The following is a 51,330-nucleotide window of genomic DNA, read 5'->3' on the forward strand; positions in this document are numbered from 1 at the left end:
GCTCCCCTCTTGTTTATCCATTCATGGATCAGTGGTTGGCTGAATCATGGTTGGCGCAGTATCTAACTGAAAAAAATGTTTTTCCATCCAACATAGAGCACATAACAATGACTGATGTCCTGCTCATTGGCGATGTTCATGATAGATTGTGTTTGTGGGTTCAATTTGAATCTATTTTCGGCGTAATTAGCGTGTGACTGAGTGAAGGATGAAACGGCAGATGCTCGAGATCAAACACAAACTGGCAGCCTTGTTGGCACAACTTAACGAAGGATTGGTGGAGCGCGATGAGGCAATGAAGCTGGCATTGCTCTCGTTGCTGGCGGGAGAGAACATCCTGCTGGTGGGCCCACCGGGAACGGCAAAGAGCCTTATTTCTCGCCAGGTTGCCAAGGCTCTGAAGGATGATGACAAAGAGGGATCCAGCCATTTTGAATATCTACTGACCAAATTTTCAACTCCCGAGGAGATTTTTGGCCCTCTCTCCATCTCCAAGCTGAAAGAGGATCGTTTTGAGCGCAATACGGCGGGGTATCTGCCATCGGCACAGGTCGCGTTTCTCGATGAGATCTTTAAAGCCAGCTCCTCCATTCTCAATGCCTTGCTGACCATTCTTAACGAACGTATCTATCACAATGGCGCGGCCGTTCAGAAAGTGCCGCTGCGCAGCCTGATCGCGGCTTCCAATGAACTGCCGACTGGTCAGGAGGAACTGGGAGCACTTTATGACCGCTTCTTGCTGCGTAGCTTCGTTGATTATGTGAGCGAAGATAATTTACATAAGCTTTTTACCCTAGGAAATAGTGAGCACCTAGAACACTTGGCCTCATTGAAATTGGGTGAGTTAGCTGAACTTGATAAACAAGTTACGAGTGTACAACTCCCTGAGTTGATTCAGGAAACTATTTTAGATATTTGGAAAAAACATAACGAGTTGTTTAAAGAAGATCGGAGAGAGGGATTATCTGATCGGCGTTTGGTAAAGGTTCTTCACCTGCTGAAGGTATCTGCCTTGACCAACGATAGAGACGAGGTTGATCTGTCAGATTTAATGCTATTACGCTATTGTCTGTGGAATCATATTGATAATAAAGGGAAAGTAACAACCCTAATTCACGATATATTGCGGCCATTTAGTCAAGTTTCTTCAAAAAACAATTATGATAAAGCGTATTACAGTCAGATCATTCCAATCAATAATTCTGGTATAGCCTCAAGAGATAAGTCCATTGGTATTATTTCTGGGCTAGAAGGGAAAGGCACAGAGGATGATCCTATTCTAATTAAAAATTTCCACGACTTTGGTCGTCTTGAGGAAAAGGGAGTCGGGGAGATGGGGTATTATTTCCGACAGATAGACGACATCGATCTCGCTGTATTGAAAACTTTCCCTGTAATTGAATTTAAGGGTGGTTATGACGGCAATGGTTTTAAAATTCAAGGGAGAGGCAAGAACGAAGCCATATTCAACAATATCTTGCCTGGCTCAGTCATTAAAAACCTACATGTGATAGATTGCTCGCTATCGAATAACTCAACGGGTAGTGATATAAGTTTCTGCAAAGTTGGGCAAACTATGTTTTTGAATGGTGCGAGTGACTGCAAAATCACAGGCTGTGTCATAATCGGCAGCCTAGCCAATCAAAGTCTAAATAAATCAAAGATATCTAACTGCTATATCCGTGGGCGCTCTATAGGTGATGATTACCCCAAGCTATCAGTTTTGGTTGACAGCTGTGATGTTATGGACTGTCTTTTTTATATAGATAATTGTGATTATGGTAAACGATCAAATGGCGGTGTGGCTCACACGTGCAAAAATAGCATGGTAGAAAGATGCTTTATTACTGGAAAATTCACTATTCCATCAAGCATCAACATTTACTCAATGTCAGCGGGTTTTACTGCAAATACTGAGAACAATAAAATAAAAAACTGTGCGCTGGGGGTGGTATCGACCAATGCTGATAGATTTTACGGGTTTTGCTTTTCACACAGCACCACAGAGTTATTGGGTAATGTAAGTGTAGGCACCAATAAATTCAGTGCTCCAGATGACATCATAAATGGAAGACCGGTTGATGGAGCTCGATTTAACCAAGGACTTTTACAACACTCGTTGGGTTGGGACTTTGAGAATATATGGCAGTGGAATGACCAGGCCAATAGCCCTAGATTACAGTCAGTCGGGCTGATGGCCGCTAACAATCCGATAGGCGAGCAGACACCAGCGTCAGACAAAATTGATCTATTATTGCAGCAGATAAATGCTAATCTCTGGGTATAAGGGGCACTATGTTCGGTCTACTAGCTGGAATAGCCAGCTCATTATGGCGAGGCATAAGCGGTGTTGCGGCTACAATGCCGCTCGGGATAAAGGGCATAAAATATTTTATCGACAGCAATTTTCGTGAGCAGGTAACGCCACAACCTGGCAGCGTGCTCTATAGCGATCTTGGATTCTTAGCAGAGCATTCCGGTATCTATGTTGGTGATGGGGAGATCTCAAATATTGAAGTTACAGATATTGGCGAGGGTACGGTAAGGCGTTGTGGTCCTGCAGATTTTACCTCCAAGAGTATTCTTGGTCGCAAGATTTATGTCTCTTGTAATAGCTACGGAGCTGTTGGCTGTGAGGTGGTGGCTGACAAGGCCGAGAGTCATATTGGCGATCGTGGTTTTTATGGATTGATATTTGAGAATTGCCATGATTTTTCTCGGCAGTGCGTCAATCATTCGCCAAAAGGGAGAGAAGCCAGCCGGATTGAACGCCTCTTAGCACAAACCAATTTAGTCAGTGATAATTGGGAGAGAACCATCAAAGAGCTAAAAGTTGCAGTCAAGAATAAACTGAGTGCGACCAAATGGCGATTATGGGACTGGGATGGCTCGCTAGCGGATAATCCGGCCCTGGAACCGGATTGGCAGGCGCAGGAAGAACATCTTAAAAACCAGCCTCTCAGTGAGGAGGTGATGGCCGCGCTTCGGGCCGAGCTGGCAGAGTGTAAAGCCTATGAGGCAGAGCTGGTTGACGAGGAACTGCCTGCTGAAGTCCGTAAAAAGCTGGCAGGTTACGGTCAGTTATTAGGTGGTATAGATACTACCTATGAAAAGGCCAAGCCCTTGTTGACGGCCTGTGCCGGTGCCAACTTCTCTTATCACGATCTCAAATTATGTCGCGATGATATTGAACCACTAGCCAGGCAGTTAGAGCAAAATCGCGTCATCAAGGAGTTGGTCCATAAGATGGGACGGGCCTATATCTCGGAAGAGAAGAAAAAACAGGCCCGGATCCCAAAGGCGAGCAAGAGTGAGGTGCACGGTACTCACCGTAGTGATGATCTGGCTCGTTTGCTTCCTACCGAGTTGGTCAATCTGGAAGATGAGGCGCTTGAAACGCTGTTCTATGCCCGTTTTCTGGAGCAAAACCTGATGACCTATGAGTTGCAGGGAGTCTCGTTGACTCAGGGTGAACAGCTTGAGTTGGAGAAAAAGCGTACAGGGCCTGTGGTCGCCTGTCTGGATACATCCGGTAGCATGAGCGGGGTACCACTACTGAAAGCCAGGGCGTTATTGCTGGCTGTGTCGGCAATCCTGCAGCAAGAGGCGCGTTCTCTGCATGTCGTGCTCTTCGGTGACAATGGGGAGTTGAGAGAATATGTCATGCATGAAGAAAACAGTGCTGCTGGATTGCTCCATTTCTTGCGACAGGGATTCGGTGGTGGCACGGACTTTGAAACACCGCTGAACCGTGCCTGTGAGATCATCAGGGATGCTAAGGCATACGAGAAGGCCGATATTCTGATGATCTCTGATGGGGATTGTGTTCTTTCGGATGACTACATCGAACACCTGCAAACTAGAAAGAAGATCCTGGATTGTTCAATTTATTCGGTGCTTTGCCATGGTCAACGAGTTACTGACCGATTCAGTGACGAAGTCGTAGTCTTATAGGGTTCGGTAGTGTGTTCGAAGAATGAGATAAAGAGGGGGGCCATATTGGCTCCCCTCTTTGCTGTGGCCGTCGTGTGTGGCCTGCCGGGTCAGGCTCAATGACGGAGGTCGATCTGTAATATATCTGCTTCGTCGCGGTGCTTCGATGCTTGAGCTCGCCCTCAGTGGTTGATCTCGATACGGACGATCTCTTCCTCGTCGCGATACTGGCGCTTGAGCTCGCTCTTGCTCTTCATCACGATTTCGCCATCCGCCCCGATATTCATGTGTTCCGGGTTGGTCAGGTGCATCGCCTGCCAGGCCATCACCGCCTGGAGCGAGGTGGCCTTCTGCTCCTCGGTGAGGGGCTTGCCATCGGGCCATTTGCCCAGTTCAACCGCGGTCTTGAGCCGCTCGTAGACTTCCTGGGGCATCTGTCCTATGACCTGTTGAAATGACATGCTCTCTCTCCTCGCAAACCCGAAACAATGAATGCCTGACTCAGGCGGGCAGATCCTGGCGGACTATGCCGGTAGATCCTGGCGGACTACGCCGGCCATCTTCTCCATCACCCGTACCACCTGGCAGCTGTAGCCAAACTCGTTGTCATACCAGACATAGAGTACGCAGTGATCGTCCTCGGCGATGGTGGCCTGGGAGTCCACTATACCCGCAAAACGGGAACCCACCATGTCGGAAGAGACCAGTTCCGTGCTGGCGCTGAAGTCGATCTGGCGATGCAGGGAGGAGCTCAGGGACGCCTGCTGCAGATAGGCGTTGAGGCTCTCCCGATCCGTGCTCTGCTCCAGCGACAGGTTGATGATGGCCAGGGACACATTGGGGGTGGGCACCCGGATGGCATTGCCGGTCAGCTTGCCCTTGAGCGCGGGCAGGGCCTTGGCCACCGCCTTGGCGGCGCCCGTGCTGGTCATCACCATGTTGAGGGCCGCGCTGCGACCGCGCCGCTCCCCCTTGTGGTAGTTGTCGATGAGGTTCTGATCGTTGGTGTAGGAGTGGACCGTCTCCACGTGACCGTGGACGATGCCGTATTTGTCCTGCATCACCTTGAGCACCGGGGTGATGGCGTTGGTGGTGCAGGAGGCGGCGGAGACTATCCTGTCATCCGGGCCTATCACGGCGTGGTTGACCCCGAACACCACGTTTTTCATCTCCCCCTTGCCCGGGGCGGTCAGCAGCACCTTGGCGGCGCCGCGGGCCTTGAGGTGTTCGGACAGGCCCGCCTCATCACGCCAGACCCCGGTGTTGTCGACGATCAGCGCATCGTGAATGCCGTAGGCGGTGTAGTCGATGTCGGCCGGGCTGTTTGCATAGATCACCTGGATGAAGGTGCCGTTGGCGATGATGGCACTGCGATCACTGTCCACCTCGATGGAGCCGTTGAAGGGGCCGTGCACCGAGTCGCGGCGCAGCAGGCTGGCCCGCTTCTCCAGATCCCCCTCGCGCCCGCCCCGCACCACGATGGCACGCAGGCGCAGGGCGTTGGCGGCGCCGGTGCGCTCGATCAGCAGCCGGGCCAGCAGGCGGCCGATGCGGCCAAAGCCGTAGAGCACCACGTCGGTGGGCGCCGGCAGGGCACCCTGGCCCAGGGCCGGGGCCAGCTTGGCCTTGAGGTAATCCGCGATGCCCGCCTCGTCACCATGGTCGCGCCAGTAGCCGACCGCCAGTTTGCCCAGATCGATCTCGGCGGCGCTGGGGGCCAGTTCGCACAGGGCGCGAAGCAGGGGGAAACTGTGCTGGATGGGGAGGGGTTGGCCTTCGTGGCGGCGAACCACCCGGTGGGCTTTGAGGATATCGATGGTGGAGGCGTTTTGCAGGGGGCGTCCGTAGACGGTGATCTCGATCCCTTGCTGGCGGTAGAGGCGACCGATCAAGGGTTGCATGGCTTCGGCGAGCTCCTGGCTCTCCTGCCACGCTTGCAAGTAGTGCTCGTGGGTCATTAACCAGATCCTTTATTTCACGTAACCGTGTCATTCACGTTGTTGAAGCAAAAAGAAATTCGTCAAATGCAGATCACTGTAGGGGCGTATAATTCGTTATATTATTCTGCAATCGCGGCCAGCTTTTGGCGCGCGCATTGTAATGGATATGTGAGTGGTTTGCTAGCCAAGGGTGGCGAAAGCAGGCTGTCGATGTTATCAACCAGATGTAAACCATGACCCATTTTCCACTACGTCGGGCCGTTGTTGGTCTCGCCATGGGGCTCAGCCTCGTTGCCTGCAACGATGATCGCCTCCATAACATCTGTGCCAATCACCCCGAGCTCTGTCAGGACCTGGTGGACGATGGCTGGTGCCGCTATGAGCGCACCGATGTGATCCGGGCCCGCTTCTACCTCAAGCAGGAGGGGAGCGATCGCCACAAGTACGAGCTGATGAGCAAGCTGGAAGATTACCTGCGCTGCATCGAACGCTCGACCCACATAGAGTACAAGTACGCCAAGGAGCGCAAGAGCAGCCGGGTCGAGGGGATGCTGGCTGCCGGCGCCGAGCTGGAGCGGCTCGACGAGCAGACCCGCGGCTCCCAGGATCCCTACCTGTTGATCTGGCACTGGACCAACAACACCAACGAGCAGGCGCGCCAGCAGTTCCTGGCCCTGGCGGGAACCCAGGCCCTGGAGGAGCCCGCCTTGCAGCTCGCCCTGGGGGGCATCTATGCCAAGACGGACCCCAGGCGGGCCATCCAGGTGATGGAGCACGGTCTCTCCCTCTACCGGGCGGGGGATGAGGTGGATCCGCGGCTGTTGACCTCATTGAGCACCCTGCACATGGGCCAGAAGCAGTATCAGGAGGCCTACCTGTGGGGCAAGGTCAGCACCGCCTTTCAGGAAGGGGGCGATCTCTCGGTCAAGCGCTTTGGCCTCTATCACACCCTGGGCAAGGAGGAGCTGGCGACCCTGGATGCCCGGGCCGAGGAGCTGGTGGCGCAGATCAAGGCGGGGGCCTACCGTCCATGAGCACCCAGGATCCGGATACGCTGAAGCTGTCCCCCTTCTCCCTGCGCCTGATGCACGGGGACTTTCCCCGGCTGGAGCGGCTGCTGGAGCGCGTCACCGTGCGGGCCGTGGTACTGCGGGGCGAGGAACTGCTGCTGGTGCACTCCCGCGTCAACGGGGACTTCATGTTCCCGGGGGGCGGCGTCGAGCCCGGCGAGAGCCACAGGGATGCCCTGGCCCGGGAGCTGCGCGAAGAGTGTGGCGCCGAGTTGCTGGCTCAGGGAGCCCTGCTCGGCGAGACCCGGGAGTATCGCAACGCCCGGGAGCCCGACTATGACGCCTACTGCATCCGCTCCCTCTACTACCTGTGCCAGGTGGCAGAAAGCCGCAGTCAGCCCAGGCTGCAAGCCTACGAGCAGCGGCTCGGCTTCAGCGCAGACTGGCACGCCATGGAGGAGGCGCTCCACAACAATCAATGGCTGCTCGGCGGCCGCTGTCCCCAGTGGACCCATCGCGAGACCCGGGTGCTGGCCCAGCTGCACCGCTGGCACAGTGAGGGGCTGCTGGGCCCCCTCTGATCCCCGGGTGACGACCTGGGACGCAAAAGAAAACCGCCCCGGAAAGGGGCGGTTTGTCATGGTGGGTCGTCAGCGGGTCGCTCAACGGCAGACCGGGCACCAGGCATAGGTTCCCTGGGGGTCGTTGAAACGCACCAGGGGATCCAGGGCCTGGTTGAGGGCGCTGAGGCTAGCGCCGAGGGGGGCCGGGATGGTGCCCTTGAGGGCGGGGGCCAGTGCCCGGGCGCTGCTGCCCAGCAGCTCGCGCAGGAACTTCTCCTTGGCGGACTCCTCGGGCAGGATGGGGGTCACTTGCCACTCCTTCAGATTGGCGAGTTCGGCCGCCGCCGCGATGGCGTCATCCTGACTGCCAAACTCGTCCACCAGTCCCAGCTCCTTGGCATCCAGTCCGGTCCAGACCCGGCCTTGTGCCGCTTTTTCCGCCTCCGTCATGCTCAGGCCACGGCCCTTGCTGACCAGGCCGAGGAAGCGCTGATAGGTATTCTCGACGTTGAGCTGGATGGCTTCGCCCACGTGGGGCGGCAGGGCCCGAGTCACCCCCAGGCCGACGAAGTCGGTGGTGCCGACCCCGTCGCTGTGGATGCCGAACTGGGAGAGGGCCTGGTCGACGGTGGCAAACAGGCCGAACACGCCGATGGAGCCGGTGAGGGTGGTGGGGGAGGCGAAGATCTTGTCCGCATCGGCGGCGATCCAGTAACCCCCGGAGGCGGCATAGCTGCCCATGGAGACCACCACGGGTTTGCCCGCCTGCTTGAGCGCCAGCAGCTCGGCGCGGATCTGCTCGGCGGCGAAGGCGCTGCCGCCCGGGCTGTCGACCCGCAGCACCACGGCCTTCACCTTGTCATCCAGGCGGGCATCGGCCAGCAGGCTGGCCAGGCTGTCGCCCCCTATGGTGCCGGCAGGCTGGATGCCATCCATGATGGCGCCACTGGCCTTGATGAGGCCCACCTCATCCTTGCCGCTTTGGGGATACTGATCCGGGATGGCGGCCAGATACTCCTTGAGCCCGACTCCGCGCCAGCTGTGATCCTCGCGCTCGCCGACCTCCTTGATCACCGCCTGGTTCATCTCCTCCCGGGTGGCGAGCTCGTCGACCAGGCCGTTGTCGAGGGCATACCCGGCGGCATTGCCCTGCGCTTTTTTCAGGCGTTCGAGGAACTGCTCCTTGCTCGGGGAGATGGCGTCGGGTTCGACCTCCCGCTGGCTGGCCACGTCGCTGACATAGGCCTGCCACAGCTGATCCAGCCAGTGCTGGTTCGCCTCCCGGCTCTCGGCAGACATGTCATCCCGGGTGTAGGGTTCGACGAAGGACTTGTAGGTGCCGACCTTGAACACATGGGGGGTGACGTTGAGCTTCTCCAGCGCCGACTTGAAGTAGGTCTGGTAGACCCCCAGCCCCTCGAGCAACACGGCCCCGCTCTGGTTGAGCAGCACGTGATCGGCGTGGGCCGCCAGCAGGTACTGGCCCTGGGTGTAGTAGTCCGCCATGGCGATGACCGGCTTGCCACTCTCCTTGAAGTCGTCGATGGCATCGGCCACCTCCTGCAACTTGGAGAGATTGCCCTGCAGCCCCTGAGGCTGGAGCACCAGGGCCTGGATGCGGTCATCCTCCCCGGCGGAGCGGATGGCCCACAGCAGATCCGACAGCAGCAGCTCCTGGGGCAGATCGTCGCGGCTGCCCATCTGTTGCAGCAGCTGTTCGCTCGGGCTCACCTGGGTGAGCTGCTCGACCAGGGTGCCGTCGAGATCCAGGGTCAGGGCCCCCTCGATCGGGGTCTGGGGCGCCTCTTGTTGCATCCCCAGCACGAACACCAGGGTCAGGACGACGGCAAGGAACAGCAGATTGACCAGCATCAGCCGGGTGAAGTTGAGCAGGCGCCACAGGCTGCGAAAGAGCCAGCCCAGGCCTTTGAAAATAGACATAGTCGCGGTATCGCCCTGTCAATGGGTTAGAGGAGCCATTATTAACCAGTTGCCCCGCCGATTGCCATGTTCCATCGCGGGGGGCGCTGGCGCTACAGCTGTTCGCCGAAAAAATGTCCAAACATTTGTTTGAAAAAGCATTTTCGATTCTTTACTCTAGCCTCAATTTGATAACAAAAAATTAACTGGAGGCCCCGTGAGCCGCTATCCAACCTTGCTGACCCCCCTCGACCTTGGCGTTACCCAGTTGTGTATCCGGGTGCTGCTGCGTCTGGATTTTTGCGTGCCGGCCTCGCAAAGGAGTGCATCATGAGCCGCTATCCAACCTTGCTGACTCCCCTGGATCTCGGCTTTACCCAGCTCAAGAACCGCGTGCTGATGGGCTCCATGCATACCGGCCTCGAAGAGGAGAAGGGGGGCTTTGACAAGCTGGCCGCCTTCTATGCCGAGCGGGCGCGCGGTGGCGTCGGCCTCATCGTCACCGGCGGCATCGCTCCCAACCTGCGGGGGCGCCTGGTGCCTCACGGCTCCCAGCTCAGCTTCCCCTGGCAGGTAGGCAAGCATCGCAAGCTGACCGAGGCGGTGCATCGGGAAGGGGGCAAGATAGCGCTGCAGATCCTCCATGCGGGTCGTTACGCCTATCATCCCTTCAGCCTGGCGCCGAGCCCCCTCAAGGCCCCCATCTCCCCGTTCAAGCCCAGAGCCATGAGCGAGCGCCAGATCCGCGGCACCATCCGCGACTTTGCCAGCACGGCCCAGCTTGCCCGCAATGCGGGTTATGACGGTGTCGAGGTGATGGGCTCGGAAGGCTATCTCATCAACCAGTTCATCTGCGAGCGTACCAATCAGCGCAGGGATGACTGGGGCGGCAGCAGCGAAAAGCGGATGCGCTTTGCGCTGGAAATTGTGCGCGCCATCCGCGAGCGGGTCGGCCCCGATTTCATCATCATCTTCCGTCTCTCCATGCTGGATCTGGTGGAGAAGGGCTCCTCGCTGCCCGAGGTGATCGCCCTTGGCAAGGCGCTGGAGCAGGCAGGGGTGACCCTGATCAATACCGGCATCGGCTGGCACGAGGCGCGGATCCCCACCATCGCCACCAGCGTGCCGCGTGGCGCCTTCAGCTGGGTGACCGCCGAGCTGAAAAAGCACCTCACCGTGCCCCTCATCACCACCAACCGCATCAATACCCCCGAGGTGGCCGAGCGCATTCTGGCGGGGGGGGAGGCGGACATGGTCTCCATGGCGCGCCCCTTCCTGGCGGATCCCGAGTTTGTCATCAAGGCCGCCGAGAACCGGGCGGACGAGATCAACACCTGCATCGCCTGCAACCAGGCCTGCCTCGACCATGTGTTCAAGCAAAAGCGTGCCTCCTGCCTGGTCAATCCCAGGGCCTGTTTCGAGACCGAGCTGACGTTTGGCCGGGTGCCCCAGCCCAAGCGGCTGGCGGTGGTGGGAGCGGGGCCTGCCGGGCTGGCATTCGCCTGCTACGCCGCCGAGCGCGGTCATCAGGTGAGCCTGTTCGATCAGGGCAGCGAGATTGGCGGCCAGTTCAACTTCGCCAAGCAGATCCCGGGCAAGGAGGAGTTTCACGAGACCCTGCGCTACTTCGCCAGACGACTGGAGAAGTGCGGCGTCGAGCTCTATCTCGGCCAGCGCCAGAGCGCCGAGAGTCTGCTCGGCGGCGGCTTTGACGAGGTGATCCTCGCCACCGGCATACGGCCGCGCACCCCCAATATCCCGGGCATCGAGCATGCCAAGGTACTGAGCTACCTCGACGTGCTGCGCGACCACAAGCCGGTGGGCGAGAAGGTGGCCGTGATAGGGGCAGGGGGGATAGGTTTCGACGTGGCCGAATATCTCGTCGAGAAGAAGATGGAGAGGGATGCCGAGCATCATCGCGATCACTGGCTCAAGGAGTGGGGAATAGACCGCCAGCTCGCCCAGCGCGGCGGCCTGATGACGCCCGTGGTCGACGCCCCCGAGCGCCAGATCTGGCTGCTCCAGCGCAAGGAGAGCAAGGTGGGCGACGGCCTTGGCAAGACCACAGGCTGGATCCACCGCACAGTGCTGAAAAACCGCAAGGTCAAGATGCTCTCCGGCGTGCAGTACCTGGGCATCGACGACGAGGGGCTGCACATCCAGGTGGGCGAGGCCAGACAGTGCCTGCCGGTGGATAATGTCATCATCTGCGCCGGGCAGGAGCCGCTGCGAGAGTTGCAGGCGGGCCTGCAGGCGGCGGGCAAGCCGGTGCACATCATAGGCGGTGCCGACGTGGCCGCAGAGCTGGACGCCAAGCGCGCCATCCGGCAGGGTGCCGAGCTGGCCGCGGTGATCTGAGTCTGGACTCACCGAGCGCAGCATCCTGATGGCCCTGCCTGCGGATATGATGATAAACCCCTGAGCCTCAGGGGTTTTCTTCATCCGGTGCTGTGCTAAGGTAGCGCCATCATTGCCCTGACTAGGAATTGCCCATGGATGCCCTCACTCTGCTGCTCAATCGCCACTCCTGTGCTCGCCTGACGATGCCAGCCCCGGGCGGCGAGGCGCTCGACAATATTCTGAAGGCCGGCCTGCGGGCACCGGATCATGGCACCCTGACTCCCTGGCAGTTCATCCTGTTCGAGGGGGAGGGGCGTGAGCGTCTGGGGGCCCTGCTGGGGGAGGCCGCTCGAGCCCGCGGCGAGGATGAAGATAGCATCGAGAAGAGCCGTGCCGCGCCCCTGCGAGCGCCGCTGGTGGTGGCCGTCGCGACCCGCTATCAGGCACACCCCAAGGTACCGAAACTGGAGCAGGAGCTCTCTGCCGGCTGCGCCCTGATGGCGATGCAGATGGCGGCCCAGGCCCAGGGCTTCAACGGCATCTGGCGTTCCGGCTGGTTTATCTTCGATGAACACATCAGGCAGGGGCTGGGATTGGCCGCCGAGGATCAGCTGGTGGGCTTTCTCTACCTGGGGACACCCATGCTGGAGGCGCGCAAGCTGCGCGAGCTACCCCTTGGGGAGTTTGTCCGCCGCTTCTGATGAGCGGCGCAGGCGGTCATGAGACCTGATTGAAAAGCCCTGATCTGTCAGGGCTTTTTCTATGTAGCTGGCGATAATACCCAGAGTGGCGCCGGGAAGAAAAGGGGGGGAATACCCGGTTTTTGTCGGCGACAGACTCTTTTTTAAATAGTGAGAGGAAGTTCGCACTCTCGCTATTTTTCACTATGTAAAACGTTTGCGCGTCGCTATTATCACACCCGCCAGTTCAGAAGGTTCGCCTTCTGATTTTCTGCGATGAGAGTCGCAATTCCGTAGCACCTTTTTATATAGCCCAACGTCTTCGTGACCTTGGGCTTCATTTTTATGGCGGCTCCCCACCATCCCGCTGGCCGCATTCGAGAGCAAGGCCAGTGCGAGCCCTGGTCAGGCCGGGGTCAGGATCCGGGCCGGGTTGCCCACTACCCTGGCCCCGGCCGGGACGTCCCGGGTTACCACGGCGCCCGCGCCGACGACAGCGTCTCGCCCTATGGTGACCCCGGGCAGCAGGATGGCGCCGCCGCTGATCCAGACCCTGTCTTCTATGGTGACCGGCAGCGCCGTCTCCACCCCCTGGATGCGCTCATCGGCGTCCAGTGCATGGGCGGCGGTGTAGATCTGCACGTTCGGCCCTATCATCACCTCGGCGCCGATGCGGATAGGGGCATTATCCAGCAAGGTGGCTCCCAGATTGATGAAGGAGCCGACTCCCAGGCTGATGTGGCGGCCATAGCTGCAGTAAAACGGCGGGCAGATAAAGGCGTTTTCTGCCAGCTCGCCGACCATCTCTTTGAGCAGCGCCAGCGGCTCATCCTCTTCGTCTGCGCGATTGAAGCGGCGATAGCGGTGGGCCGCCTCCCGGCGCAGCAGATCCAGCTCCGGCGCCATGCAGTCGTAGGGTTGACTGGCGATCATCTTCTCGTATTCGGTCATGGCTGGGCCTCAATGGGGTGGAGGAGGAGAGCATAAGCCATCGAGGGGGATAGAAGCGTGAAGCTCTCCCCAGAGTGGGAAGAAGGGCGCGCAGCTAGCGCCGGGAAACGACAAGGGCACCCTGGGGTGCCCTTGTTGGTCTGCATGGAAGGATTACGCTCTCTATCAGCCGTGCTTGCGACCGCAGTGTTGCCGCCGCAATGGCCGCTTTCTATCAGCCGTGCTTGCGACCGCAGTGTTGCCGCCGCAATGGCCGCTCTCTATCAGCCGTGCTTGCGGCCGCAGTGCTGCCGCCGCAATGGCCGCTTTCTGTCAGCCGTGCTTGCGGCCGCAGTGTTGCTGCCGCAATGACCGCTCTCTATCAGCCGTGCTTGCGGCCGCAGTGTTGCTGCCGCAATGGCCGCTCTCTATCAGCCGTGCTTGCGGCCACAGTGTTGCTGCCGCAATGGCCGCTCTCTATCAGCCGTGCTTGCGGCCCGAGAGGCGGCACCACTCTTCCTTCACCGCGGTCGGATCCATCTCGAACCACTGGCCGTAGATGGTTTCCAGCTCAGGGGCCTGGCTCTCCAGCACGCCGGAGAGGGCCATCAGGCTGCCCGGTTTGCCGTGTCCGGCGATGAGGGGGGCGAGTTCGCGCAGCGGGCCGGCCAGTATGTTGGCCACCACCACGTCAGCTTCCACGTCTTGTGGTTGATCCGCCGGCAGGTAGAGCTCTATCTGGCCGGCGACACCGTTACGCTCGGCGTTGTCATGGCTGGCCTGGATGGCCTGGGGGTCTATGTCGATACCGATGACCCGGGCGGCCCCCAGTTTCAACGCGGCGATGCCGAGGATGCCGGAGCCACAACCAAAGTCGACCACCGTCTTGCCGGTCAGATCCAGCCCGTCCAGCCACTGCAGACAGAGCGCCGTGGTGGGGTGGGTACCGGTGCCGAAGGCCAGGCCCGGATCCAGCATGACGTTGACCGCATCCGGGTTGGGGACGTCGCGCCAGCTCGGGCAGATCCAGAGTCGCTCGCCGAACTGCATGGGGTGGAAGTGATCCATCCATTCGCGCACCCAGTCCTTGTCTTCCAGCTGCTCTACCTTGTAGCCCACGTCTTCGCCGAAGATCTGCTGGAAGAAGGCGATGGTGGGGGCGGGATCGGTTTCGGCGTCGAACAGTCCCATCACCTCGGTTTCGCCCCAGAGCGGGGTCTCGCCCGGCATGGGCTCATAGACGGGCACATCCTTGGCATCCATAAAGGTCACGGCCTGGGCACCACGCCCCAGCAGCATGTTGCTCACCTTGTCCGCCGTCTTGGCGGTGGCGTTGATTCGAATTTGTATCCAGGGCATGGGGTCGACTCTTCATAAATGTGAAACCGCGGGATTCTATCATCCCGGGCCTGTGCTGTCGTGGTTTGCCCGCAGGCAAGGGGCTCACCGAGGCAGACAGGGGTGCCTGGCATCGCTATCTGGCATCGAAGGCGGGATCATTAACAAGGTTGGCACGGTTAATGTATTCATCCTTACTGCTTTGCTCTAGGAAAGTTCCGTCATCTTTCACGCCACCCTCGGGTGGCGCTTTTTTTTTATGGTGAGAGAGTGTCTGGCGTGGGAGGGGTCGCCGCTTTGGCGAATGAAAACGACCCGGATCGGGTCGTTTGATGAAGTTGGCATGAGAGCTGCAATAACCCTGTTGTCCTGCAAAGGATGTGTGTGTGATTGTTACCCCCCAACGTTCAGGTATTTAGGGTCATCCCGGTCGGGATGACCCATTTTTTTACCTGAAAAACAGTATCTTGGATATTTCTTGCGCCGAGCGGCCCGCCGGGTCCGCCATCTCGTTGGCGTGGTCTGGCCCAGTGTGCGCTTTTGGTGCTTGTCTCTGGTGAAACCACCCCATCATGGTGCGTTTTCTACCCATTTAGGGTTGGCTGGCGAAACGGGCCATGTCGATCACCAGCTTGCCCATCATGCTGCCTGATTCCAGCTCGCCATGGGCCTGGGCCAGGGTGGCCGGGGTCAGTTCCGGCAGGGTGCGGGTGAGGGTCGTCTTGAGCACCCCCTGATCGATGAGGGCGGCCACCCGGCCGAGCAGATGGTGCTGCTCTATCATGTCGGGGGTCTGGAACAGGGAGCGGGTGAACATGAACTCCTGGCTGAAGGTGACGCTCTTGGGTTTGAGCAGGCCAAGATCCCAGGGTTCACTCGATTCGGCGATGGTGCAGAGGTGACCAAACGGACGGATGAGGCTCGCCATGGCATTCCAGTGCTGCTCGGTGGCATTGGTACAGAAGATGGCATCGAGCTGGCTGATGTCGAGCTCGGCCAGGTCGGCTTGCAGCTGGTGATGGCTCACCACCTGGTGGGCCCCCATTGCCAGGCACCAGTCGCGGGTCTCGGGGCGGGAAGCAGTGGCAATCACCTCCATCCTGGTGAGCTGACGCGCCAGCTGGATGGCGATGGAGCCGACCCCGCCGGCGCCGCCTATGATGAGCAGTCGGCCCGTGCTTTCCCGGGTGAGGCCCATGCGCTCGAACAGCGCCTCCCAGGCGGTGATGGCGGTCAGGGGCAGGGCGGCGGCCTCCACATCGGAGAGGCTGACGGGGGCCAGGGCGGCGATGCGCTCATCCACCAGCTGCAGCTCGCTGTTGCTGCCGGGGCGGCTGATGTCGCCCGCATACCAGACGCGGTCACCCGCCTTGAACAGGGTCACCTCCTGGCCCACGGCCACCACCTCGCCCACGGCGTCCCAGCCCAGCACCCGCGGGTTGCTCTCTACCTTGGCCTTGGGGGCGCGTACCTTGGTGTCGACCGGATTGACGGAGGTCGCCCTGATCCGCACCAGCAGATCCCGCGGGCCCGGGGTCGGGGTGGGCAGGTCGGCGGCGATAAAGCAGTCGGGGTGGGTGCTCGGCAGATAGTGGGTGAGTGCAATGGCTTTCATGGCAATTCCTTCAGGATCAGTTTGGGATTGCCTGCCAGTCTAGTCTGGTCAATTATTCGAATTAAGATGGGTAATTGGTAAAGACTGTTTGAATATATGAACAATACCGAACTGGAACTGATGGGGATATTTGCCACCGTGGTGGATCAGGGCAGCTTCACCGCCGCCGCAGAGGCGCTCGCCATGCCCAAATCCTCGGTGAGCCAGAAGATCTCTCGCCTCGAGTCACTGCTCGGGGTCCGGCTGTTGCAGCGCACCACCCGCAGGCTCAGTCTGACGGCGCAAGGAGAGGTCTATGTGGAGCATTGCCGGGCTCTGCTGACCCTGGCGCGGGGGGCCCATCTCGCCATGGCAAGGCTGCGGGAGGCCCCGGCGGGCCGGGTGAGGGTCACGGCCCCCGAGGCCACGGGCACCCTGCTGCTCGGCAAGATAGTGGCCGAGTTTCAAGCCCTCTACCCCGAGGTGGTGATCGAGCTGACCCTATGCGACGAGCAGCTGGATCTGGTGGGGCAGGGATACGATCTGGCGCTGCGGGCGGCGCCCCTGAAAGATTCGAGCCTCATCTGCCGGCGCATCGGTCAGGTGACGCGCCATCTGGTGGCGGCCCCCGGCTATCTGGCGGCCCGGGGTACGCCCCGGCACCTGGCCGAGCTGGCACAGCACGCCTGCCTGGTGCATTCGGCTCTGCCGGTGTGGCCACTGCAGGAAGGAGGCTGGCGCCCCCGGGGGGCCTGCGTCAGCAACAGCCTGCTGGCCCTGAGGGAGCTGGCACTTCACCAGGGAGGCATTGCCCTGTTGCCCTATCATGTCTGTCAGGAGGATCTGGCGAGCGGGCGGTTGCGCACCCTGCTGCCGGAGCACCCCATTCCAGCGAACCCCTTCTATCTCATCTACCCGAGCCGGGAGCATCTGGCACCGGCCCTGCGCACCCTGATGGATTTTGTCGCCGAGCGGCTCTCCTTTGCCCCCGCGCCAGGGGATGGGCGCAGGGATCACCAGGCGCCCTGATCCCTCGCGTCATGATTGGGCTTGAGGCCGAGGGGCACGGCCTGACGTTCGGCCAGCATGCGGATCTGCCCCTCGATGAGGCCGGCGTTGGGACCGAGTACCAGCACCAGCTGATGCTCGTTGATCTCGATCCAGGAGAGGCAGCCGAGGTTGAGCAGTTGTGAGGTATCGACCAGGGCCATCTCCCGCACCCGCACGCTGAGGCGGGTCAGGCAGACGCTGATGGCCTGCAGGTTATCCATGCCCCCCAGCAGCTTGAGGTACTGGATGGCCAGCATCTGGGGATCGGCCGGGGGTATGTTGGCCATCTCCTGGCGCTGGTTGTCCAGGCTGAGGGGTACCCGTCCCAGCAGGCGGTAGAACAGCAGGGCGTAGCCGACGAAGAACATGATCCCGAGGGGAATGACCCAGAAGGCGTGCAGGCCGCGGCCATAGCTCAGGCTGAGATCCAGCAGGCCGGCGGAGAAGTAGCTGCCGATCTCGATGTCGAGGGCGCTGCAGATGGCGAACGACAGGCCGGTGAGCAGGGCATGGGCCAGAAACAGCCAGGGGGCCGTGAAGGCAAACAGAAACTCGATGGGCTCTGTGATGCCGATGCAGGCCGAGGTGAGGGCCAGGCTCAGCAGCAGAGCGCCGTGGGGCACCTGGCGCAACCGGTGGCGGTGCAGCCAGATGGCAAAACAGGCGCCGGGCAGACCGAACATGACGATGGGATAAAGACCGGCTCCATAGCCCTGATGCAGTGGCTGGGCCGTTGCCAGCGCCAGCTGGTTGACCTCCCCCAGCAGGGCCAGGTTGCCGAGCAGCTGGTGCAGCCCGAACGGCAGCAGCAGGCGATTGAGCACCCCGTAGCAGAAGGCGCCCAGCGGCGTCGCCAGGTCCGTGGTGATCTGGCTGATCCCCTGCTCCAGGGCGGGCCAGAGCCACGACATGGGCACGGCGAGCAGCAGGCAGAGAAGGGCGCTGAGCAGGGGGCCTTGCCAGGGGCCGGATGGCGAGAAGGCTCCCTCCTTGGCCCGGGCAGGGGACCATGGGGCGACCAGGGCCGTGGTGATGCCCGCCAGCATGCCGCAGACCAGGTCGGCATGCAGGCCCGGGGCCAGCGCCGAGAGCGCCGAACTCAGCAGCAGGAAGTTCACCGCCCCCGAGAAGGCGAGGCTGCCCCGTTCGGTGCGGCCTATGCCAAAGGCGATGGCCACTGCGTAGATGAGGGGCATCTGGCCGAAGATGGCCTGGCCGCTCAGGACCAGCACGGGCAGGTTGAGGGCATCGGGCTCGCCGAGCCGGTGGAGCAGGGCGGCCAGAGGCAGGATGGAGACGGGCAGCAGCAGGGCGTAGCCCAGCCGCTGCATGGCCTGGATCAACCGCTGTCGACGGGATTGGACAGTCATGGAAGAGGATGGAAATGTGACATGGCGCACACTTTACCTCTTCCCTCTCTCAAGGGATAGATCGCCCTTGGTTAATCGCCGAGAAGTTAATCTCGATCAAAAAGCTGGCGCACCGTCTGCCCCGGTGCTGGCGTCAGCAGGCTGATCAGCACGAAGGCGGCCAGCCCCAGCCCCAGGCTGGGCACGATGGCGTGCAGCCCGGCCAGCTTGATGCCCCACTGGCTCAAGATGCCATAGCAGAGCAGGCCGGCCACCATGCTGGCCAGGGCCCCCTGGCCGTTGGCGCGGGGCCAGTAGAGGCCGAGCACCAGGGGCCAGAGGAAGACCGCCTGCAGGCCGCCGAAGGCGAGCAGGTTGAGCCAGATGATCATCTCCGGCGGTTGCAGCGCCGCCAGCAGCACCAGGGCACCCAGGATCAGGGTGGTGATGAGCGACAGGCGCGGCACCCGCACCTCCAGCTTCTCCTGGCTCTGTTTCGGGCTCAGGTAATTGAGCCAGAGATCCTTGACTAGGGTGGCCGAGGCCTGGATCAGCTGGGAGTCGATGGTGGACATGATGGCCGCCATGGGGGCCGCGAGGAAGATCCCCGCCAGCCAGGGGGGCAGCACCTCCATCATCAGGGCCGGCATGATCTTGTCCGGGCTGTCCATGGCGGGCAGCAGGGCGCGGCCCAGCGCCCCGGCCAGGTGCATGCCGAACATCAGCAGGGCGCTGACGATGGTGCCGATCAGGATGCCGCGATGGAGCGCCTTGCTGTCGCGATAGCCGAAACAGCGCAGGGCCGAATGGGGCAGTCCCACCACACCGACACAGACCAGGATCCAGAAGCTCAGCATGAAGGGCTGGGTCAGCATGTCCCCGGCCCCCTGCGGGCTCACCAGTTTGGGATCGATCACCTCGAGCCGGTGGAGCAGGTTTGGCAGGCCATCCCCGGCGATCAAGACCCCGGCCAGCAGGGCACCTGTGCCGATCAGCATGATGATGCCTTGCAGGGCGTCGGTCATCACCACGGCGCGAAAACCGCCGATGATGGTGTAGAGCAGCACGCAGCTGGCAAACAGCAATAGCCCCTGCTGGTAGCTGAGACCGGTGGCCGTCTCCAGCAGGCGGGCGCCGCCGATGAACTGCACCACCATGGTGGCGATGAAGGCGAGGATGATGGTCACCGAGCCCAGCACCACGACCGCCTTGCTCTGGTAGCGGGCCCACAGCATGTCGTTGATGGTCACCGCATTGACCCGGCGGGCTATGATGGCGAACTTCTTGCCAAGCACCCCCAGAGTGAGCCAGACGGTGGGCAGCTGGATCATCGCCAGCAAGACCCAGCCCAGGCCGATCTTGTAGGCGGCCCCCGGCCCGCCGATAAAGGAGGACGCAGAGGTGTAAGTGGCCACCAGCGTCATGGCCAGCACCAGGCCCCCCATGCTGCGGTTGCCGATGAAGTACTCCTGCATGAAGTCTCCCCCCCGGCGCCGTCGGCTGGCCCAGTAGCCGATGCCGAGCACCAGCAGCAGATAGATGAGCAGGGGCAGCAGCAACTCAAGGTTCATAGGGGGCCTCCTGCTGACCTGGCAACTCGGGATCGAGAGGGATGTCGACAAACAGCTTGCCGACCATGAAGGCGCACAGACCCATGAACAGCAGCGGCATCAGCATGCAGCTGAGCAGGAACCAGAGGGGAATGCCCCAGAGCCGAAGGGACTCGGGAATGAAGTAGGCGCAGCCATACCAGGCGAGGAAATAGAGCAGGGTCAGCAGCAGACAGAGCGCGGCTTCCCGGCGGGCGAGGGAAAAACGAGACAAGATGGCGGCCTCCAGCTATCGGAAGGGCGCAAGGATAACAAAAAAGGGCCATGTCGCCATGGCCCTTTTTATGCTGCCGCCCCTGATGGTGCGGATGCGTTATGTCGAAGAGGCTTCCTCACAGACCCGACGGCTTGTGCAGCCACAGTGCCGTCGTGGTCGGGCTCAGCAATCCCTTACAGACCCAGCTTCTTGTGCAGATAGTGGATGTTGGTGCCACCGTGCTGGAAGTTTTCGTCCTTCATGATCTCTTTTTGCAAGGCCACGTTGGTCTTGATCCCTTCCACCACCAGCTCGTCCAGGGAGTGACGCATGCGGGCGATGGCGATGTCGCGGTTCTCGCCGTAGCAGATCAGCTTGCCGATCATCGAATCGTAGTAGGGCGGCACCTTGTAACCGGCATAGATGTGGGAGTCCCAGCGTACGCCCATGCCACCCGGCGCGTGGAAGCGCTGGATCAGGCCCGGTGAGGGCATGAAGGTGGACGGATCTTCGGCGTTGATCCGGCACTCGATGGCATGGCCACGGATGCGGATGTCCTGCTGGGTGATGGACAGGGGCTGACCGGCGGCGATGCGCAGCTGCTCCTTGATGAGATCCACGCCGGTGACCATCTCGGTAACCGGGTGCTCGACCTGGATACGGGTGTTCATCTCGATGAAGTAGAACTCGCCGTTCTCGTACAGGAACTCGAACGTACCGGCACCGCGGTAGCCGATTTCGAGACAGGCGCGCACGCAGCGCTCGCCGATGAACTTGCGCATCTCCTCGGTGATGCCCGGCGCCGGCGCTTCTTCCACTACCTTCTGGTGGCGGCGCTGCATGGAGCAGTCCCGCTCACCCAGATAGAGGGCGGTGCCCTGGCCGTCAGCCAGCACCTGGATCTCGATGTGGCGCGGGTTCTCCAGGTACTTCTCCATGTAGACCATGTCGTTCTTGAAGAACTGGCCCGCTTCGGATTTGGTCAGGGCGATGGCGGAGGCCAGCTCGGCCTCGTTGCGCACCACGCGCATGCCGCGTCCACCGCCGCCACCGGCGGCCTTTATGATCACCGGGTAACCGATCCGCTTGGCGATGGTGGCGTTGCGCTTGGCATCGTTGTCCACCGGGCCGTCGGAGCCGGGTACGCAGGGGACGCCCGCCTTCTTCATCGCCTCGATGGCGGAGACCTTGTCACCCATGAGGCGAATGGTCTCGGCGCGCGGGCCGATGAAGATGAAGCCGGACTGCTCGACCACTTCGGCAAAATCGGCGTTCTCGGAGAGGAAGCCGTAACCCGGGTGGATGGCGACGGCACCGGTCACCTCGGCTGCGGCGATGATGGCCGGCACGTTGAGGTAGGACTCGCCACTGGCGGGCTTGCCGATGCAGATGGATTCGTCGGCCAGCAGCACATGTTTGAGCTCCCGGTCGGCGGTGGAGTGAACGGCCACTGTCTTGATCCCGAGCTCTTTGCAGGCGCGCAGGATCCGCAGGGCAATTTCACCGCGGTTGGCGATGACTACTTTGTCCAACATGGGTGAATATCCCCTTATTCGATGATGAACAGCGGCTCGTCGAACTCGACGGCCTGGCCATTCTCGACCAGGATGGCCTTGATCACGCCAGCCTTGTCAGATTCGATCTGGTTCATCATTTTCATGGCTTCGACGATGCACAGGGTGTCGCCGACATTGACCTGCTGACCCACTTCCGCGAACGGCTTGGCATCCGGGCTGGAGGCGCGGTAGAAGGAGCCCACCATAGGGGAGCGCATCAGGTGACCGCTCGGGGCGGCATCGGCAGCCGGGGCAGCGGCCTGAGCGGCAGCCACCGGGGCAGCGGCGGCTTGTTGTACCTGGGCCGGTTGCATCATCATCTGAGGTGCGACGCTAACCTGGCCGGAGAAATTACGGCTGATGCGAACAGACTCTTCCCCTTCGGAGATTTCCAGCTCGGCGATGCCGGACTCTTCAACCAGTTCAATCAGCTTTTTGATTTTGCGGATATCCATTAGCATTCTCTTTCTTCTTTGTCTGATCAGTGATTATCAAGCCGTGCCAAGTGACGCACAGCCGCGGTTAAAGCAAAGGTATAACCATCCGGCCCGAGTCCGCAGATCACCCCTTTCGCGACATCGGACAGATAGGAGTGATGACGGAAGGGTTCTCTGGCATGGACGTTGGAGAGGTGCACCTCGATGAAGGGGATGGCCACCCCCAGCAGGGCATCTCGCAGCGCGACACTGGTGTGAGTGAAGGCGGCAGGATTGATGATGATAAAGTCCACCTGGCCCATGGCCTGATGGATGCGCTCCAGCAGCAGATGTTCGGCGTTGGATTGCAGGTGTTCCAGTGTGACACCGAGTTCGCCGGCCTGCAGCTGCAAGGTGGCGACGATCTCATCGAGCGTCTGGCTGCCGTAGATGCCCGGTTCCCGTTTGCCCAGCAGGTTCAGGTTCGGCCCGTTGAGCAGGAGAATGCGGTGATGTTGCGACATAATGAGTACATCCTCGATGATAATGCCGATAACGTTCGGCTATCTTGCGGATGACCAGAAATCTAGCCATTTTTTGCGCAATTCGGTGTGCACTGGCACACAGATTTCGCAATTATATTGATTTCGTGAAAATTAGCAGCATTTTACTGGTCTAATCTCTACATCTGTCTGTTTATTGACCATGTTGGCGCCCAGAGCCGCGCTGGTGCCGTGTCCGCCTGTTCAGATACGACAAAGCCGGCGCAAGGCCGGCTTTGTCGAGCAACAAACGAAACGGGATCAGGCCGCTTCCGACTTCTCGCGAATGAGTTTGTCCACCACACCCGGATCCGCCAGGGTGGAGATATCCCCCAGGCTGTCGGTCTCGCCGGTGGCTATCTTGCGCAATATCCGGCGCATGATCTTGCCGGAGCGGGTCTTGGGCAGCCCCTCGGCCCAGTGGATCACATCCGGGGTGGCGATGGCGCCAATCTCCTTGCGCACCCACTCCTTCACCTCTTTATGCAGCTCGCGGCTCGGCTCCTCCCCGGCGATCAGGGTGACATAGGCATAGATGCCCTGACCCTTGATCTCGTGGGGCACGCCCACCACCGCCGCCTCGGCGATCTTGGGATGGGCCACCAGAGCCGATTCTATTTCGGCTGTGCCCATGCGGTGGCCGGAGACGTTGAGTACATCATCGACCCGACCCGTGATCCAGTAGTAGCCATCCTCGTCGCGACGGGCACCGTCGCCGGTGAAGTAGCGGCCGGGGAAGGTGGAGAAGTAGGTCTGCTCGAAGCGCTCGTGGTCGCCGAACACGGTGCGCATCTGGCCGGGCCAGGAGTCGGTGATCACCAGGTTGCCCTCGGTGGCACCCTCCAGGGGCTCACCCAGGTTGTCCACCAGGGCGGGCTGCACCCCGAAGAAGGGACGGGTGGCTGAGCCCGGTTTCAGGGCGGTCACGCCGGGCAGGGGGCTGATCAGGATGCCGCCGGTCTCGGTCTGCCACCAGGTATCGACGATGGGGCAACGTTCGTCCCCTATGGTGCGGTAGTACCACTCCCAGGCTTCCGGGTTGATGGGTTCCCCCACCGATCCCATGATGCGCAGGCTGGCGCGGGAGGTACCCTCGATGGCCTCGTTGCCCTTGGCCATCAGGGCGCGAATGGCGGTCGGCGCGGTATAGAGAATGCTGACCTTGTGCTTGTCCACCACCTGACTCATGCGGTTGCTGGCGGGGTAGTTGGGCACCCCTTCGAACATGATGGTGGTGGCGCCGTTGGCGAGCGGCCCGTAGACCAGGTAGGAGTGGCCGGTGACCCAGCCCACGTCGGCGGTACACCAGTAGATGTCCTCTTCGTGGTAGTCGAACACGTACTTGAAGGTGAGGGCGGCATAGACCAGGTAGCCGCCGGTGGTGTGCAGCACCCCCTTGGGTTTGCCGGTGGAGCCCGAGGTGTAGAGGATGAAGAGGGGATCCTCGGCGTTCATCGCCTCTGGGGCGCAGTCGGCGCTCGCCGTGGCCATGGCGTCATGCCACCAGAGATCCCTGTGACCGTGCCAGGCGACGTCGCCGCCGGTGCGTTTGAGCACGATCACCTTCTCGATGCGGGTCTGTGGGTTGGTGAGCGCTTCGTCCACGTTCTTCTTGAGAGGGACGGCACGGCCGCCACGCAGCCCCTCGTCGGCCGTAATGACGATGGAAGAGCCCGAGTCTATGATGCGCCCGGCCAGGGCCTCGGGGGAGAAGCCGCCGAAGACGATGCTGTGCACGGCGCCGATGCGGGTACAGGCCAGCATGGCCACGGCCGCTTCCGGCACCATGGGCATGTAGAGGCAGACCACGTCACCGCGCTTGACCCCTTGCGCCTTGAGTACGTTGGCAAACTTGCACACTTCACCATGCAGCTCGCGATAGGTGAGGGTGCGATCCTCGGCGGGGTTGTCCCCTTCCCAGATGATGGCGACCTTGTCGCCACGCTGGGCCAGGTGTCTGTCCAGGCAGTTGGCGGAGACGTTGAGCTGGCCATCCTCGAACCACTTGATGGAGACATGGCCGGGGTCATAGGAGCTGTTCTTGACCTTGGTGTAGGGGGTCATCCAGTCGACAATCTTGCCTTGCTCCGCCCAGAAGGCGTCCGGATCCTGCACCGAGGCCTGATACATGGCCTCATAGCCCGCTTGATCCAGCAGGGCCCCCTGGCTGATGTGGGTCTTGACCGGGTAGACCTTGTGCTCGCTCATCTTTCACTCCTTTGAATACATCCTTTTAATAATTAGATAACAACTTATACCTTTGCCGGGGGAGGGCAATTAGACTTTTGGATAGCCGTGCGCCAGCCCTCATTTCCCGTAGACAGGGTGGGCGTCGGGGACGAAGGGGCAGGTGTGCGGCCGACGAGCAGCGCAAGAGCAAGAAAGAGGCAAGCTGGTCGACGCCGCCTGGGCGAGTGGTTAGCCCTTCTGGCGGCCGAAGGCCTGGATGCCGCGCACCAGCACCAGCAGAGAGAGCAGATGAAAGGGCAGCGCCAGCGCCCACAGCAGCCACCAGTTTGGCTCACCCCCATCGCAATGGATGAAAGCGACCCAGGCGACCAGCAGGGTCAGCATGCCGGCGAGCTGGAAGCGGCGTCTGAGCACCACCTCCACCCCCAGATTGGCGAGATACAGGGTCAGCAGCACACCGGCAAAGCCGGTGAGCTGGGCGCTGCCATAGAGCTCGCGGTTGCTGTCAAACAGCAGTGTGACAAGGGGGGTCAGGCCCTGCTCGCTCGGGATCAGGGCCAGCAGCCAGCAGGCGATGAGCAACAGGGCCGTTTTCATGGCATCAGCAACCCGCCGGCGAGCATCAAGGGGGGCGACAGCATGGCTCAGGAGGCGGGATGGTCTGCCTGAACCAGGCTCAGGTAGTTGGCATCCATCAGCAGGAATACCCCGAGCAGGCGGGCGCAGGCGCCATAGAAGCCGAAGTTGTCCTTGGCGCGGCACCCTTGTTCGAAGCGGCTGAACCAGCCGAGCAGGTGTTCGTGCAGCAGCTCATCCTGCTCGGCGAGCCAGCGGGTGCGCTCATCGGCAGTGCGCGCCTCGGCGGCGCAGATGATGAGGTTGCCCATCAGATCCAGCTCGATGGCCAGGTGATCCTCGGGCTCCTTGTACTTGTCGCTGACGCTGATGCCAAGGCGGGTGAGGCGCGCCTGCATCTGCGCCATGGGCGCTTGCATCAGCAGGCCCCCTTCCCCGCGATAGAGGGATTCGTAAGGCGGCACCCCCTGCTTGGGGTCACAAAGGAAGAGGCCGGCGAAATCGGCGGCCAGTTCCAGCTGGCGATCGGGGCGTACCAGCAGACGGGCGATGGCGTCATTGAGTTCGGCCACGGCGTCGCGCATCGGGTCCAGGGTAGAGAGACTCTTCAGGAAGCTGCGCACGTCATAGCTGTCGTATTCGGCGATCTGTTCATCAGACAGTTCGGCGGCAAACAGGGTGGCGAACCACCAGTAGAGTTCGGCCCTGCGTTCGCTTGTGGCCAGAAATTCCTGCATTTTTCCTCCGTTGATGACAGTCGGGAGCCGTGTTGGCCCCCGATTCTAACGACTTTGGCAATAAAGGAAACCATGGGGTCCCTTTTGACTCGGGACTAGCCCCCCAGGCTTGCCTCCCGGGCCGGGAACATGGGGTCTATCCCTGCCGCCGACTCGGGTGCGCCGAAGGCGGTGACCGCCGGTATCTCCCCTTCGAACCTGGCAACCTCCACCAGGGCGGTGTGGGCCGTGGTGGCCTGGGAGAGGCTGGAGGCGCCTATGTCGGCGGTCAGCACATTGGGATCGCCATAGGTGCACAGGGTGCCGACCTTGCCCCCTTCCTGGGGGCCGTACCAGGCGCCCTCATGGATGCGCACCACGCCAGGAGCGTAGTCCTCGCTCACCACCAGGCCCGCCAGTACCTGACCGCGACCGTTGAACACCCGCACCAGATCCCCGTCCTTGAGGCCGCGCGCCCTGGCATCTGCCGGGCTCATGTAGAGGGGCTCGCGCCCCTGCACCGTGTAGCTGGCGCGGTAGTCGTCCGAGGAGCAGAGCTGGCTGTGCAGCCGCTTGTCCGGATGGCAGGATTGCAGGTGCAGCGGGAATTGCTGGCTGCCCGGGCCGCCGTGGGAGCGCTCATAGGGTTCAATCCAGACCGGGTGGCCGGGGCAATCGGCATAGCCGAAGTCGGCGATGGTCTTGGAGTAGATCTCGATGAGGCCAGAAGGTGTGCCAAGCGGTTCCAGATCCGGCTCCTGGCGGAAGGCGGCATGGCGCACCCAGGGCTCCCCGGCCGGGAAGCTGACGAAGCCTTCCCCATGCCAGAACTGGCTGAAGCGGGGCAGGCGCACCCCTATGCCACGGCCCTGCAGGCGGGCATCGTCATAGATGCTCTGGATCCACTCCAGCTTGCTCTTGCCGCCGGTGAACTCGGCCTCGCGCCCGAAGCGACGACAGAGATCGGCGAAGATGTCGTAGTCGTCGCGCGCCTCGAACAGGGGCTCCACTATCTTGTGCATGGCCAGGATGCCGGCGTTGGCGTGGGAACCCCACTGCTCCAAGTCGTCGCGCTCATAGGTGGTGGTGGCGGGCAGCACTATGTCGGCGAAGCGGCAGCTGGCGGTCCACTGGTGGTCGATGCTGACCACGGTTTCCAGCCTGCGCCAGGCGGCGATCATCTTGTTGCGATCCTGCTGATGGTGGAAGGGGTTGTTGCCGCAGAACACCGCCATCTTCATGGCCGGGTAGGTGATCTTCTGGCCGTTGAAGTCGATGGTCTTGCCCGGATTGAGGATGCAGTCGACGAAGCGGGCCACAGGGATGAACTTGGAGTACCCCTTGAAGTCGCCGTCGTGCAGCGGCTTGGTGCCGGGAATGACGGAGCTGAAACCGGACATGACGGGGCCGTTGGAGGTGATGGTGCCGGCGCCATTGTAGTGCCATCCGAAGCCAAATCCGCCGCCGGGCAGGCCGATCTGGCCCAGCATGGCCGCCAGCACCACCAGCATCCAGGCGTACTGCTCGCCATGGTGCATGCGCTGCACGCACCAGCCGCCGATGAGCTGGGTGCGGCCACTGGCCATGGTCCGTGCCAGCTCGCGTATGGTGTCGGCAGACACGCCGCAGATTGCCGCCGCCCAGTCGGCGCTCTTGGGTTGACCGTCGCTGGTGCCCAGCAGGTAGGGCAGGAACTTGTCGTAGCCCGTGGTGTACTCCTTGAGGAACCTGGCGTCGTGCAGCCCCTCGCTGTGCAGGGTGTGCGCCAGCGCCAGCATCAAGGGCAGATCGGTCTGGGGGTTGAGGGCAAGCTGTTCGCAGCCGAGGAACTTCTGGGTCTTGGATTTGACCGGATCGACGCTGATCACCCGGATCTCGCCCCTGGCCACCTTCTCTTTGAGCTGCGCCCAGTAGTCGTAGACCCCGTGATCCGGCACCAGCCAGCCCACCTGCAGGTTCTTGATGGGGTCGGACCCCCAGATGACGATGGTCTTGCTGCGTTCCAGCACCAGGGGCCAGGAGGTCTGCTGCTCGTACACCTCCATGGCGCCCGCCACATGGGGCAGGATCACCTGGGCGGCGCCGGTGGAGTAGTCCCCCGCCTTGGCGAGATAGGTGCCGTGCAGGTTCATGGCGCGCCCCAGCATGGCCCCGGCGGAGTGGAACTTGCCCACCGACTGCCAGCCGGAGTGGCCGGCATAGAGGGCGCTCGGGCCATGGGTTTTCTGCACCCGCTCCAGCTCGTGATAGAAGAAATCCAGGGCCTGGGACCAGGTCACCCGCACGAAGCGGTTCTGGCCACGCTCGCGGGTGTCGGACAGGTGCCCCTGGCGCAGCCAGTCAAGGCGCACCATGGGATAGCGGACCCGGGAGGGGTTGTAGACCACCTCACGCAAGCCTTGCAGCATCTCGGTCGGGTGCTTGTCGTGCTCGAAGGGGCGGGTCTCGACCCAGCGCCCCTCGACCACCCGGGCGCGGAAGGCGCCCCAGTGGGAGCCTGACAGCACCAGCTTGTCCTGGGCCTCGGCGGCCTGTACCGCGCGCCCCAGCAGGGAGGGGCCAATCAGGGCTGCCGCACCACCGGCCAGCATGCCCCCCAGAAAACCACGTCGGGAAACTGAGATCATTGTGTGTGTCCTCTCTCTGAGACTGGGTTAGTGCTGGCCCTGGCCACCGGTATCGGCGGCGTGGCTCTGCAGGTATTTGAGCAGGGTGCGCTCTTCCTCTTTGCTGAGGCGGTAGTAGGCCGACATCGCCTTGAGTCCCGAGATCCAGCCATTGGCGGTGAAGTGAGCCGGATCCGGCGCCCCGTGGCAGGAGTTGCAGGTGGATTTGTACATCTCGCCGGCGTAATCCCAGATGGGCTTGAGGGAGGGTTCGAGCCCCTTGCCATCGACCCAGGCGGTGACGGCAACCTGCTGCCAGCGGATATGGGTCGCCGGATCCGTCTGCTGCTCCAGCACAGTCTCATCGGCCTTGAGTTCATCGCGCACCGTGGCGACGAAGACCCGCTTGCCCATGTACTCGCTCAGCACCCGGCCCTTGCCGTCCTGCTCGCGCCAGCCCTGGATCCTGACCCTGAGCCGATCGTCGCCGCGCTCGAGCACCTCGATGCGGGACGCGGGCAGCAGACGGCCGGCCGGTTCGCTCGCCGTCTGGCTGGCAAACAGGTCCTTCTCGCCCAGGCTGTAGAGCACCTCGGCGGCGGGGGCCTCGGTCGCCTGGGCCTGCAGGGCGGCGAAACTGGCCCTGAAACCGCCGGCCATGTTGGGCAGCTCGTGGGCGATGCCCTTGTGGCACTCGATGCAGTTCATGTTCTTGGCGGCGGCATCCTTCATGGCCAGGGCCGCGGCGGGGGACTGCTTGGCGTGGTCCATGTTGTCGTAGCTGTGACAGGACTTGCAGGTCTTGGAGTTCTGGCTGCTCATGCGGGCCCAGACCCGTTCGGCCAGGTGCAGGCGCCTGTCCTCGAACTTCTCCTGGGTGTCGATGCTGTGGCCGATGAACTGCTGGTAGAGATCGTTGGCCGCCTCCATCTTGCGGGCCACCTTGCCGACGAAGTCTTTCGGCTGGTGGCAGTCGGTGCAGATGGCCTGGACGCCGGAGGCATTCTTGAAGTGCACCGACTCCTTGTACTCGGGGTAGACGGTGCTCTCCATGGTGTGACAGGAGATGCAGAACTCGAGGCTGCTGGTCTTCTCGAAGCCGTAATGCAGACCGACCGAGCCGGCCAGAGTGACGCCGACCCCGACCAGTACCAGGGCCAGTACCGACCAGCGCCGACTGGGGGTGCGCAGGTATTGCCACAGTTTTTTCATGAGTGTTCGTCTCTTATGACTCTTTTGATGGGGGCCATGATAGGGAGATGCTGTGAACAGGGTTGGCGGGGGAAATTAATGAAATAGGGGTATTTATGACAAAATATGAATAGAATGATGACCCTGTTACTGCTGCGGAGCCCGCCGATGCGCCCTCATATCCTGGTTGTTGAAGACGATGTCGTGACCCGCGAGAAACTGGTCGGCTATTTCGAGCGCGAAGGCTATCGGGTGAGCGCGGCGGGAGATGGCAAGGAGATGCGGGCCCTGCTGGCGCGGGAGAGCGTCTCCCTCATCATGCTCGACATCAACCTGCCCGGGGAGGATGGTCTGCAGCTGACCCGCGAGCTCAGGGCCCAGAGCAGGGTGGGCATCATCCTGGTGACGGGTCGCAGCGATGCGGTGGACAGAATCGTGGGCCTCGAGATGGGTGCCGATGACTATGTCACCAAGCCGTTCGAGCTGCGGGAGCTGCTGGTGCGGGTCAAGAACCTGCTGTGGCGCATCTCCCTGATGGGCAGCGAGACTCAAAGCGACGAGGGCGACGATGCGGTGCGCTTTGGCCCCTGGCGTTTCGACATTCCCCGTCGCCAGCTCAGCAAGGATGGGGTCCCCGTGCGCCTGACCAAGGCGGAGTACGAGCTGCTGGTGGCCTTCGTCGCCCACCCCGGGCGGGTGCTGAGCCGGGAGCGGATCCTCTCCCTCATCAGCCATCGCGGCGACGGGCCGAGCGATCGCACCATAGACGTGCTGATCCGGCGGCTGCGGGGCAAGATGGAGCCGGATCCCCGGGATCCCCAGCTGTTCGTCACCGTGCACGGCGAGGGCTATCTGTTCGCCGCCGAGCTGCAACCCTGAGGCGAGCCCCCCCTGCCAGCTCCCCGGCGGCTCGTCACCGTGCCCGGCCAGGGCGCCCGGTTCGCCATGGCCGCGCCCTCATCCTGAGGCGATCCCTCTGTTTGCTTCCCCTCTCTCCTGGCCTGGGCTTGCCCGGGGCCGGGCCTATTGGCTCCTGAACAGCACCCGGTGACAGCGGGGGCAGGCGTACTGATGGCGAAAGTCGGCCAGATGGACCCTGCCCTGCGCCTGCAATCCAAGGTGACCGCAGTGGTGACAGGCGATCCCGTCCTCGCCTCTGGCCTCGGGATGGAGAGCCAGGTACTGCTCCCGGGTGGGCAGGGACTGCCAGTCGACCGGGCGCCCCTTGCGCCCGCGACAGAAGTAGACCCAGTAGAACAGGGCAAAGCCCAGCAGGATCAACAGCAGCAGATGGTTCATGGGATGCCTCCTTATGCCGAGAGGTGGGGGTGGTGAGAGGGAAGAGGGGGCAGGGGGGTGATGAGCAACTGTCCCTCTGCATCAGGGAGCCCCTCCTTGCGCCAACCCTGGCGCAGACAGAAACGTTCGGCGGCCAGGTTGGCGGACAGGCAGCGCAGGGAGGCCGAGGTGCAGCCGGCGGCGCGGATCCGTTGCAGCGCCTGGGCCAGCAGCCAGCATCCCAAGCCCCGGCCTCGCCATTGTGGCACCAGGTAGATCAGATGGATGTGGCCACGCCGGCTGCCATCCTGATGAACCATGACCGGCGCCAGGGCCAGCTGGCCAATGGGGCACAGATGATGGCAGAGGTGCAACAGGCCATGGGGCCGCTGCCGGGCCAGGGCATGGAGCCAGGCCCGGGTCTGGCGCTCGTCAAAGCCTGCGTCGCTGCCGTGGCCGATGCGCCAGGTATCCCGGTGACAGGCCAGGGTAAAGGCGGGATAGGGGTCTTGGCTGACGGGCTTGAGCATGAGGCTGGTCATCGGCTGTCTCCTGTCTTGCGCCATCCGGAGTGGAAAAAGGCTTCGCATGAGAATCATAGGTCCGCCGGGGAGGGGGAACCATGACGGGCGTCCGGTTTTGGGGCAGGAAGGTAGACAATCGACATCCTGTACAGCCTGGGTTCAGGTTTGGGCCGCGCCTCCCTGTCGTCTCTGCCACGGGAGACGTGGCCTGTCTTCACTGGCGGGGAGGCGGAGCGCCGGGGGCGAGGCGATAGACGGGACGAAAGGCGGGGTCCGAGAGGGTGTCGCCGCTCGCGGCCAGGGGGCCGCTCAGGGTCAGGATGGCGGGCCCCATGCGGCGAGGGCACTGGGCCTCGCTGGCATCGGGGCGCTGCAACAGACAGACGGCCTGGGCCACGGCGAGGCGGCCCTGCTCGCGCATCTGATCGCTGTTGGCCAGTGCCAGCCTGCCGCGCAGCAGGGCACGCTGCACCCCGTGACTGAAGTAGATGGCGAGCACGGCGGGCCCCTGTCCGGCGCCCTGATCCCCACGGCGGGCCAGCTCGTTCACCGCCACCTCGGCCGCCATGGCCCCCCCCACCAGATAGTCGAGGTGCGGATGGCGGGTCAGCAACTGTTGCACCAGGCTGCGCTGGATCTCGCGGCTGTTGTCACCGCGCAGCGTGTCCACCAGGGTGATGGCACTGCCGGCGATGGCGGCGGAAAAGCCCGGTTCGACCACGCTGTTGCCGCCCCGGCCTTCGGGCCCGGGCAAGAGGGCGACCCGCACCGGCGGGCTGCCGGCGGGATGACGCAGGGCCAGCCAGTGGCCGATGCGCCACCCCATCTGATACCAGGGCACGCCGACCTGGGCGACCACATGGGCGGGAGGCAGGGCGTTGACCAGGCCGAACACGGGCAGCGGACTCTTGCCAATGGCCTCGGCCAGCGCAGGCCCATCGACGGCGCCGAGCAAGATGGCGTCACTGCCCTCCCGGGCGCACGCGGCGAGCTGGCGTGCCTGCTCGCTGCTGGCGCCATAGCCCCCCGCCTCATGGACCCGCAAGCCGACGCCGAGTCGGCTTGCCTCCTCCACCATGCCCTGATTGACCGAGAGCCAGTAGGCATCGCGCAGATGCGGGTAGAGGGCGCACAGCTCGAAGGGGCGCTCGGCGCGCACCGGGCCGGTCCAGGACAAGGGGGATGGCAACTGCAACGGGTCCGCCGTCTCGGGCCAGGGCTGAATGGTGAAGGCCGCCCGGGCGCAGACGGCGGGCAGGGTGAGCAGCAGGCAGAGGATCAGGCTTCGCATGGGAGCAGCTTTTGTTACAGTGTGAGACCATATTATCCCGACAATCACAGTGACAACCAAGGGGCCCTGTCGTGCGCACTCTCTCCGGTCTTGGCGGCAAGCTGCTGCTCGCCTTCTCCCTGATGGCCCTGCTGACCCTGACCGCCTCCCTGGTGGGCTGGCTTGGCCTGGGCCATCTGGGGGGGCTGGAGCGGCGGCTGCAACATACCCTGCTGACCCTGGACGGCGCCCGGGAACTGGCCCAGGTGAGCGGCGACATCCTCGCCTCGTCCCGCCTGCTCACCATGGCGGCCAACGAGGCGGAGCGAAGCCATCAGGGCCGGTTGCTGACCCTGCAGGGCCAGCAGTTGCAACGGCTGCTCGACCAGCTGGGGGAGGGGCGCGAGCAGGATGTCGCCTGGCAATCTCTGGATCAGCTGGGCTTGGCCATTCTGGGCAACCTGGGGCAGCAGGGGCGCCTGGTGGGGGAGCGGCTGGCGCTGCAAGGGCAGGGAGAGACGCTGCGCGGCGAGCTGGTGGCGGCGTCCGGCCGGGTCGCCGAACTGGCTCGCAGCCAGATGGAGAATGCCCAGACGGTCACGGTGGCCAACATCAGCGGCCTCTATGCCCTGCGGGGGGAGGCCGCCCGCTCGGCCCTGGATACCCTGCTCGAACAGGATCTCGACTGGCTGGAGCAGATGACGGAGCTGCGCCATCGCACCCTGATGCAGCAGCAGCGGCTCGAGGAGCTGTGGCGTGCCGACAACGGGGCTCGCCTCGATGGATTGATGGCGGAGTATGAACAGGATCTGGCGGTGATCCGGCTCAGGGCCGGGGCCGTCGCCGATCCCGGGCGTCGCCTGCGAGTGGCTGACGCCCTGGACCAGCTGGCCCGGGGGGAGCGGCTTGGCGAAATCCGTCGCCAATGGCTGGGGGTAGGGCAGGCCCTGGCCGCGCTCTCGGCCAGCAATCAGGTACTGATGGAGCGGCTCAACGGCAGCGTGGCCGAGGGGGTTCATGATGCCCGCAGCTCCCTGGCCCAGAGCCAGAGCCGCCTGAGCGAGCGGCTGGCGTTGACCGAGCATGGCCTGGGGCTGATCGGGGCCTTGACCCTGCTGGCCTTGGGCCTGTTGATGTGGCGCTTCGTCTATGGTCGCATCGTCTGGCCGTTGCAGCGCACCACCCGGGGGCTGAGCGCCCTGGCCCAGGGGGATCTGGGTCAGCCCCTGCCTCCCGTCGGCGGGGGAGACGAACTGGCGCAGTTGGCCCGGGCGCTGGCGGTGTTTCGCGACAACGCCATCGAGCTGCGCCGCTATCAGCAGGAGCTCGAATCCCGGGTGGCGGAGCGCACGGATCAGCTCAGCCTGGTCAATGCCCGCCTCAACGAGGAGGTGGCCAAGCAGGCCCAGGCCAGGGCCGAGGCGGAGCAGGCCAATCGCGCCAAGTCGGTCTTCCTCGCCACCATGAGCCACGAGATCCGCACCCCCATGAACGGCATCCTAGGGGGCCTGAGCCTGCTGGAGGGCACAGGGCTCGATCCCGGTCAGCAGCGCTATCTGGCCGCCATCAGCCAGAGCGGTGAATCCCTGCTCGAGATCCTCAATGACATCCTCGACTACTCCAAGATAGAGGCGGGCCACCTGGAGGCGAGGCGGGCGCCCTTCGATCTGCACGCCCTGGCTTGGGATCTGCTGGCGCTGTTTCGTCCCAGGGCAGAGGCCAAGGGGCTGAGCCTGTGCCTGTCACTGGCGCCCGAAGTGCCTCGCGCCGTCGAGGGAGATGGCGGCAAGCTGCGCCAGGTGCTGAGCAATCTGATTGGCAACGGCATCAAGTTCACCCGCAGCGGGGAGGTGCGGCTGACCATGGCGCCCCTCGGCTGTCGGGGCCCCTGCCCCCAGCCCTGTATCGCCTTCACGGTGAGCGACACCGGGCCCGGCATCCCCCCGGGCGAGCAGGACAGGGTGTTCGAGGCGTTTCGCCAGCGGCGGCGGGATGCGGGCCATAGTGGCGGAACCGGTCTGGGACTGGCCATCAGCCGCCGTCTGGTCGAGGCCATGGGGGGCGCGCTTGCCCTCGCCAGCGAGCCGGGCCTAGGCTGTCGCTTCTCGTTCAGTCTGGCGTTGCAGCCCACGGCCCTGCTGCAACCGCGCCAGCGGGAGCGGCTATCCATCCATGCCCCGCGGGACATTCTCCTGGTAGAGGACAACGAGATAAACCGGCTGGTGGCCGAGGGGATGCTGCTGCGCCTCGGTCATCGAGTGGTGATGGCCGAGGATGGCCGCGCCGCCCTGGCCGCCATCACGGCGCGCCCCTTCGATCTGGCCCTGCTCGACATCAATCTGCCGGACACAGATGGCCTGAGCCTGAGGGAGGACCTGGTGGCCATCAGCGAGGAAGAGCATGACAGCCCCCTGCCTGCCATCGCCATCTCGGCCCAGATGTACCCGGAGGACATACAGCACTGCCTGGCGAGCGGCTTTGCCGGTTTCGTCGGCAAGCCGGTGCGTCTGGCCGAGCTGGCCGACGCCATTACCGGGATCTTTGCCGACGAGGGCCAGGTGCCAGGGCTTCCTGCCGCGGCCCCGACCGGGCCCAGGGGGGAGGTTGCGCCTCGGGACGCCCTTGCCTCCTTCGAAGTAGATCCCGCCGAGTTTGCCGCCACGAGGGCGCAGCTGGACGAGGATCTTGCACTGCTGGGAGCCAGGCGCCTCGCCACCATGCTGACCCTGTTCGCGCAGCAGGGGGGCGAGCTGGTGGCCGACTTGCAGGGGAGTGACGCCGGGCCGGAGCGTGACCGGCTCGCCCACAAGCTCAAGGGCAGCGCCGCCAGCCTGGGGCTGGCGAGGCTGGTCCAGGTGTGCGAGGGGCTGGAGTCGGGGCGGGTGGCGCCCGGCGTCCTGGCGCAGGAGTGGCCCAGGGCCCTGGGGATCCTGACGCACTGGCGGCGGGCGCAGGGATGGGACAGCGAGGAATGACGCAAAGGGAAGAGTGACGCAAAGGAGAGGGTGCTCCCCGGCCCGATGAGAGAGCGGCTGGCCCCCCATCCGGGGAGAAGGGCGAGAATTTCTGGTTTTATTACATTTATTCAACATTTTTTTGGGTGGTCGGACTGTCCCTTTGATGTCGCTGCGGTTACAATGCGCGGGCCCCATATCGCCCATGCGCAAACGATTTTCAGGAGATAAACGGATGTTGAAACGTGACATGACCATCGCAGGCTATGATCCCCAGCTGTGGCAGGCCATCACAGACGAGACCCGTCGTCAGGAAGAGCACATCGAGCTGATCGCGTCTGAGAACTACACCAGCCCCCGCGTCATGGAAGCCCAGGGCTCCCAGCTGACCAACAAGTACGCCGAAGGCTACCCGGCCAAGCGTTACTACGGTGGTTGCGAGTACGTCGATGTGGTCGAGACCCTGGCCATCGAGCGCGCCAAGGAACTGTTCGGCGCCACCTACGCCAACGTGCAGCCGCACTCCGGCTCCCAGGCCAACAGCGCCGTCTACATGGCACTGCTGCAGCCGGGCGATACCGTGCTGGGCATGAACCTGGCCCACGGCGGTCACCTGACCCACGGTGCCCCGGTCAACTTCTCCGGCAAGCTCTACAACATCATCCCCTACGGCATCGATGAGTCCGGCAAGATCGACTATGTCGAGATGGAGCGTCTGGCCCTCGAGCACAAGCCGAAGATGATGATAGGTGGCTTCTCCGCCTACTCGGGCATCGTTGACTGGGCCAAGATGCGCGAAATTGCCGACAAGATCGGTGCTTATCTGTTCGTCGACATGGCCCACGTGGCCGGTCTGATTGCTGCGGGCGTCTACCCCAACCCGGTGCCCCACGCCCACGTGGTCACCTCCACCACCCACAAGACCCTGGCCGGTCCCCGTGGTGGTTTGATCCTCTCCGCCGCCGACGACGAAGATCTGTACAAGAAGCTGAACTCCGCCGTCTTCCCGGGTGGCCAGGGCGGCCCGCTGATGCACGTCATCGCCGGCAAGGCCGTGGCATTCAAAGAGGCCCTGGAGCCCGAGTTCAAGACCTACCAGGCGCAAGTGGTCAAGAACGCCAAGGCTATGGCCGCCACCTTCATCGAGCGTGGCTACAAGATCGTTTCCGGTGGCACCGACAACCATCTGATGCTGGTTGATCTGATCGGCCGCGAGCTGACCGGTAAAGAAGCCGATGCCGCGCTGGGCAAGGCCAACATCACGGTCAACAAGAACGCGGTACCGAACGACCCGCGTTCCCCGTTTGTCACCTCCGGCGTGCGGATCGGTACCCCGGCCATCACCCGCCGCGGTTTCAAGGAAGCCGAGTCCATCGAGCTGACCCACTGGATCTGCGACGTGCTGGACAACCACGACAACGAAGAAGTGCTGGCCACAGTGCGCGAGAAAGTGCTGGCCGTCTGCCGTCGTCTGCCGGTTTACGCCTGATAGCTCTCCCCTTGGGGAAAACAAGTGCCAAATGCCGCCCCTGGTCAGCCTGGGGCGGCATTGTTTTTTATGGGCTTTTACCGGTTTCCGGGGGCCGTGTTACACTGGCCCACCTCATTCCTGACCCCAGGGCAGGATGTTTGAATCCTTTGCGCCGGAGGTGTGATGCATTGCCCTTTCTGTAGTGCCGTGGATACCAAGGTGATCGATTCCCGCCTGGTGGCGGAAGGCCATCAGGTACGTCGCCGTCGTGAGTGCCTGCTTTGCCACGAGCGTTTCACCACCTTCGAGATGGCCGAGCTGGTGATGCCAAGGGTCATCAAGTCCAACGGCTCTCGCGAACCCTTCAACGAAGAGAAGCTGAGGGGCGGCATATTGCGGGCGCTGGAGAAGCGCCCGGTGAGCATGGAGGCGATCGAGAAGGGGGTGAACCACATCAAGTCCCGCCTGCGCGCCACCGGCGAGCGGGAGGTGCCCTCCAAGCTGGTGGGCAACCTGGTGATGGACGAACTCAAGGGCCTGGACAAGGTGGCCTACATCCGCTTCGCCTCCGTCTATCGCAGCTTCGAGGATATTCGCGAATTCGGCGAAGAGATCGCCAAGCTTGAGAAGTAGACCCGTTGCCCGGTTGCTTCACAGACCCACTTTTTTCGCCTGACACGGGAGCCCAGATGTTTAGTCAAGACGATTACCAATGGATGAGCAGGGCCCTCGAACTGGCCCGCCGCGGCCGTTATACCACGGCCCCCAATCCCTGCGTCGGTTGCGTGCTGGTCAAGGATGGCGTTGTCGTCGGCGAAGGCTGGCACCAGCGTGCCGGTCAGCCCCACGCCGAGGTCTATGCCCTCCATGGCGCCGGTGAGGCCGCACGGGGCGTCACCGCCTATGTGACCCTGGAGCCCTGCTCCCACCATGGCCGCACCCCGCCCTGCGCCGAGGCCTTGATTCAGGCTGGCGTGGCCCGGGTGGTGGCCGCCATGGTCGACCCCAATCCCCAGGTGGGCGGGCGTGGGCTGCGGATGCTCTCCGAGGCTGGCATCAAGACCGACTTCGGCCTGCTGGCCGCCGAGGCCGAAGCCCTCAATCCCGGCTTCTTCAAGCGGATGCGCACCGGTTTCCCGCAGGTGACGGTCAAGCTGGGGGCCAGCCTGGATGGTCGCACCGCCATGGCGAGCGGCGAGAGTCAGTGGATCACCTCCCCCGAGGCGCGTCGGGACGTGCAGCGGCTGCGGGCGCGCCATGACGCCGTGCTCTCCAGCGCCGAAACCGTGCTGGCGGACAAGGCCTCCCTGACCGTGCGCTGGGACGAGCTGCCCCCTTCGGTCAAGGCAGCCTATCCCAGGGAGAGCCTGCGCCAGCCGCTGCGGGTGGTGATCGACTCGCAAAACCGACTCACCCCGGATCTGCCGCTGTTTGCCAGCCCGGGCCCCGTGCTGCTGGCACGGCTGCAGAGCGACGGCGAGTGGCCCGAGTCGGTGCAGCAGATGGTGCTGCCCCGGCTGGAGGAGCGGGTCGACCTGGTCAGCCTCTTCATGCTGCTGGCCAAGCAGGGGATCAACTCAGTGCTGGTGGAGGCGGGGCCGCGCCTGTGTGGCGCCCTGCTGGAGAAGGGACTGGTGGACGAGCTGGTGCTCTATCAGGCACCCAAGCTGCTGGGGGATGAGGGCAGGGGCATGTTCCAGCTGCCGGGTCTGGCGCGACTGTTCCAGGCGCCCAAGCTGACCCTCAAGGATGTACGCCTGGTGGGCCAGGATATCAGGATCACGGCCAGGCTAGCCTGAGCCCGAGGAGAGGCAAGACGATGTTTACCGGAATTATCGAAGCCATGGGCACCCTGACCGAGCTGCGCCGTCAGGGAGAGGATGTGGTGCTGACCGTGGAGGCTCCCGGCCTCGACTTCAGCGACGTCAAGCTGGGCGACTCCATCGCCACCAATGGCGTCTGTCTCACCGTCGTCGCCCTGGGGGACAAGCGCTACAGCGCCGATGTGTCGCTGGAAACCTTGGCACGCACCGGCTTTGCCCAGGCCAAGGTCGGGGACAGGGTGAACCTGGAAAAAGCACTGACCCCGAGTTCGCGCCTCGGCGGCCATCTGGTCTCAGGCCACGTGGATGGCATGGGCCAGGTGATGAGCAGACAGAGCAGCGGCCGCGCCATCGAGTACTGGATCAAGGCGCCAGCGGACCTGTCCCGCTATATCGCCGAGAAGGGCTCGATTGCGGTGGATGGCATCAGCCTGACGGTGAACGCCGTCAAGGGAGATGCGTTCTTGCTCACCATAGTGCCCCATACCGCAGAAGAGACCACGATCGCGCGCTGGAAGCCCGGTCACAGGGTCAATCTGGAGGTGGATCAGATAGCCCGTTATCTGGAGCGGTTGCTGCAAGGCGGGGCCGGAGCCCAGGCGCCGAGCAGCACCCTGACCCTGGCGAAGTTGGCCCAATCGGGCTTTTTGTGAGCCCGGTCTGATTGAAACGGGGCCAGCAGCCCCCATCTAGCCCTTACGCATTTATCACCTTTGACGGAGTAGCCCATGGCGCTTAGCACAACCCAGGAAATCATCGCCGACATCAAGGCGGGCAAGATGGTGATCCTGATGGATGACGAAGACAGGGAGAACGAAGGGGACCTCATCATGGCGGCCTCCTGTGTGCGGCCCGAGGACATCAACTTCATGGCCCGCTACGGCCGTGGCCTCATCTGCCTGACCCTGACCCGGGATCGCTGCAAGCAGCTGGCGCTGCCCCTCATGGTTGACCGCAACAATGCCCAGTTCTCCACCGCCTTCACCGTGACCATAGAGGCGGCCGAGGGGGTGACCACGGGCATCTCCGCCGCCGATCGCGCCGTCACCGTACAGGCCGCCGTGGCCCCTGATGCCAAGGCCGCCGATCTGGTGCAGCCCGGTCACATCTTCCCGCTGATGGCGCAAGATGGCGGCGTGCTGACCCGGGCCGGTCACACCGAAGCGGGTTGCGATCTGGCGCGTCTTGCCGGTTACGAGGCGGCCTCCGTCATCGTCGAGATCCTCAACGAGGATGGCACCATGGCGCGCCGTCCCGACCTTGAGGTCTTCGCCGAGCAGCATGGCATCAAGCTTGGCACCATTGCGGATCTCATCGAGTACCGCAACCAGCACGAGACCACGGTGGAGAAGGTGGCCGAGTGCAAGCTGCCCACCGAGTTTGGCGAATTCGACCTCATTACCTTCCGCGATACCATAGACAACCAGGTGCATTTCGCCCTCAAGAAAGGCGAGGTGACAGCCGATCAGCCGACCCTGGTACGGGTCCATCTGCACGACGTGCTGAGCGATCTGCTGCTGACCGATCGCCACGCGGCCCGCAGCTGGCCCTTGCCCAAATCCATGGCCCGCATCGCCGAAGAGGGGGGGGTGCTGGTGATCCTGGGGGCCGAGGCACAGGGCGCCGAGCTGCTGGCCAGGGTCAAGGGGTTCGAGGCCGCCGACAAGGGATTGGCGCCGGAAGGGGCCAAGTGGCAGGGCACCTCGCGCCGGGTCGGCGTCGGCTCCCAGATCCTCAAGACCCTGGGGGTCGGCAAGATGCGCCTGCTGAGCTCGCCGAAAAAATATCACGCCCTCGGCGGTTTCGGCCTTGAAGTCGTGGAATACGTCGGCGAATAAGCGTGTCGCCCCAATGAAATCGCGCTCATGGCCGCCCGTTGCGGCCATGGTTTTTGTCGTGGGTCTGTTGTGCTAGACTGTGCGCACTTTTGACCCCGGCCATATTTGACTGCATAGCTACAGGATTGCCAATGAAGGTTATCGAAGGGAATATCGCCGCCCCAGAGGCGCGCGTTGCAATTGTCGTTGCCCGTTTCAACAGCTTCATCAACGAGAGCCTGATCGAGGGCGCCGTTGACGTACTCAAGCGTCAGGGTCAGGTGCAAGACAGCAACCTCACTCTGGTACGTGTGCCGGGTGCCGTCGAAATCCCTCTGGCGGCCAAGAAGCTGGCCAAGAGTGGCAAGTATGACGCCATCGTCGCCCTCGGCACCGTCATTCGTGGTGGTACCTACCACTTCGAACTGGTGGCCAGCGAGAATGGCAAGGGTCTGGCCCAGGTGATGATGGAGCATGAAATTCCCGTCGCCTTCGGCGTGCTGACCACAGAGAACATAGAACAAGCCATCGAGCGCGCCGGTACCAAGGCGGGTAACAAGGGTGCAGAGGCTGCACTGAGTGCGCTCGAAATGATCAACGTCCTGAAACAACTGGACGTGTAACGAGGAGAAGTAGATTGAAACCGTCTGAGCGCCGTAAGGCCCGCCATTGCGCCACCCAGGCCATCTACCAGTGGCAGATGACCCAGGCCAACGTGGGGGACATCGAAGAGCAGTTCAAGATAGATCAGGACACCAAAGGGGTGGATCTGAACTATTTCCGCGATCTGCTGTTCGGGGTTGCCCTGCATTGCAACGAGCTGGACAAGGCGTACTCGCCTTTCCTCTCCCGTCCGCTCGATGAAGTGGACATGGTGGACAAGGCGATCCTGCGCCTGGCGACCTATGAGCTGACCCGTCGTGATGATGTGCCGCCCCGCGTGGTGATCAACGAAGCGATCGAGCTGGCCAAGGCGTTTGCCGCCGATGACAGCCACAAGTTTGTCAACGGTGTGCTGGACAAGGTCATCAAGACGCTGAACAAGCGTTAATCCCTGTGCCACAGCATTAAGAGAGGAGCCAGCCTAACCGCTGGCTTTTTACTGTATGGGTGAATTTGAACTGATAGAGAAGTACTTCAAGGTGCCCCACGCCCGTAAGGACGTGGTGCTGGGCCCGGGGGACGACTGTGCCCTGCTGACCCTGCCAGTCGACAGCCAGCTGGCGGTGAGCACGGATACTCTGGTGAGCGGCGTCCACTTTCTGCCCGACATGGATCCGGTGGATCTCGGCTACAAGGCGCTGGCGGTCAATCTGTCCGATCTTGCCGCCATGGGGGCCGAGCCGCGCTGGGTCTCCCTGGCGCTGACCCTGCCCGCCATCAACGAGCGCTGGGTGGCCGGTTTTGCCGAGGGCTTCCTCGAGCTTGCCGAATACTACAACGTGGCCCTGGTGGGGGGGGACATGACCCGGGGGCCGCTCTCCATCACCGTCTCGGTGAAGGGATCCGTGCCGTCGGGCCGCGCCCTGCTGCGCAGCGGCGCCAGGGTCGGGGACGGCATCTATGTCACCGGCACCCTGGGGGATGCCGCCCTGGCGCTCTCCCATCTGCTGGGCAAGCGCAACCTCAACGAGAACCAGCTGGCCGCCGTCCTGCCGCGTCTCGAGCACCCCCATCCTCGCATTCTGGCTGGCCAGGCCCTGCGCGGGTTGGCAAACAGCGCCCTGGATCTCTCCGACGGCCTGGCCTCGGATCTCGGCCATATCCTGAAAGCCTCCGGCGTGCGGGCCCAGATCGATCTCGACCTGCTGCCTCTCTCCCCCGTGATGCAGGATGCCGTCTTCCCGGAAGATGCCTGGCAGCTGGCCCTGGCCGGTGGCGATGACTACGAGCTCTGCTTCACAGTGCCGGAAGATCATCGCGGCGCGCTGGATACGGCCCTGGCCCACAGCGGGGTCAAGTTCAGCCGGATCGGTCGTATTCTGGCGGGGGAGCCCGGCATCGATTACATTCGGGCGGAGCAGCCGGTGGCGCTCTCCCTCAAAGGTTGGGATCACTTCGCATGATCAAGCCCGAGCTCAAACGCCTGAACCTGAAAAATCCCCTCCACCTGCTGGCGGTGGGCTTTGGTGCCGGCTTCTCTCCCTGGGCCCCTGGCACCATGGGCACCCTGGTCGCCATCCCGCTTTACTTGCTGGCAAGTGGCCTGTCGACCCCCTGGTTCATCGCCCTGCTGGTGCTGGGCTTTCTGGCAGGTATTCGTATCTGCCAGAGCGCCACCGATGCCATCGGCATGCCGGATCACGGCGCCATCGTCTGGGACGAGGTGATAGGGTTTGGCATCACCATGATAGCGGCGCCGGCGGGCTGGGAGTGGCTGCTGGCGGGCCTTGCGCTGTTTCGTCTGTTCGACGTGCTCAAGCCCTGGCCCATCAGTTGGTTCGATCGCCGCATCCATGGCGGCCTTGGCATCATGCTCGATGACGTGATTGCCGGATTCTTTGCCCTGTTTTGTATGCAATTGCTGGCCCATTGGCTCGTCTGAGCCGGGCAGGAAGGAGGGCGCCCCTGGGGCGCCCTTTATTTATGACTGCCTGATTTTCATTCATTGGCAGATGCTGCCATCAGAAACCCTTTTCACATAAATATTCACTACTCATTCGACGCTACCGTCCCTGTCTGCATCAGTCACATCTGCCAGATGTTAACATTTTGTATCATGTTAACTTTGTTTATTAATGCAAAATTAGTTTAAAAAGCTATTTTTTAGGCGATAGATCACGCTTTATGACTACCTGGCACCCAGGTCGCACCGCAAAGTATTGCGAAATTGTATATCCAGGTCATTTACTCTTTCGGTCAAAGCGTCTAAGTTACTGGCGGGTTATTCCAAAAAAATGCAAAAAACCCGCCCGGATCGCTGGTTTCCCTGCCCCATGGATTGAGCATCTATTGCCCAAGGCACAAACCGGCATCTGCGGCTGATTTACGGAAGAATTGTTTGGGACGGATGTCCCCCGCAGAGGTAAACATGTCCTTGCTAGAAGTCAAAAACTTGCGGATCGAGTATCCCTCCCGCTACGGGGTACTGGCCGCGGTCAAGGATCTCTCTTTCTCCATCGAGAAGGGTGAGGTCGTCGGTGTCGTCGGTGAGTCCGGCGCCGGCAAATCCACCATCGGCAATGCCGTCATCGATTTGCTGAGTCCGCCGGGTCATATCGCCCGGGGGGACATCTATCTCAACGGTGAGCTCATCTCCGGCAAGAGCCAGGATGAGATGCGGGCCATTCGTGGCTCCCGCATCGGGTTCATCTTCCAGGATCCCATGACCTCCCTGAACCCGCTGTTCACCGTGGAGCATCAGCTGGTGGAGACCATCCTCGCCAACACGGATCTCACTCGCAGCCAGGCGGTCGCCAAGGCCCTAGAGCTGATGCAGGCGGTGGGGATCCCGAGCCCGGAGCTGCGCATCAAGCAGTATCCGCACCAGTTCTCCGGCGGCATGCGCCAGCGGGTGGTCATCGCCATCGCGCTCTCGTGCGACCCCGAACTCATCATCGCCGATGAGCCCACCACGGCGCTGGATGTCTCCATTCAGGATCAGATCCTCCAGCTCATCCGTACCCTGTGCAAGGAGCGGGACGTGGGCTGCATGCTGGTGACCCACGACATGGGGGTGGTCTCCAACGTCACCGACAAGGTGGCGGTCATGTATCGCGGCGATCTGGTGGAATTTGGTACCACGGAGCAGGTGCTGGGGCGCCCCAATCACCCCTATACCCGCAGCCTCATCTCGGCGGTGCCCCGCTCCGACGTCAAGCTGGTGCGCTTCCCCCTGGTTTCCTACATCGAGGATGCCGGCGCGCCGGATACCAGCATCGATCTGAAGACCCACTGGCTCGGTCAGAGCCAGGACGAGCGGGCCTATGAAGGGGCCCTGCTGCGGGTGGAAAACGTGGATCTGAAGTTCGTCACCAAGGACTCCTTCTTCCCGAGCCGCCGTGAATACGTGCGCGCCTGCAACGACATCAGCTTCGAGATCTTCGAGGGTGAAACCTTCGGCCTGGTGGGGGAGTCGGGGTCCGGCAAGTCCACCATAGCCCGCGCCATCACAGGGCTCTATCCGCCCGACAGCGGCAAGATCTTCTTCGAGGGGATCGATCTCACCGCCATCAAGCGCGAGAGCGATCGTCGCCCGCTGCGTCGCCAGATGCAGATGGTGTTCCAGAACCCTTACTCCTCGATGAACCCGCGCATGAAGGTGCGCGACATCATCGCCGAGCCGATCCGCTTCCATCGATTGGCCGAGGAGAATCAGATCGATGGCATCGTCAGCGATCTGCTGGATCACGTCGGCCTGGGTCGCGGCGCCGGGGTCAAGTATCCCCACGAGTTCTCCGGTGGTCAGCGTCAGCGCATCTCCATTGCCCGCGCCCTGGCGACCCGGCCGCGCTTTCTCATCTGCGACGAGCCCACCTCGGCGCTGGATGTGTCGGTTCAGGCCCAGATCCTCAACCTGCTCAAGGATTTACAGAAAGAGCTTGGCCTCACCATGCTGTTCATCAGCCACGATCTGCCGGTGATCCGCCAGATGTGCGATCGGATCGGCGTGATGAAACACGGTCATCTGGTGGAAGTGGCGCAGACCGAGAAACTCTTTACCAATGCCGAGCATGAGTACAGCCGCAAGCTGATTTCCCTCATGCCGGAGTTCAAGGGAATGTCCCGCGAGGGGCTGGAAATCGCAAGCTAGGAAAGTGCCGGCGTGCCGGTTTTTGTTAGAAAAAGAGTGTCAATAAGAAGCTAACAGCATGGAGAAAGACATGAAGAAAGGATTATCCAAGATTGCAATGGCGTTGTTTGCGGCCGGTTTGGCCTTCAATGTCTCTGCCGCCGACATCAAGGTCGCCGTCGCCTCTGACCCCACTTCGCTGGATCCCCAGGAGCAGCTCTCCGGTCAGACCCTGGAGATGTCTCACCTGGTGTTCGATCCCCTGATGCGCTGGACGCAGGACCTGCAGTTCGAGCCCCGTCTGGCCGAAAAATTTGAACGCATCGACGACAAGACGGTGCGTTTCCACCTGCGCAAGGGCGTCAAGTTCCACTCTGGCAACGACTTCACCGCCGATGACGTGGTGTGGACCGTCAAGCGTCTGAAAGATTCCGTCGACTTCAAGGCCATCTTCGACCCCATCGCCGACGTCAAGAAGGTGGATGATTTCACCGTGGATCTCGTCACCGAGAAGCCTTATCCCCTGGTGCTGCAGACCGTGACCTACATCTTCCCGATGGACTCCAAGTTCTACACCGGCAAGACAGAGGCGGGCAAGGACAAGGGCGAGATCGTCAAGAACGGCGACTCCTTCGCCTCCACCCACGTCTCCGGTACCGGCCCGTTCAGCGTCAAGTTCCGCGAGCAGGGCGTCAAGCTGGAGTACACCCGCAACGCCAACTACTGGGACAAATCCTCCAAGGGCAACGTCGACAACCTGACCCTGGTGCCCATCAAGGAAGACGCGACCCGTGTTGCCGCCCTGCTGGGTGGGGACGTGGACGTGATCTACCCGGTCGCTCCCAACGATCTGGAACGGGTCCAGAAGGGCAAGGACACCCAGCTGGTGACCCTGTCCGGTACCCGCGCCATCATCATAGAGCTGAACCAGAGCACCAACCCGGCCCTGAAAGACAAGCGCGTGCGCCAGGCGATCAACTATGCCATCAACCAGGTGGGCATCGTCGACAAGATCAACAAGGGCTTCGGTACCCCGGCCGGCCAGCTGAGCCCGAAAGGCTATGCCGGTCACAACGAGGCCCTGGTGCCCCAGTATGATCTGACCAAGGCCAAGGCCCTGATGAAGGAAGCGGGTTACGAGCAGGGCTTCAAGATGAGCTTCATCTCCCCGGCTGCCCGTTATGTCAACGACGTCAAGATCGCCCAGGCCGTCTCCGCCATGCTGTCCAAGATCAACATCAAGGTGGATCTGAAGACCATGCCGGTGGCCCAGTACTGGCCGGAGTTTGACAAGTGCGCCGCGGACATGCAGCTGATCGGCTGGCACTCCGACACCGAAGATACCGCGAACTTCTTCGAGTTCCTGACCTTCACCAAGAGCGCCGAGACCGGCATGGGCCAGTACAACTGTGCCGGTTATGCCAACGCAGAAGCGGACAAGCTGGTGATGGAAGCGAACGCGGAAACCGATCCGGCCAAGCGTAGCGCCATGCTGCAGAAAGTCGAAGCCATGCTGATCGACGACGCCGCCTATGTGCCCCTGCACTGGGAAAACCTGGCCTACGGCGCCAAGAAAAACGCCGACATCAAGCCCATCGTCAACGTGATGAACTTCCCGTACTTTGGCGACCTGGTGGTAGGCAAGTAATTACCCCGCAAGAAGGACGGGCGGGGGCATCGTGACGGTGCCCCCGCCATTAACAGAAGCCGATGCCAAGACATCGGCCAGAGTCAAGGACAAGCATGTTTACATTCCTGCTGAAACGGTTCTATCAGGCCGTGATAGTGATGTTCGTCATCAGCCTGGTCGCCTTCTCCATCCAGGACAACCTGGGGGATCCCCTGCGTGAGTTGGTGGGACAATCCGTCTCCGAGGCTCAGCGTCAGGCCTTGCGCGATCAGATGGGGCTCAACGATCCCTTCCTGGTGAAGTACAGTCGCTTCCTGAAGAATGCGGTGCAAGGAGATCTGGGGACTTCCTACTTCTTCAAGCGCCCGGCCCTCGAGGTCATTCTCGACAAGCTCGTCGCCACACTGGAACTGGTGTTTGGCGCCGCCCTCATTATCGTCCTGGTCTCCATTCCGCTCGGGGTTTATTCCGCCATTCGCCCGCGCAGCATACTGACCAAGATCATCATGGCCGTGAGCAGCATAGGGATCTCGATCCCGGTGTTCCTGACCGCCATCATGCTGATGTACCTCTTCTCCATCCAGCTGGGCTGGCTGCCGGCCTATGGCCGGGGCGAGACCCGTAACCTGCTGGGCTGGGAGTCGGGCTTCTTTACCTGGGACGGCATCTTGCACCTGATCCTGCCCGCGGTTTCCCTCTCCTCCATCATGCTGCCGCTGTTTATCCGGCTGGTGCGCTCCGAGATGCTGGAGCAGCTCTCCTCCGAATACGTCAAGTTCGCCCGCGCCAAGGGGCTGGACAACAACAAGGTCTACTACCAGCACGCCCTCAAGAACACCATGCTGCCGGTCATCACAGTCGGCGGCGTGCAGATCGGCACCATGGTGGCCTACACCATACTGACCGAGAGCGTGTTCCAGTGGCCGGGGACGGGTTTCCTGTTCCTTGAGGCGATCCACAGGGTCGATACGCCGCTCATCACCGCTTACGTCATCTTCGTGGGTCTTATCTTCGTGGTGACCAACACCCTGGTCGACCTGCTCTACGGGTTCATCAACCCGACCGTCAACCTGACTGCCAAGGGGTAACAGATGACTAACGCTGTGACTGTGAGCCCAAGCCGTTGGGCTCGTTTCAAGAACTCTGACATCGTCTACTACTTCCTGCGGGACAAGGTAGCCATGTTCAGCTTCGCCATCTTCGTGGCATTCGTGCTGGCGGCCCTGCTGGCCCCCTGGATTGCACCCCACAACGTCTATGACCAGACCAGCTTCGATCTGATGGATGCGGAGCTGCCGCCCTCCTGGCTCGATGGGGGCGAGGCGCGCTTCTGGCTCGGCACCGACAACCAGGGTCGTGACATCTGGAGCACCATCCTCTATGGCGCCCGTATCTCGCTCACCATAGGTCTGTTCGCCGTCGGCCTGCAGTTGGTGCTCGGCATCGTGATCGGCCTCATCGCCGGTTATTACGGTGGCCGCATCGACAGCCTGCTGATGCGCTTTGCCGACGTGCAGCTGTCGTTTTCCACCATGATGGTGGCCATCATCATCTCCGCCATCTTCCAGGCGAGCTTTGGCTCCGAGCTCTATTCGCAGTTCGCCATCGTCATGCTGGTGGTGATCATCGGCATCGCCGAGTGGCCGCAATATGCCCGGACTGTGCGCGCCTCCGTGCTGGCGGAGAAGAAGAAGGAGTATGTGGAGGCGGCCCAGGTGATGGGATTCCGTGCCCCGCGCATCATGTTCCGCCACATACTGCCGAACTGCCTCTCCCCCATCCTGGTCATCTCCACCGTCCAGGTGGCCAACGCCATCATGAGCGAGGCGGCCCTCTCCTTCCTGGGGCTGGGCATGCCGGTGGATCAGCCGTCCCTGGGCTCGCTCATCAGCGTGGGCTTCAACTACATCTTCTCCGGCTCCTGGTGGATCACCGCCTTCCCGGGCATCTGCCTGGTGGTGCTGGTGCTGGTCATCAACCTCCTGGGTGACTGGCTGCGGGATGTGTTCAACCCGAAGATCTACAAGGGTTAATTCGGGTTAGCGGTAAAACAAGAAGGGCGCCATCATGGCGCCCTTCTTTATTGCTCGCGGTTTCAGGTCTGGCTTGCTGCCAGCTTTTGCATCAGGCTGTCAGCCAGGCCTCGATGCTGGCCTGAATGCCTGCGGCATCCAGACCCAGCAGGGCATAGATCTCTTCCTGGGTGCCCTGTTCGATGAAGCGATCCGGCAGGCCGAGATTGAGTACCGGCCTGCACTGCCTGGCGCGCATCAACAGCTCGTTCACCGCGGAGCCGGCCCCGCCCATGATGGCGTTGTCTTCCAGGGTGACAAACTGATCGTGGCTGGCGGCAAGTGCGAGCACCAGTGCCTCGTCCATGGGCTTGACGAAGCGCATGTCCACCAGGGTGGCGTCCAGCGCCTCGGCGGCGGCCTTGGCTTGCTGGAGCAGGGTGCCGAACGTCAGGATGGCGATGCCCTTGCCCTCGCGTCCCTCTCTCTCACGAATGATGCGCCCCTTGCCGAGGGCCAGCGCCTGCATCTCGCTCTCGACCTGGATACCGGTGCCGCTGCCGCGAGGGTAGCGCACCGCCGCAGGCCGATCGCACAGATAGCCGGTGTAGAGCATCTGGCGGCACTCGTTCTCGTCGGATGGGGTCATCACCACCATGTTGGGCACGGTGCGCAGGAAGCTGATGTCGAACGCTCCCTGATGGGTGGGGCCGTCGGCCCCCACCAGACCGGCCCGGTCGATGGCGAACAGCACGGGCAGCTCCTGCAGCGCCACGTCGTGGATCAGCTGGTCGTAGGCCCGTTGCAGGAAGCTCGAATAGATGGCGACCACAGGCTTTTGGCCCGAGATGGCGAGCCCGGCGGCGAAGGTCACCGCATGTTGCTCGGCAATGGCCACGTCGAAGTAGCGATCCGGATACTGCTGGCTGAACTTGACCAGGCCAGAGCCTTCGCGCATGGCGGGGGTGATGCCGACCAGCTTCTCGTCCCGCGCCGCCATGTCGCACAGCCACTGGCCGAAGATGGCGGAGAAGGTGGGCTTGCCGCCGGCGCTTTTGGGCAGGGCACAGTCGTCCGGATTGAACTTGGGCACACCGTGATAACCGATGGGATCCTTTTCGGCGGGCTCGTAGCCCTTGCCCTTCTTGGTCTTGACGTGCAGCAGCTGGGGTCCTTTGAGGTTGCGCATGTTGCGCAGTGTCTCGACCAGGGCCTCGATGTCGTGGCCGTCGATGGGGCCGATATAGTTGAAGCCAAACTCCTCGAACAGGGTGCCAGGGACCACCATGCCCTTGAGATGTTCCTCGGCCCGCTTGGCCAGTTCCTTGACCGGCGGCAGTCCCGCCAGCACCTTCTTGCCGCCTTCGCGGATGGTGGTGTAGAGCTTGCCGGACATCAGCCGGGCCAGGTGGTTGTTGAGCGCCCCGACGTTTTCGGAGATGGACATCTCGTTGTCATTGAGCACCACCAGCATGTCCTTGTGGACATCCCCGGCATGGTTGAGGGCCTCAAACGCCATGCCGGCGGTGATGGCGCCATCGCCGATGACGGCGACCACCTTGCGACCCAGCCC

44 protein-coding genes are annotated in these 51,330 nt (G+C 62.3%); 23 read left to right on the plus strand and 21 right to left on the minus strand.

The features are described 5' to 3' along the window. The 3 genes from BN1119_RS20770 to BN1119_RS06720 all read left to right on the plus strand — a co-directional run. Positions 1 to 197, plus strand: a 197-nt coding sequence (locus BN1119_RS20770) for a hypothetical protein (protein ID WP_209434891.1), incomplete at its 5' end; no start/stop codon positions are given. Positions 198 to 220: 23 nt separating this feature from the next. After that, positions 221 to 2,287, plus strand: a complete 2,067-nt coding sequence (locus BN1119_RS19635; protein ID WP_052448033.1) for an AAA family ATPase — start codon at positions 221 to 223, stop codon at positions 2,285 to 2,287. Positions 2,288 to 2,295: 8 nt separating this feature from the next. Further along, the gene (locus BN1119_RS06720) at positions 2,296 to 3,954 is read left to right on the plus strand and encodes a VWA domain-containing protein (protein ID WP_041995572.1); all 1,659 of its coding nucleotides are present in this window, start codon (positions 2,296 to 2,298) and stop codon (positions 3,952 to 3,954) included. Between the two features lie 161 nt (positions 3,955 to 4,115). On the opposite strand, the gene BN1119_RS06725 is transcribed toward BN1119_RS06720, so the two are convergent. Together BN1119_RS06725 and BN1119_RS06730 are read right to left on the minus strand one after the other, a co-directional pair. Beyond that, complete coding sequence (locus BN1119_RS06725; RefSeq protein ID WP_041995575.1) at positions 4,116 to 4,394, minus strand: YeaC family protein; 279 nt, start codon at positions 4,392 to 4,394, stop codon at positions 4,116 to 4,118. A gap of 63 nt (positions 4,395 to 4,457) precedes the next feature. Further along, positions 4,458 to 5,891, minus strand: a complete 1,434-nt coding sequence (locus tag BN1119_RS06730; RefSeq protein ID WP_041995578.1) for a glyceraldehyde-3-phosphate dehydrogenase — start codon at positions 5,889 to 5,891, stop codon at positions 4,458 to 4,460. 215 nt (positions 5,892 to 6,106) lie between these two features. Between BN1119_RS06730 and BN1119_RS06735 the strand changes: the two genes are divergently transcribed. Together BN1119_RS06735 and BN1119_RS06740 are read left to right on the plus strand one after the other, a co-directional pair. After that, positions 6,107 to 6,907: a DUF2989 domain-containing protein gene (locus BN1119_RS06735; RefSeq protein ID WP_041995581.1), complete on the plus strand. Its 801-nt coding sequence runs from the start codon at positions 6,107 to 6,109 to the stop codon at positions 6,905 to 6,907. Next, positions 6,904 to 7,464 carry an NUDIX hydrolase gene (locus BN1119_RS06740; RefSeq protein ID WP_041995584.1) on the plus strand — a complete coding sequence of 187 codons (561 nt, stop codon included), beginning with the start codon at positions 6,904 to 6,906 and terminating at the stop codon, positions 7,462 to 7,464. The genes BN1119_RS06735 and BN1119_RS06740 overlap by 4 nt, the downstream gene beginning before the upstream one ends. An 81-nt stretch (positions 7,465 to 7,545) precedes the next feature. On the opposite strand, the gene sppA is transcribed toward BN1119_RS06740, so the two are convergent. After that, on the minus strand, positions 7,546 to 9,387 hold the full coding sequence (gene sppA, locus BN1119_RS06745) for a signal peptide peptidase SppA (protein ID WP_041995586.1): 1,842 nt from the start codon (positions 9,385 to 9,387) through the stop codon (positions 7,546 to 7,548). Positions 9,388 to 9,696: 309 nt separating this feature from the next. Here sppA and BN1119_RS06750 point away from each other — a divergent pair, with 309 nt between their 5' ends. Both BN1119_RS06750 and BN1119_RS06755 read left to right on the plus strand, forming a co-directional pair. After that, entirely contained in the window at positions 9,697 to 11,724 is a 2,028-nt protein-coding gene (locus BN1119_RS06750; RefSeq protein WP_041995589.1) for an oxidoreductase, read from the plus strand. Positions 11,725 to 11,858: 134 nt separating this feature from the next. After that, positions 11,859 to 12,407, plus strand: coding sequence for an NAD(P)H nitroreductase (locus tag BN1119_RS06755; protein WP_041995592.1), 549 nt, complete (start codon positions 11,859 to 11,861; stop codon positions 12,405 to 12,407). A gap of 384 nt (positions 12,408 to 12,791) precedes the next feature. On the opposite strand, the gene BN1119_RS06760 is transcribed toward BN1119_RS06755, so the two are convergent. The 3 genes from BN1119_RS06760 to BN1119_RS06770 all read right to left on the minus strand — a co-directional run bounded on the left by BN1119_RS06760 (position 12,792) and on the right by BN1119_RS06770 (position 16,269). Next, entirely contained in the window at positions 12,792 to 13,337 is a 546-nt protein-coding gene (locus BN1119_RS06760; protein WP_041995595.1) for a sugar O-acetyltransferase, read from the minus strand. A 459-nt stretch (positions 13,338 to 13,796) separates the two neighbouring features. After that, entirely contained in the window at positions 13,797 to 14,675 is an 879-nt protein-coding gene (gene prmA / locus BN1119_RS06765; protein ID WP_041995597.1) for a 50S ribosomal protein L11 methyltransferase, read from the minus strand. 571 nt (positions 14,676 to 15,246) lie between these two features. Further along, positions 15,247 to 16,269: a zinc-binding alcohol dehydrogenase family protein gene (locus BN1119_RS06770; protein WP_041995600.1), complete on the minus strand. Its 1,023-nt coding sequence runs from the start codon at positions 16,267 to 16,269 to the stop codon at positions 15,247 to 15,249. A gap of 96 nt (positions 16,270 to 16,365) precedes the next feature. Here BN1119_RS06770 and BN1119_RS06775 point away from each other — a divergent pair, with 96 nt between their 5' ends. Then, on the plus strand, positions 16,366 to 17,277 hold the full coding sequence (locus BN1119_RS06775; RefSeq protein ID WP_041995603.1) for a LysR family transcriptional regulator: 912 nt from the start codon (positions 16,366 to 16,368) through the stop codon (positions 17,275 to 17,277). Here the strand turns inward: BN1119_RS06775 and BN1119_RS06780 are convergent. From BN1119_RS06780 to torC, 11 genes are all read right to left on the minus strand, one after another. Beyond that, entirely contained in the window at positions 17,262 to 18,668 is a 1,407-nt protein-coding gene (locus BN1119_RS06780; RefSeq protein WP_041995606.1) for a PTS transporter subunit EIIC, read from the minus strand. The two genes, BN1119_RS06775 and BN1119_RS06780, sit on opposite strands and share 16 nt — an antisense overlap. 86 nt (positions 18,669 to 18,754) lie before the next feature. Further along, a complete protein-coding gene (gene panF, locus BN1119_RS06785) occupies positions 18,755 to 20,218 on the minus strand; it encodes a sodium/pantothenate symporter (RefSeq protein ID WP_041995609.1) in 1,464 nt (487 codons plus the stop codon). After that, positions 20,208 to 20,471, minus strand: a complete 264-nt coding sequence (locus BN1119_RS06790) for a DUF997 family protein (RefSeq protein ID WP_041995612.1) — start codon at positions 20,469 to 20,471, stop codon at positions 20,208 to 20,210. The genes panF and BN1119_RS06790 overlap by 11 nt, the downstream gene beginning before the upstream one ends. 176 nt (positions 20,472 to 20,647) lie before the next feature. Next, a complete protein-coding gene (gene accC, locus BN1119_RS06795; RefSeq protein ID WP_041995615.1) occupies positions 20,648 to 21,988 on the minus strand; it encodes an acetyl-CoA carboxylase biotin carboxylase subunit in 1,341 nt (446 codons plus the stop codon). Between the two features lie 14 nt (positions 21,989 to 22,002). Next, complete coding sequence (gene accB, locus BN1119_RS06800; RefSeq protein WP_041995618.1) at positions 22,003 to 22,464, minus strand: acetyl-CoA carboxylase biotin carboxyl carrier protein; 462 nt, start codon at positions 22,462 to 22,464, stop codon at positions 22,003 to 22,005. Positions 22,465 to 22,490: 26 nt separating this feature from the next. Continuing rightward, positions 22,491 to 22,949 (minus strand): type II 3-dehydroquinate dehydratase, encoded by a 459-nt coding sequence (gene aroQ, locus BN1119_RS06805; RefSeq protein WP_041995621.1) that lies wholly within the window; start codon positions 22,947 to 22,949, stop codon positions 22,491 to 22,493. Between the two features lie 279 nt (positions 22,950 to 23,228). After that, positions 23,229 to 25,175 (minus strand): acetate--CoA ligase, encoded by a 1,947-nt coding sequence (acs, locus tag BN1119_RS06810; protein ID WP_041995623.1) that lies wholly within the window; start codon positions 25,173 to 25,175, stop codon positions 23,229 to 23,231. Between the two features lie 210 nt (positions 25,176 to 25,385). Next, positions 25,386 to 25,754, minus strand: a complete 369-nt coding sequence (locus BN1119_RS06815) for a hypothetical protein (protein WP_041995626.1) — start codon at positions 25,752 to 25,754, stop codon at positions 25,386 to 25,388. 47 nt (positions 25,755 to 25,801) lie between these two features. Further along, positions 25,802 to 26,470, minus strand: coding sequence for a molecular chaperone TorD (torD, locus tag BN1119_RS06820; RefSeq protein ID WP_041995629.1), 669 nt, complete (start codon positions 26,468 to 26,470; stop codon positions 25,802 to 25,804). A gap of 95 nt (positions 26,471 to 26,565) precedes the next feature. Continuing rightward, entirely contained in the window at positions 26,566 to 29,076 is a 2,511-nt protein-coding gene (gene torA, locus BN1119_RS06825) for a trimethylamine-N-oxide reductase TorA (protein ID WP_041995632.1), read from the minus strand. 27 nt (positions 29,077 to 29,103) lie between these two features. Then, positions 29,104 to 30,267, minus strand: coding sequence for a pentaheme c-type cytochrome TorC (gene torC, locus BN1119_RS06830; protein WP_041995634.1), 1,164 nt, complete (start codon positions 30,265 to 30,267; stop codon positions 29,104 to 29,106). A gap of 147 nt (positions 30,268 to 30,414) precedes the next feature. On the opposite strand from torC, the gene torR reads away from it, so the two are divergent. Next, the gene (gene torR, locus BN1119_RS06835; RefSeq protein WP_041995947.1) at positions 30,415 to 31,125 is read left to right on the plus strand and encodes a two-component system response regulator TorR; all 711 of its coding nucleotides are present in this window, start codon (positions 30,415 to 30,417) and stop codon (positions 31,123 to 31,125) included. A gap of 144 nt (positions 31,126 to 31,269) precedes the next feature. Here torR and BN1119_RS06840 read toward each other — a convergent pair whose 3' ends face one another. From BN1119_RS06840 to torT, 3 genes are all read right to left on the minus strand, one after another. Continuing rightward, positions 31,270 to 31,545: a hypothetical protein gene (locus BN1119_RS06840; RefSeq protein ID WP_041995636.1), complete on the minus strand. Its 276-nt coding sequence runs from the start codon at positions 31,543 to 31,545 to the stop codon at positions 31,270 to 31,272. Positions 31,546 to 31,556: 11 nt separating this feature from the next. Next, complete coding sequence (locus tag BN1119_RS06845) at positions 31,557 to 32,066, minus strand: GNAT family N-acetyltransferase (protein WP_041995639.1); 510 nt, start codon at positions 32,064 to 32,066, stop codon at positions 31,557 to 31,559. Between the two features lie 196 nt (positions 32,067 to 32,262). After that, positions 32,263 to 33,339 carry a TMAO reductase system periplasmic protein TorT gene (torT, locus tag BN1119_RS06850; RefSeq protein ID WP_041995642.1) on the minus strand — a complete coding sequence of 359 codons (1,077 nt, stop codon included), beginning with the start codon at positions 33,337 to 33,339 and terminating at the stop codon, positions 32,263 to 32,265. Positions 33,340 to 33,410: 71 nt separating this feature from the next. On the opposite strand from torT, the gene torS reads away from it, so the two are divergent. The 14 genes from torS to BN1119_RS06920 all read left to right on the plus strand — a co-directional run bounded on the left by torS (position 33,411) and on the right by BN1119_RS06920 (position 49,778). Further along, the gene (gene torS, locus BN1119_RS06855) at positions 33,411 to 36,293 is read left to right on the plus strand and encodes a TMAO reductase system sensor histidine kinase/response regulator TorS (protein ID WP_041995645.1); all 2,883 of its coding nucleotides are present in this window, start codon (positions 33,411 to 33,413) and stop codon (positions 36,291 to 36,293) included. A 214-nt stretch (positions 36,294 to 36,507) separates the two neighbouring features. Further along, on the plus strand, positions 36,508 to 37,761 hold the full coding sequence (gene glyA / locus BN1119_RS06860; protein ID WP_041995648.1) for a serine hydroxymethyltransferase: 1,254 nt from the start codon (positions 36,508 to 36,510) through the stop codon (positions 37,759 to 37,761). Between the two features lie 165 nt (positions 37,762 to 37,926). Next, positions 37,927 to 38,376 carry a transcriptional regulator NrdR gene (gene nrdR / locus BN1119_RS06865; protein ID WP_041995651.1) on the plus strand — a complete coding sequence of 150 codons (450 nt, stop codon included), beginning with the start codon at positions 37,927 to 37,929 and terminating at the stop codon, positions 38,374 to 38,376. Between the two features lie 56 nt (positions 38,377 to 38,432). Then, positions 38,433 to 39,542 (plus strand): bifunctional diaminohydroxyphosphoribosylaminopyrimidine deaminase/5-amino-6-(5-phosphoribosylamino)uracil reductase RibD, encoded by a 1,110-nt coding sequence (gene ribD / locus BN1119_RS06870; protein ID WP_041995654.1) that lies wholly within the window; start codon positions 38,433 to 38,435, stop codon positions 39,540 to 39,542. 20 nt (positions 39,543 to 39,562) lie between these two features. Beyond that, positions 39,563 to 40,219 (plus strand): riboflavin synthase, encoded by a 657-nt coding sequence (locus tag BN1119_RS06875; RefSeq protein WP_041995656.1) that lies wholly within the window; start codon positions 39,563 to 39,565, stop codon positions 40,217 to 40,219. A gap of 75 nt (positions 40,220 to 40,294) precedes the next feature. Next, positions 40,295 to 41,404: a bifunctional 3,4-dihydroxy-2-butanone-4-phosphate synthase/GTP cyclohydrolase II gene (ribBA, locus tag BN1119_RS06880; protein WP_041995658.1), complete on the plus strand. Its 1,110-nt coding sequence runs from the start codon at positions 40,295 to 40,297 to the stop codon at positions 41,402 to 41,404. Positions 41,405 to 41,535: 131 nt separating this feature from the next. Next, entirely contained in the window at positions 41,536 to 42,006 is a 471-nt protein-coding gene (gene ribH, locus BN1119_RS06885) for a 6,7-dimethyl-8-ribityllumazine synthase (protein WP_041995660.1), read from the plus strand. A gap of 14 nt (positions 42,007 to 42,020) precedes the next feature. Continuing rightward, positions 42,021 to 42,434, plus strand: coding sequence for a transcription antitermination factor NusB (gene nusB / locus BN1119_RS06890; protein ID WP_041995662.1), 414 nt, complete (start codon positions 42,021 to 42,023; stop codon positions 42,432 to 42,434). A gap of 55 nt (positions 42,435 to 42,489) precedes the next feature. Continuing rightward, positions 42,490 to 43,449, plus strand: coding sequence for a thiamine-phosphate kinase (thiL, locus tag BN1119_RS06895; RefSeq protein ID WP_041995664.1), 960 nt, complete (start codon positions 42,490 to 42,492; stop codon positions 43,447 to 43,449). Further along, complete coding sequence (locus BN1119_RS06900; RefSeq protein ID WP_041995666.1) at positions 43,446 to 43,928, plus strand: phosphatidylglycerophosphatase A family protein; 483 nt, start codon at positions 43,446 to 43,448, stop codon at positions 43,926 to 43,928. Before thiL ends, BN1119_RS06900 begins: the two co-directional genes overlap by 4 nt. Before the next feature lie 486 nt (positions 43,929 to 44,414). Then, complete coding sequence (locus BN1119_RS06905) at positions 44,415 to 46,136, plus strand: dipeptide ABC transporter ATP-binding protein (protein ID WP_041995669.1); 1,722 nt, start codon at positions 44,415 to 44,417, stop codon at positions 46,134 to 46,136. 70 nt (positions 46,137 to 46,206) lie between these two features. Then, on the plus strand, positions 46,207 to 47,763 hold the full coding sequence (locus tag BN1119_RS06910) for an ABC transporter substrate-binding protein (protein ID WP_041995672.1): 1,557 nt from the start codon (positions 46,207 to 46,209) through the stop codon (positions 47,761 to 47,763). Positions 47,764 to 47,858: 95 nt separating this feature from the next. Next, positions 47,859 to 48,833: an ABC transporter permease gene (locus tag BN1119_RS06915; RefSeq protein ID WP_041995675.1), complete on the plus strand. Its 975-nt coding sequence runs from the start codon at positions 47,859 to 47,861 to the stop codon at positions 48,831 to 48,833. A 3-nt stretch (positions 48,834 to 48,836) separates the two neighbouring features. Continuing rightward, a complete protein-coding gene (locus tag BN1119_RS06920; RefSeq protein ID WP_041995678.1) occupies positions 48,837 to 49,778 on the plus strand; it encodes an ABC transporter permease in 942 nt (313 codons plus the stop codon). A gap of 91 nt (positions 49,779 to 49,869) precedes the next feature. Here BN1119_RS06920 and dxs read toward each other — a convergent pair. After that, positions 49,870 to 51,330, minus strand: a 1,461-nt coding sequence (dxs, locus tag BN1119_RS06925) for a 1-deoxy-D-xylulose-5-phosphate synthase (RefSeq protein ID WP_084205332.1), incomplete at its 5' end; no start/stop codon positions are given.

This window comes from Aeromonas bivalvium (genome assembly GCF_000819765.1).
In the GTDB taxonomy this organism is placed as follows: Bacteria; Pseudomonadota; Gammaproteobacteria; order Enterobacterales; family Aeromonadaceae; genus Aeromonas; species Aeromonas bivalvium.

Bases quoted from the DNA above. Each gene is read 5' to 3' on its own strand.
- BN1119_RS06755 (WP_041995592.1), top strand. From the start codon at position 11,859: ATGGATGCCCTCACTCTGCTGCTCAATCGCCACTCCTGTGCTCGCCTG.
- torR (WP_041995947.1), top strand. From the start codon at position 30,415: ATGCGCCCTCATATCCTGGTTGTTGAAGACGATGTCGTGACCCGCGAG.
- accC (WP_041995615.1), bottom strand. From the start codon at position 21,988: ATGTTGGACAAAGTAGTCATCGCCAACCGCGGTGAAATTGCCCTGCGG.
- prmA (WP_041995597.1), bottom strand. From the start codon at position 14,675: ATGCCCTGGATACAAATTCGAATCAACGCCACCGCCAAGACGGCGGAC.
- accB (WP_041995618.1), bottom strand. From the start codon at position 22,464: ATGGATATCCGCAAAATCAAAAAGCTGATTGAACTGGTTGAAGAGTCC.
- glyA (WP_041995648.1), top strand. From the start codon at position 36,508: ATGTTGAAACGTGACATGACCATCGCAGGCTATGATCCCCAGCTGTGG.
- BN1119_RS06840 (WP_041995636.1), bottom strand. From the start codon at position 31,545: ATGAACCATCTGCTGCTGTTGATCCTGCTGGGCTTTGCCCTGTTCTAC.
- nrdR (WP_041995651.1), top strand. From the start codon at position 37,927: ATGCATTGCCCTTTCTGTAGTGCCGTGGATACCAAGGTGATCGATTCC.
- BN1119_RS06910 (WP_041995672.1), top strand. From the start codon at position 46,207: ATGAAGAAAGGATTATCCAAGATTGCAATGGCGTTGTTTGCGGCCGGT.
- panF (WP_041995609.1), bottom strand. From the start codon at position 20,218: ATGAACCTTGAGTTGCTGCTGCCCCTGCTCATCTATCTGCTGCTGGTG.
- ribBA (WP_041995658.1), top strand. From the start codon at position 40,295: ATGGCGCTTAGCACAACCCAGGAAATCATCGCCGACATCAAGGCGGGC.
- ribD (WP_041995654.1), top strand. From the start codon at position 38,433: ATGTTTAGTCAAGACGATTACCAATGGATGAGCAGGGCCCTCGAACTG.
- BN1119_RS06730 (WP_041995578.1), bottom strand. From the start codon at position 5,891: ATGACCCACGAGCACTACTTGCAAGCGTGGCAGGAGAGCCAGGAGCTC.
- sppA (WP_041995586.1), bottom strand. From the start codon at position 9,387: ATGTCTATTTTCAAAGGCCTGGGCTGGCTCTTTCGCAGCCTGTGGCGC.
- BN1119_RS06780 (WP_041995606.1), bottom strand. From the start codon at position 18,668: ATGACTGTCCAATCCCGTCGACAGCGGTTGATCCAGGCCATGCAGCGG.
- BN1119_RS06740 (WP_041995584.1), top strand. From the start codon at position 6,904: ATGAGCACCCAGGATCCGGATACGCTGAAGCTGTCCCCCTTCTCCCTG.
- torT (WP_041995642.1), bottom strand. From the start codon at position 33,339: ATGCGAAGCCTGATCCTCTGCCTGCTGCTCACCCTGCCCGCCGTCTGC.
- BN1119_RS06915 (WP_041995675.1), top strand. From the start codon at position 47,859: ATGTTTACATTCCTGCTGAAACGGTTCTATCAGGCCGTGATAGTGATG.
- BN1119_RS06845 (WP_041995639.1), bottom strand. From the start codon at position 32,066: ATGACCAGCCTCATGCTCAAGCCCGTCAGCCAAGACCCCTATCCCGCC.
- BN1119_RS06920 (WP_041995678.1), top strand. From the start codon at position 48,837: ATGACTAACGCTGTGACTGTGAGCCCAAGCCGTTGGGCTCGTTTCAAG.
- BN1119_RS06720 (WP_041995572.1), top strand. From the start codon at position 2,296: ATGTTCGGTCTACTAGCTGGAATAGCCAGCTCATTATGGCGAGGCATA.
- BN1119_RS06770 (WP_041995600.1), bottom strand. From the start codon at position 16,269: ATGAAAGCCATTGCACTCACCCACTATCTGCCGAGCACCCACCCCGAC.
- BN1119_RS06725 (WP_041995575.1), bottom strand. From the start codon at position 4,394: ATGTCATTTCAACAGGTCATAGGACAGATGCCCCAGGAAGTCTACGAG.
- BN1119_RS06735 (WP_041995581.1), top strand. From the start codon at position 6,107: ATGACCCATTTTCCACTACGTCGGGCCGTTGTTGGTCTCGCCATGGGG.
- torD (WP_041995629.1), bottom strand. From the start codon at position 26,470: ATGCAGGAATTTCTGGCCACAAGCGAACGCAGGGCCGAACTCTACTGG.
- BN1119_RS06760 (WP_041995595.1), bottom strand. From the start codon at position 13,337: ATGACCGAATACGAGAAGATGATCGCCAGTCAACCCTACGACTGCATG.
- BN1119_RS19635 (WP_052448033.1), top strand. From the start codon at position 221: ATGCTCGAGATCAAACACAAACTGGCAGCCTTGTTGGCACAACTTAAC.
- torC (WP_041995634.1), bottom strand. From the start codon at position 30,267: ATGAAAAAACTGTGGCAATACCTGCGCACCCCCAGTCGGCGCTGGTCG.
- torA (WP_041995632.1), bottom strand. From the start codon at position 29,076: ATGATCTCAGTTTCCCGACGTGGTTTTCTGGGGGGCATGCTGGCCGGT.
- BN1119_RS06775 (WP_041995603.1), top strand. From the start codon at position 16,366: ATGAACAATACCGAACTGGAACTGATGGGGATATTTGCCACCGTGGTG.
- thiL (WP_041995664.1), top strand. From the start codon at position 42,490: ATGGGTGAATTTGAACTGATAGAGAAGTACTTCAAGGTGCCCCACGCC.
- BN1119_RS06905 (WP_041995669.1), top strand. From the start codon at position 44,415: ATGTCCTTGCTAGAAGTCAAAAACTTGCGGATCGAGTATCCCTCCCGC.
- ribH (WP_041995660.1), top strand. From the start codon at position 41,536: ATGAAGGTTATCGAAGGGAATATCGCCGCCCCAGAGGCGCGCGTTGCA.
- BN1119_RS06900 (WP_041995666.1), top strand. From the start codon at position 43,446: ATGATCAAGCCCGAGCTCAAACGCCTGAACCTGAAAAATCCCCTCCAC.
- BN1119_RS06750 (WP_041995589.1), top strand. From the start codon at position 9,697: ATGAGCCGCTATCCAACCTTGCTGACTCCCCTGGATCTCGGCTTTACC.
- aroQ (WP_041995621.1), bottom strand. From the start codon at position 22,949: ATGTCGCAACATCACCGCATTCTCCTGCTCAACGGGCCGAACCTGAAC.
- BN1119_RS06815 (WP_041995626.1), bottom strand. From the start codon at position 25,754: ATGAAAACGGCCCTGTTGCTCATCGCCTGCTGGCTGCTGGCCCTGATC.
- acs (WP_041995623.1), bottom strand. From the start codon at position 25,175: ATGAGCGAGCACAAGGTCTACCCGGTCAAGACCCACATCAGCCAGGGG.
- BN1119_RS06875 (WP_041995656.1), top strand. From the start codon at position 39,563: ATGTTTACCGGAATTATCGAAGCCATGGGCACCCTGACCGAGCTGCGC.